This window comes from Reinekea sp. G2M2-21, from assembly GCF_015687175.1.
GTDB lineage: Bacteria > Pseudomonadota > Gammaproteobacteria > Pseudomonadales > Natronospirillaceae > Reinekea.
Genome location: NZ_JADPQG010000001.1, coordinates 1,787,157 through 1,844,827 on the forward strand (window position 1 = coordinate 1,787,157; position 57,671 = coordinate 1,844,827).

Here is a 57,671-nt window from a genome sequence, read left to right on the forward strand (position 1 = left end):
CCTGGAAGTGAAAGAACAGGTTGAGTCGATGGGTGGCCAGTTTCTGACCGTTGAAATTGAGGAAGACGGTGCCGGGACAGGCGGCTATGCCAAAGAAATGTCGAAAGAATTTATTGAAGCGGAAATGGCCCTGTTTATGGAACAGGCCAAAGAGGTGGATATCATCATCACCACCGCGTTGATCCCAGGGCGTCCGGCGCCAAAACTGATTACCGAAGACATGGTGAAAGCTATGAAACCGGGCTCAGTGATCGTCGATTTGGCGGCCCCTAATGGCGGCAACTGCGAGTGTACCGTTAAAGATGAAGTGGTCGTCGCTCACGATGTTAAAGTCGTTGGCTACACCAACATCGCCGCACGCGCTGCGAACCAAGCCAGTACGCTATTGAGTAACAATGTATTCCGTTTACTGGAACACCTGTGCGAAGCCAAAGACGGCAACCTCAACTTCAATATTGAAGATGAAATTACCCGTGGCTGCACCGTGACCCATGAAAAAGAAATTTTGTGGCCACCACCACCGCCTAAATTATCTGCAGCGCCTAAAAAGCCAGCGGCAAAACAGGAAGCTCCGGTCGCCGAACCAAAGATCAAAAAAGCGCAACCCATTGCTCTGTACTGGATTATTACAGGCGCCCTGATGCTTGGTTTAGGTCAGGTCGCACCTGCCGACTTTATGGGTCACTTTACCGTATTTGTGCTGGCTATTTTTGTGGGTTGGCAGGTGATCTGGAATGTCAGTCACTCTCTGCATACTCCGTTGATGAGTGTGACCAATGCGATTTCCGGCATTGTCGTTGTCGGCAGTCTGTTACAAGTCTCTGGCAGTGGTTCCACACTAGTGACCGTGTTAGCCGGTATCGGTATTTTGTTCGCCACGATTAACATCGCCGGCGGTTTCTATGTGACGCGTCGCATGCTCAATATGTTCCGTCGGGAGGGCTGATCATGACAGGTCTGTTAGCAATGGCTTATCTATTAGCCGGTATCTTTTTCATTCTCGCGTTAAGCGGACTGAGCTCTCAGGAAACCGCCCGTCGCGGCAACATGTACGGCATTACCGGTATGGTCATTGCCATACTGGCCACCGTAGCCTCGCCCAGCGTAGAAGCCTACACCATTTTGGTTCCGGCGATGGCTATTGGTGCCGCTATCGGCATTTGGTTAGCGGTTAAAGTTGAAATGACCGGCATGCCGCAATTGGTTGCAATGTTGCACAGCTTTGTCGGTCTGGCAGCGGTATTAATTGGCTGGGGTGGCTATCTGGATCCACGTGCCATGCATACAGGTGCGGAAGCCGCTATCCACAATGTGGAAATTTTTCTGGGTGTCTTCATTGGTGCCGTGACGCTGACCGGTTCCTGGGTTGCCTGGGGTAAACTGCAGGGCAGTATTTCCGGCAAACCACTCATGCTGCCTTTCCGTCATGGCTTGAATGTCATTGCCCTGATTGCAACGGTCATCATGTTGGTGCTCTTTGTCATCAATCCTCATGGCCCCAGTGCGATTCCAATGTTGATCGTGATGACTATTATCGCGGGTCTGTTGGGTATCCACCTGGTTGCCGCGATTGGCGGCGCGGACATGCCAGTGGTTGTTTCCATGCTGAACTCGTATTCAGGCTGGGCAGCGGCTGCGACAGGCTTCATGTTAGGCAACGATCTGCTGATCATTACCGGGGCTTTGGTGGGATCCAGCGGTGCAATTCTGTCCTACATCATGTGTAAAGCCATGAACCGCTCGTTCATCAGCGTTATTCTGGGTGGTTTCGGAACCGATGGTGGTGCCGCAGCGGACGACGAGGAATACGGTGAAGCGGCAACGGTGACGCATGAAGAAGCCGCTGAATGGTTAAAAGATGCAGACAATATCATCATCACACCTGGGTTCGGCATGGCGGTCGCGACTGCACAACAGGCGGTGGCAGACTTAACCGACAAACTGCGCAAACAGGGTAAAAATGTTCGTTTTGCGATTCATCCCGTGGCAGGTCGTCTGCCCGGTCACATGAACGTATTGCTCGCGGAAGCCAATGTCCCGTATGACATCGTTCTGGAAATGGACGAAATCAACGAAGATTTCCCAAGTACTGATGTGGTCATGGTGATTGGTGCCAACGACATCGTAAACCCAGATGCCATTGAAAAGCCAAACTCCCCTATCGCAGGTATGCCGGTATTGGAAGTTTGGAAAGCGAAAAAGTGCATTGTACTAAAGCGCTCCATGGCAACTGGTTACGCGGGTGTACAAAACCCGCTGTTCTTCAAAGAGAACTCAGCAATGTTGTTCGGTGACGCCAAAGAAAGCGTGCAAAAGTTGGTGAGCAACGTTTAAACCGCACCAATGTCCGAAGGATATCCAAAGCCAGCGCACGCTGGCTTTTTTTTGGATCCCGATTAGCACGCCAAAAGTCGATACCCAATATCTTTAGAAGATTCTGTATAATTTCTCGTTCCGACCAAGGGCAATAAACATGGCTAAAAACAAACCTGTTTTTAAAATGATCAGTTATGGAGTCTATACGCAATGGGATGAACGCAGCAAAGAATTGCCGAAACTGATTGAGGCGACCACCGACATTCCCTTGCGTGAACACATCGAATTCGGTTTTATCGTCAATGTTAAAAAGGCCAGAAATGAAAAGCTGACGTACTGCATCTATCACCCCGATATTCCGGATGACTCCGGGCACCCTATGGCACCCTTTGAAGGCGATGTTTATGTTGCGAACAATGACTGGAATTTCTACCTGGGCGACACACTCTGGTTACCTTTGGAAAACAAAGCAGGCCATTGGCGGATGACGCTGTCGTTCGACAAGCAGATCATTGCCGAGAAAACTTTTATAGTCGATTTAGAACTCACCGGCGAACGGACGCTGAGCGAAGGACGTTCTTTTTTCAAACCGCGTAAACGATACTAGGGCAGCTCTGATTAATTCAAATCACCTCAGTCCTATCAGATCGAAGGATGAGCGAGGCGTGTGTTGCAGGGAATGGCGAGTCCTTTTCAAAACACACAACAAAGCTCAGTCTTCGATCTGAAGGACCCGGAGGGCGGGGCTGAAATGGCAAATTTCGTTGTTAAGTACTTTGCCAAGATAATGAATATTGCCTGCAGAACTTGCCTCGAAATTTGATCATTTCTTCACCCGCTGCGGTAGAGAGCAATTATTCAGAGCTGCCCTAGTGTCCTGAGTCGGAAATTCGTATCGTTTCAGAGCTCATGGGAAGCGCTAGTTCAAGGCGCTCTTGGTAGAGAATATCGAGATCTTTTCAAGAAGAGCAACGCCGTAATCGTGTTTTCCATGAGCTCCCTTCGGGCGCGACATTCAAGCTCTCTAGCGTCGTTCTGTCCCTTGTCAATGGAATAACCATTGACTGCGAGACACGCCTAGCTATAAAGCTTGAATGGCACGCTGAATTCATGCGAACTTCTAACTCAGGACACTTGCGAGCCAGCAGCCCTTTAATTCGGCCACAACTGGAATAGCGGCTTGCCGCCGAGATGCGTTAACATCGGGTTTGAACGGCTCATCACCACCAAACTGCCGACAACGTCGGCACCATGTTTGCACAAAGCATCTATCGCCAGCTTAACGGCCCCGCCTGTGGTGATCACATCTTCCACAACCAACACTCGTTTACCGGTCACCGAGACACCCTCCACCTGCCGACAAATTCCGAATGTTTTTGCCTGTTTTCGGACGTAAACCGCGGGCAGATTAAGCTTAAGACTCAACGCCGTCGCAATAGGGATACCCCAAATGGTACTTGCCTAAGCTTACTTAGCTTGTAAATTTTTATTTCGAGAGCACCTGCGGCCTGGTTAAACTGCGAATCACTTTTCATGAAGAACCGGTCAGATCTTACGATCCGTTTGTAGATCTTAACGAAAGAATCTTTCGGAGGTTTTTCTTTCCAAGGGGCGATCCCCTTGAACCCCCTTTTGTCGCCCGCTTTGATTTTCTGAATTAATTGCCACTTTCTTCAAACGGTCGCTTGAGCGTGCGTCCCTGCACGCGCGGCGCTTGCAAGGGCATCCATGCCCTTGAAACCGTTGCGACGTGTCAATTTAGTCAGCCAAAGCAGATGCGACGAAATGGTTATTTACGCCTGTGTCTGCAATGGAATGGAATGGAATGCGATGAGGTTACTCGATAATTGGCTTCACAGAAATGGACTGCGGAAATATCTATCAACAAGGCAACTCATTCGTTTGTCTCACCGCCTTTAAAACGACCTCGTGAAGCAATTCGCGTCTCATAGGTTGTTCAAGATTAAGTGAGTCGGAAATGGCGGTCCGACGTTTTGGTGGCCGTCGCGAAGGTCTTGTGGAAGACGGAACTGAGAAGTGTGATCAGACGCTTGAGGCGGCTGGGATTGTTCAGGACCGAGCTCGAATCATCGGACCGGTTAGGCTCTTAACGGCGAAAATCTCCCAGTGAAACCAGATCACCTAATAATACAAAAGCTTCAGACACAACGAAAATAAGCTTAAGTTCAGTGCCATTGGGAATGCCCTCGATGTCAACGATGGCCAAAACCTCCATCCAACCAACAGGCTAACTCCACATCCGCCTTTAACTTATCCATGAGTGCGATACCTGTTGATAGCAGCGTTCAATGCCTGTGCTGACTCAGCAGGGTCGTTTGCCTCGATAATAGAGCGGGATGCTGAAAGCAATAGTCCAGAACCATTCGCCGTTAAACCTGCACGCAAAACTGCGTCCAAGTCGCCTCCCTGTTTCCCAATGCCGGGAACCAACAACGGAACATCGCCATCAATGCGTCGAACCTTACGGATGGCATCGACGTGCGTCGCGCCAACAACCAGCATAGCGTTTTGATGATTCCATCGCGTAACTACGTTAGTTGCCACCTGTTCGTAAAGCATCTTTGGTGGCTGAGCTTCCAATACCAGCGACTGAAATTCATCACTACCTGGGTTTGAGGTTCGACACAGGTAAATGCAGCCACGATCCGGCTGCTCTGCAAAGGGTTGCACACTGTCGTACCCTAAATAAGGGTTCAACGTAATCGCATCTGCGGCGTAACGCTGAAACGCTTCCCGCTGGTAATAGACCGCGGTTGATCCAATGTCACCGCGCTTGGCATCCAGTATCACCACCAGCTTCGGAAAATGTTGTTTAACGAAGGAGATTGCGTCTAATAGTTCCTGATCGCGGGCTTCCGCCGCAAAGTGCGCAAACTGAAACTTTACGGCGCAAACATTACCGGCCACTTGCTGAACAATGTCCTGAGTAAAGCTTAAAAATGGCTGGGTTTTGGCTCGATGCCTGTCATCCAAAGCCGACCACTGGGGGTCGATGCCCACACACAGTAACGAGCCCGTGTCCTGCCACGCTTGATTCAACCGCTGATAAAAGGTCATTCACTTGCTCCTGTCCCTTAAAAGTCAACAACCAGTGTATTGATGAAACAAAGTTATAATAGTATGGTCCAACTCCTTTTCATTTAGACAAATTGTCACAATGAGTCAAACAGATCCCTTTTCAGGTATGGCTGCTTTTATCACTGCTGCCCGCAGCAACAGTTTTACAGAGGCAGGTCGACAACTCGGGCAAACGCCATCGGCCGTCAGCAAGGCCATCGCCCGTTTGGAGGACAACCTTGGCGTCAAGCTGTTTAACCGTTCACCAAGGTTGATTACCTTGACTCCGGAAGGCGAGGTGTTTTTCAGTCAATGTTGTAAATTACTGTCGACGGCACAAGACGCACGCGCACTCGTCACTGGACAGAATCTGTCTGGAAGTGGTCATTTACGGGTTTGCTTGCCGATATCCTTCGCAAATCAGGTCATCGCGCAAGCCCTGCCGCAATGGTTAAAGGAACACCCGGCCATAACTCTGGATCTGGAAATAACGGACCGCCACGTCGATTTGATACAAGAGCGTTTCGATCTTGCGTTTCGCTTCCATGTGGTGCCCGACTCAAGGCTCGTGGCTAAGAAGCTCCCGCATCCAACCTTTACCACGGCAGCCAGTCCCGACTATTGGGCAAACAGGGGTCGACCAACATCCCCAGAGGAGCTGACACAACACTCGTGCCTGGGTTACAAAGACAACGTCACGCAGTATGTTCGTCCTTGGGAATTTCGAAACGAACACGGCCTGTACCGGCACTTTCCAAGCAATCAGGTCAGTGCGGATCAGGGCGCATTTTTGCTGTCATTGGCCATTAATGGCGCGGGTGTCATTCATGCGCCAGAATACCTGCTGTCGTCGGCACTTCAGAAGGGTCAATTGGAGAGTGTGTTAACCGACTATCAAACCAAAGGGCCGGATTGGTACCTGGTATACCCTTACAGCCGACACCCATCTCTCAAACTTCAGGCCTTTATAAAGTTTTTGATGTCTCTGCTCACTTAAGCAGGCAGCATTTTGACCTGTTTGCGCTGTAACCACCATGCCGCAAGCAATATATTCGGCACCCAGCACAGCCAGGCAATAATCTGATAACCCACGTCAAAACCGAAGAACGCACTAAGAATGGGCAACTCAACGCGCAAGGTCACCGCGGCCCAGGTTAATGCGTAATTGAGCGTGATGAAATATCGATGTCGTTGTTGCTGTCGATGGCGAATGGCGTACCAAGCCAGAATTAGGGTGACGATCCACATCACCGCCAAACTCCCAAACCCTAATGCGTTTATCAAGCCGCCGTCGGCTCGGGTTGCCATGATTAAGCCCATGGTACCGGAGGCCAAAACGGCTACCCCGTATACGCGACCGAGATAGCGGTGCACCGTGCTCGGCACCTTATGACGTAAACCACTGAACTGAAACAACCCAATCAGCAACGCAACAGCACCACCAATGGCATGAATCTGCATCGTCCAGGGTAATGAGAGTAATTTTTGTTTCAACGGACTGTCATTGAAACCAGTCAGCGCAAACACCAAGGCATAAGTGGCGATACCTAACACCAGAAACCACAGCCCGCCCCATTTGAATAGAGTTTTGAGTTTTGTCATAGCCACGTCCTTTCACAAAGAGCGCAGCTTAGCCAAATTCAAGGGCTATGCCCCCTGCTGTTGGTCACCGATAAAAAGATGACTTTATTCAGCGGCGTCGCCTGCGCCCTGTAACGATGTCTCCGTTAACCAGAGCAAGGACGGCACTAGTATCAAACCCAGAAACAGAGCGAACAGGGGTACATACCCGACTTGGTCGATCATCACGCCAGCGACTACCAACCCGACCGGAACCCCCATATAGCGCAGTGATGAAAACGCAGCAAAAACGCTACCGCGACGATCTTCGGGAACTTGTTGCTGCAACACGATGGCATCCACCATACTGCCAACCCCGAGATTCATCCCGAAGATAAGCAACCCGATCCCGACTATGGATAAAGGCCATTGCCAGACAATACTCAGCAGGATAACCAATAAGCCCAGTCCTTGCCCAAGCGGCGTGACCTTCAGTAAGGTGAGCGCAGATAGCCGGTGCCCTAACCAGGTATACAACGCAGTCGTCAAAGTGGTGCCTGTTGCAAAACACGCTAACCATACGCCCAACCAAAACGGTGCTTCGCCGGAATCTTGCGCTAACAAGGGTAATGCCAGTGCTAATAATGGTGTGGCAACGGCATTGATGACGGTATCGTACAGCGCCAGCTTCAAGATTTGCCCCTGCGCAAACATCCATTTCCACACCTGCGACAGCGGCAATATGGCCGACTCTCCCTTTGGCTTATTCTTGGCTTGAACACCAAAAAGGACAATCATGAATGAGAGTGCAAACGTTAAGGCATCCACCACCAACAGCATCAGGGCACCCACTACCGACAGCAACAATCCACCTAAGACCGGTCCGACCAGGTCGGCGAACGTTTCGACCAGCGAATCCAGACCATTTGCGCGTTCGCGCGGCAAACGGCATCGGTCGATTAATTCAGGCACCATGACCCGGCGAGCCGTACTGCCCGGTGTATCGATCACCTGTGACAGAAAAACCAAACCGCTCAGCAAAATCAAGTTCAGGGCATCAACGCTGTACAGCACAGGAATGGACATGACCGCAAAGAAATTTACCGCGTCCGAAAAAAGACTGATCTGTTTTGCGCTGAAACGGTCGATAAAGTGACCACTGAACAGTCCGGTAAGCACATTAGGCAATTGACCCGCCACCACAACAAGTGATGTCGTGGTGGCGCTGCCAGTTAATTGATACACAAACCACGGAATGGCGATAATGGTTAATTGATTACCGATCATCGACAAAGCGTTCGCAGACAGCAACGCTCTGAATTCAGTCCATTGAATGCTCTTGGTCATGTTTCGCTGCGTTCGCTAGTTTTTTACCCGCCATTGCACAGTTTGGCCGGCAAAAAAAGGCACGATGGGCTGACCATTGGGGAGTATGATTTCATCCGGCACTGTCCAGGCCTCCTTAACCAGGGTGAGTGTTTGCGTATTACGCGGTAAACCATAAAAGTCGGCGCCGTAATGACTGGCAAAACCTTCCAGTTTGTCCAACACACCCAGTTCATCAAAGACCTGTGCATAGAGCTCTATTGCGCTCCAGGCACTGTAACAACCGGCGCAACCACAGGCGTTTTCTTTTTTGGCTTTTTCATGTGGGGCGGAATCGGTACCGAGAAAAATCTTGGATGTGCCAGTCGCCACGGCATCACGCAAGGCTTGTTGGTGGGTATTACGTTTGAGTACGGGCAAGCAAAAGTTATGCGGGCGAACACCACCTACCAACAAATCATTGCGATTCAGCAATAAATGCTGAGGCGTAATCGTCGCGGCAACCTTGTCGGACGCATCTAAAACAAATTCGGCAGCGTCAGCAGTGGTAATGTGCTCAAGCACGACTTTTAAATCGGGATTATTGCGAACAATGCGAGTTAAGTGCGTATCGATAAACTCTTTTTCACGGTCAAAGATATCGACATGCGCGTCGGTCACTTCTCCATGCACCAACAACAACATTCCCTGCTCTGCCATGGCTTCAAAAACGGGCTGCAAGGCATCAACAGAGTTCACCGCGGCTGAAGAATTTGTCGTCGCGCCTGCAGGATATAGCTTTGCCGCCACCACTCCCTGCTGTTTTGCTTTGGCAATTTCTTCCGCACTGGTTCGATCGGTCAGGTACAATGTCATCAATGGTTGGAAGTCGCTACCCGCTGGTGCTGCCGCCAAAATTCGCGCTTTATAGTCGGCGGCCATCTCGGCGGTGGTCACAGGTGGCACCAGGTTTGGCATTACAATCGCCCGTTTAAAACAGCGCGCGGTGGCGGGCACAGTTTCGCGTAACATATCGCCATCGCGAAAATGCAGGTGCCAATCGTCTGGGGCCAAAATGGTGATTTCTTGAGACATGTTGTTTCCTGTTTAATAAATAGTTTTATCGGTTCTTCAAGAGTTCTTTCAATTCCAGTAACCGATCGCGCAAACCGGCTGCATCTTCGAATTTCAGATCGCGCGCCAGCTTATGCATCTGATCTTCTACTTTGGTAATTTCCTTCACCAACTCAGCAGCGTTCATGTGCAGGATGGTTTTCGCTTCTTCACCGGTAATGTGTTCAACTTTCTTCTTGTTACGCGCCAGCTTGCCTTTGCGTCCCGGCGCCTGCTGTGCCCCATCGATGATATCCATGACAGCCTTATCAAGCGCTTTCGGCGTAATGCCATGCTTCAGGTTGTGGGCTATCTGCTTCTCCCGTCGCCGTTCAGTTTCACCGATGGCACGTTCCATCGAACCGGTCATTCGGTCGGCGTAGAGTATGGCCTTACCGTTAAGGTTTCGGGCAGCACGACCAATGGTCTGAATCAGAGAACGATCGCTGCGTAAAAAGCCTTCTTTGTCGGCGTCCAGAATCGCTACCAGTGACACTTCGGGCATGTCCAGACCTTCCCGAAGCAAGTTAATACCCACCAGCACGTCAAACTCACCCAATCGAAGATCCCGGATAATCTCGACCCGTTCTACGGTATCGATATCCGAATGCAAATAGCGCACTTTCACACCGTTATCGTGCAGATAATCGGTTAGGTCTTCTGCCATGCGTTTGGTTAAGGTGGTGATCAGGACTCGTTCACCAACAGCAGTACGCAAGCGGATTTCTTCCAGTACATCATCCACCTGCGACGTGGCGGGCCGCACTTCGATGACCGGGTCAATCAGGCCAGTCGGGCGCACAACCTGCTCAACAACCTGTTGCGTATGCGCTTCCTCATATTTGGAAGGCGTCGCAGATACATAAATCGCCTGTGGTGCCGCCCGCTCCCATTCTTCAAACTTCAAGGGACGGTTATCCAATGCCGAAGGTAAACGGAACCCATACTCGACCAATGTTTCTTTGCGCGACCGGTCGCCTTTGTACATAGCGCCGATCTGAGGAATTGAGACATGGGACTCGTCGATAAACATCAACGCATTGTCAGGTAGATAATTGTACAGGGTTGGCGGCGCCTGTCCGGGCTTGGCACCGGATAAAAACCGTGAATAGTTTTCGATGCCGGTACAGAACCCCAGTTCGCGCATCATTTCCAGATCATAGCGCGTCCGTTGTTCCAGCCGTTGAGCTTCGACCAATCGGTTATCCTGCTCCAGGATTTTCAGGCGCAGTTTTAACTCGGCTTCAATCTCTTCACAGGCATTCAAAATGGTTTGGCGAGGCGTCACATAGTGCGTTTTTGGATAAATAGTGTAACGGTTCAGTTTCTGCAAAATTTCGCCAGTCAATGGATCAAAAAGGCTCAGCGCTTCAATTTCCTCATCGAACAACTCAACACGAATCGCTTCCAACTCAGATTCCGCAGGGAATATGTCGATCACATCACCTCGAACCCGATAACTGCCTCGACCAAAATCCACATCGTTGCGTTTGTATTGCAATTCGGCCAGCTGACGAAGTAAACCACGTTGATCGATGGTATCGCCCTTACGCAGATGCAACACCATCTGCAAATAACTTTCCGGAGAACCTAAACCGTATATGGCGGAAACTGTCGCAACAATTAACGTATCCTGCCGTTCGAGCAGCGCTTTGGTTGCTGAAAGCCGCATCTGCTCAATGTGTTCATTTACCGAGGAATCTTTGTCGATGAAGGTGTCAGACGAAGGGACATAGGCCTCCGGCTGATAATAATCGTAGTATGAGACGAAGTACTCGACGGCGTTATTCGGAAAAAACTCACGGAATTCAGAATACAGCTGAGCCGCCAACGTCTTGTTGTGAACCATGACAATGGTGGGGCGCTGCACGGCTTCTATGACTTTGGCCATGGTGTAGGTTTTACCGGAACCGGTCACACCTAACAACGTTTGTGCCGCTAAACCGGCCCCCAACCCTTCGACCAGTTTAGCGATCGCCGCAGGCTGATCGCCAGCGGGTTCATATTTGGAAACAACCTTGAATGGCTTCATCAACACACTCTGAATATAAAAAAGGTCCAGCATTATAGCTGAACCTTGAGTCTGACCTGAATGTTAACCGGCCATTTTCTGTCAAATGGTGTCAGGAGAGCGCATCAGAGTACGGACGCGATCGCCTTACAGACATACTCCATATTCGACGATGACAAACCGGCCACATTAATTCGGCCGCTGCCCACAATGAAGATACCATATTCTTCTTTTAATCGAGCCACCTGATCTGGCGTTAATCCCGAGAAAGAAAACATGCCGTTTTGCGATTCAATGAAACTGAAATCACGCTCAACACCCAGTTCCGCCAGCTTCGCCACAAATTGCTTTCGCAACGTATGAATATGACTGCGCATATCGGCCACTTCCTGAATCCATTTGGCACGTAACTCGGCATCGCTCAGAATCACAGACACGACTTTCGCACCATGTGCGGGCGGGTTCGAATAGTTTGCACGAATTACGGTTTTTACCTGACTGAACGCATCATCGGCTACGGTACGATCGGTGGCCACCAGGGTAAACGCCCCAACCCGTTCGTTATACAGTCCAAAGTTCTTGGAGAAAGAACTGGCAATCAGCAACTCAGGTACCTGCTTGGCGAAAATACGCAGACCTTCGGCATCTTCTTCAACGCCGCGGGCGAACCCCTGATAGGCAAAGTCAAACAATACGACAAAGCCTTTTTCGGTGGCCAGATCAGCCAACTGCTGCCATTGCTCTGGTGTTGGGTCAATGCCGGTCGGATTGTGACAGCAGCCGTGCAGTAGAACAGCTTCGCTGCTGTTCGCTTTCTGCAGATCTTCCAACATACCGTCGAAATCAAGCGACTGAGTTTCGGCGTTGTAATAACGGTACGGTTTAACGCCCATATTTGCACTGTGAAAAACAGCGCCATGGTTAGCCCAGGTCGGATTGCTGACCCAGATATTCTCGACACCCAGCTGTCGCGCCATAAACTCGGACGCGATTCGCAATGCGCCAGTACCACCCGGTGTTTGCGCAGTACGAGCCAGATGATTGGTGATAATGTCATGTTCAGCACCGAACAACAGCGCCTGCACCTGATTGCCGTACTCGACATCGCCGCTGATACTTAAGTAGCTTTTCGTTGATTCATCGTTCAGCAAGCGACGCTCGGCTTCTTTCACGGTGTCCAGAATTGGGGTAACGCCAGCCTCATTCTTGAAAACACCAACGCCTAAATTCACCTTATTCGGGCGATTATCTGCGTTAAATGCCTCGTTCAGCCCCAGAATGGGATCGGCGGGTGCTCTTTCGACTCTTTCAAACATATTGCAACCTTATGCTCGGTTAGGTGGTTATTTGTGCCTGCTTGCGACTCATTGGGTTATTTGAGCAGGGATACGTGTTGGATTTTACCATCGACTGGGCAGACAAACGACACTTCAATGATTTTCATGCGTAAGCCTTCAATATCGTCATTGCTGCGACCAAACAGCTCATCCCCAACAACCGGATTACCGGCCTGTGCGCATTGCTGGCGAACCTGATAGGGTCTTCCCGTTGTCGGCCAGAGGTCCAGCACACTGCGATCAGGGCGGGCATCGAAGCGGACTTTGTTTACTCTACTGTGAGCGGAATCGCCCTCGATATCCGTCGTGAGCTCTTCGCCGCCGTTATAATCCCCCTGCACATCACATCGGTAATGCACCATGGCATTCTGGTAACCGTCCGGATTAAATTGCACGGTTAAATCAGCGGCGGCTTTGCGGGTGTGTGCAACCACCATGATTCCGGTGGCTTCGTAATCGAAAGCCTGCAACCAATAAATGTCCCGGGTTGGCTGAAAATGCAATTCCAGCGCGCGTTGGAAGGAATTGTAGTCGCCAAAGTCACTCCCCGACAAAGACAACCCACTGGGCTTATTCCAGATAGAATACTGACCCAAATCCTCAATTAATTCAGGACCAATGGGTCGCAACGAAAGATAGGCATCGTCGTAAAAAATCTCAATCTGCTCGCCAACCAGAATATCGGTCATCGCGCGGCGAATACGTGCGCGTTCACCGGTTTTTGACACCCGCCATACGCCACCTTTATTCATCAGGTCTTTTAATCTGGACTTGGAAAGATTGACGTTTGCGACCAAAAAATCGATCGCGATTTGCGGATCACCCGCTTCAACTTCCAATACTGCATCTATTTCCATGACAACCCTTAGAACTTAATTTTGTCTTTCAATTTGTCGGCTTCTTCTTTCAGCTTGTCTTCGGCCGCTTTCTTTGCGGCTTCTTCGGCTGCTCGTTTTTCAGCGTCCAATTTCTGTTTCGCTGCATCCAGCTCAGCCTTAGCCTTGTCTTCAAGTCGCTTCCTTTCAGCGGCTACTTTTGCCTCCAACGAGCGGATTTCAGCTTCCACTTCGTCTTCAAACCGTTTAATTCGGGCCTCGACCTCGTCTCGCCGCGCTTCCAGAGTAGCCAGAGCGTCATCTGCCGGCTTACGCAACCGTGCAACCTCGGCGTCAAGTTGCGTTTTAACATCTTTCAACCAAGCCTCATATTCGGCCCGCGCAACGTCACCCAAAGCCGAACTAAGCTGGTTATCCAGATCAGATTCAACGCTAAAGGAAGGTTTGGTAATCGTACCGCTCACCACAATGCTGACATTGAAGCGTTCTATTTTACTGACCGCACTGGCGACTAACTTTGTTCCGTTGCCGGAGCCTGTTGCCTGGAATTCATTTTTCGGAAACATCAGTGTGACACGTCCGGACAGTTCACCGTCCGTCGCCACAATTTTTCCACTAACGTCTGCGCGATCAGGCACCCAGGTCAATTCTGTTCCGGCTAAATCAATGGATTGGCGTTTGAACGCGATGCCTTTGCCTTGCAGATCAAAGGTATCTATCGATTGACCCTTCTGACGGTCCAATACGCCATTGATCAACAAAGCTTCGGACCCAGCATCGCCACGACGTAACTGTAATTGCACCGGTTTGAACCGGTCGCCTTTATGCGAACTGATATCCTGGACCGTCATCTGCCACGGCCAGCCGTCAGCAACAAAGGACAATAACCCGTTATCCAGTTGGAACTTAGCCGTTGGATCAGGATGTGGGAAACGGATGTATTCACCCGCTAGACGTTTCGGCTTAACGTCTTCGACGGTGTCTTCTGACTTCAGTCGGGCCAACCATGGGCGAGCCTTACCGTACCAATATTTAGCCTGATCGATGCGTTCGAAGAAGGTCTCGCCCAACAACAACTGAGCAACCTTTAGCGCCGAGTCCTTGTTCAGCGGATAGTCTTTTTTCAATTGAGTCCAGTCTTCAGAGGGCGCTTTAAGAATGGCATCCACGGCTGCCTTACTGTTTTTAACGGCGTTGTTGATATCACGCTTAACTATCTCAATCGCCAGCTTATCGGTCGCCACGTCTGTACTCACACTTTTAAGCAACCCTTGGGTTTTTTGAATGTTTTCCAGCGAATCCAGTTCAATAGACTTGATTTCCGCAATACGTTTTTTGTAGCTGGCAAGATCCTCGTCACCGGGCAGATCAGCGACTGCGGCAGACACCTTCTGTTTTGACGCTTCAATGGTATTTTCAGCGTTACTAACGGCATCTCGGGTATTCTGAGTTTGCGCATCCAGTATGTCAGCCGGTTCCGGAAACTGCTTTGCAACGGAAGACATTTTGGCCTTTGCATCAGACACCAACGCACTTTCCGCTTTCGGTGTGTCGCTTTCTTTTACAGCGACTTTTGCCGGCGTTTTTCGTTCTGTATTGGTTTCTATATCCGCAATCGTGATGTCATTGATGCGGACGTTACCCAAGAACAATTGCGGCAAATTAATGTCCAGGTTGATATCGCCAAGTTGCAAGACATTGTGAGAAGGCTTCTGCGCATCGGAAACTTCCACATCCGTTAATCGGAAGCCCAATGGGTTCAGTGTCAGGTCAACATCGCCAACATTCACTTCGCTGCCATTAACGGAAAACCCGGCCGCTTCAACGGCTTTTTTCATCCAACCGTCGAGAAAGAAAAACCCAAGTACCAGCAACAGCGTGGTAAACAACACAAAGGCAATTAAACCGCTCCAACGAAACATTTTCATAATTGATTCCCTTACCCGTCAAACCGTTCGTAGAGTTGATAAAACTTTGAGCCCTTAAGCACCTGAACAATTTTCAGCTTATTGATGAAAGGCAACATATGAGCTCGGTACTGAATAATACCCAGACGGAATAAAACAGCGGTGGGGAAAAAGGCCACCACGGTTACCAGGAGACTTCCCAGCGTGATGGTGTGATTAAAATGCGTGACCAACCAGACATCGTTCTGATACAAGCCAGTCCACATTCCCTGTAGAGAATCTTTGTTCAATAACGTCAGACCGATTTCATGAAACCAAGGGTCCAGTAAATAGGCCACACCGGAAAACACACCCCAGAACACAAAAAACGTCGCCAGATGAACGCGAAACACAAACGCGAATAACAGAATGATGACATTATGGGCAGACCACAGAGGTGTTAAGCCAATGACCATCGACAATGCCCCCGCAAATGCAATCTGCCAGGGACCCACTTCAGAATTTAATGCCTTGAGTAATTTAAGTACCGGATCAATCATCGTTTTTCCCTTATTGGCCAGATTCAGTCAATTCTGCCCTGTGTGAAATTTGTTTCAGGACTTTGTTCACAATATGAGCAACCGCTGCCATCCCAAAACTGGCGGTAACCATCATCGAGGCACCAAAGCCACTGGCACAGTCCAAACGGGTGCTGTTTCCCGCGCCGGGTTTTGTCGCACAAACACTACCATCGCTCTGTGGGTAGACTAAAGGCTCTGTTGAATACACGCAATCAACACCAAACTTTCCCTTGTCAGCCGCAGGAAACCGATATTGCCGGCGCAACAGGTTACGCGTTCTGGCAGCTAATGGGTCTTGCGTGGTGCGGGCCAAATCAGCCACCTGAATCCGCGTCGGATCCGTTTGACCACCGGCGCCACCGGTAGTCACAATAGGTATCTTATGGCGGCGGCAATAGGCGATTAACGCAGCCTTGGGTTTGATGCTGTCGATCGCATCAATAACGCCCGTGGTATTGGCGGGTAACAGATCGGCTATGTTGTCTGGTGTGATGAAGTCCATAACACTGTGAACCAGGCAATCAGGATTAATCGACCGGATTCGCGCCGCCATGGCTTCAACTTTCATCTGACCGACGGTGCCTGTCAGCGCGTGAATTTGCCGGTTCGTATTGGACACACAAATATCGTCCAGATCAATCAGCGTGATTTCGCCGACAGCCGTACGAGCAAGAGCTTCCGCGGCCCAACTGCCCACACCACCGATCCCGATAACGACAAAGTGACTCTTTGCCAACACCTGTGTTTGCTGGACACCAAACAAGCGCTCAGTACCACCAAAACGATCTGTTAAATTCATGAAACCTTGACTCATAACTTGCATACAAAAACAGTCGCATAGTATAACAGCACGCCTTTGAATCGGGTGATGAATTTTGGAGTCTTACATGTTTGATACGGTGAACCGCGACAACACGAATGCAGTCAAGTGGGAACGCTTTCGCAAGCAGAATCTGTTGCCCATGTGGGTTGCCGATATGGATCTCGCCTCACCACCCGCTATTGTTGACGCCCTTTCTGAGCGAGTTAAACATCCGCTCTTTGGGTACACTCACCCGTGGCCATCGTTGAATCAAGCGGTTGTCGATTGGTGCCAACGCCGTTACCAATGGTCCATAGACCCAGCTTGGGTGGTCTGGATGCCTGGCGTGGTGCCCAGTTTTAATCTGGCAATTGATTTATTTGGCAAAGGTGGCAAGGTTATCGTTCAAAGCCCAAACTACCCCCCCATGCTCCAAGCCGCAGAGCGCAACGGCTGCACAACCGTAACCATCGGTCTGGAATGGTTGGAAGAACGCTGGCAATTGAACTGGCAAGCTTTGGAAACAGCGATGGTACAAGACGATTGCCATCTATTCGTGCTGTGTAACCCGATGAACCCGCATGGTGCAACGCTGACGAAACAAGACCTGACCCGACTGGCGGACCTGTGCAAACAGCACAATGTCCTTCTGTGCAGCGATGAAATCCACTGCGATTTAATTTTGGATGGCAGCCAGCACGTACCTGCTGGTTCAATTGCAGACCTAACCGAAAACAGCGTTACGCTCATGGCCGCCAGTAAAACGTTCAATGTCGCCGGCTTAGGTTGCTCGTTTGCCATTATACCGAACGCGGATATGCGCCGTCAGTGGAGCAAGCGCATGGAGGATCGCATTCCTTACCCGAATTTTCTCGGTATGATTGCGGCAGAAACGGCCTTTACCGCCTGTGATGAATGGCACCGACAGTTAATTATCCATTTAAAACAGAACCAAGATTTCCTATCGACAAAAATCAATCAGCTGAATGGTGTTCGGTACCGAGCTCAACCGGCAACCTTTCTGGCCTGGGTGGAAAGCACGCAACCTGAATTTCGTCTGGATCAACACGTCATTGCCTCCGGCATCATGCCGAGCGAAGGGAAATATTTCGGCGACGAACAACACGTAAGACTGAACTTTGGTACCGGATTTGACCTGGTAGAACGAGCCGTTGAACTTCTGGAATCCTATTGGCGCCAGAACAACTTATAAGGATCAGTAAGAATAGCATCCACCTTGGCATCCAGTGAACGGCTGGCCTGATCTTCAGGCAGCCGTTGCCAACCACCATTCGCACCACGGAAGAACAGGTGCCAACCATCGCTTTGAAAATCGAGCAAGGCCAGCGGTACCTTGATTTGGCCGGGCTTACCGGGATGCGGTTGAGATAGTTGCAGCACAACTCGGTAGCCGGACACGGTGACTTGAAATGACTTTTCAGGCAGCGCATCGAACAATCTGTTGGTAGCCATCTCAACCTGTTTTCTGACAAAATACGGCAACTGATTCTTTTCCGTTGTCATGACAATGCCTTTAACCCCGCAACATCTCATCGAACTTGCTCACACTACCATGCCTTATGGGCAATATGCAGGACGACGACTTATTCACCTGCCGGAGTCTTACCTGATATGGCTGCAAGACCAAAAAACAGCAGACACGCACTTGGCCCAGCTCCTGTCTTTGGCACTGCTGATTAGATCCGAGGGTTTGGAACATCTGCTCGACCCTATAACCAAACCATTAGCGCCCGGATCGCCACTACTGCAATGACTGAAACACTCCGTTGGCGAGACCATCCGATCAAACTGACCTTCAGCCGACGCAAATCGATTGCCATTCATGTCCACGAGGGCGCGATCGAAATTCGCGCACCGAAACACACCGATGTGGCATACGCCAAAGCCTTCTTACAGTCGAAAGACGCCTGGTTACGTAAAACCCTGCATGCCCAGCAACAACGCCAGAAAGACCGCATTGATTATAGTCGAGCCAACACCATACCCTTTATGGGCATTAACGTCCGACTCATTCGACAGCAAAGTGAGCGCACCAACCAATGGCAATTAACCCAAGATGGCCTGTTACTGACCAGCTCAGACTTTGAGGACGCCAACCTGACGTTCACACTGCTCTCCGACTTCTATCAGAAGCAAGCCCGATTCTGGCTGACCAAAAAAACGCTAGAGATAGCGAAACAAGCCCAACTCGAGCACAAACTGACCGACATTCGTTTACGCAAGACTAAAACCAAATGGGGGCACTGTACCGCCCAGGGCCGCATTCAATACAATTGGCTCATCATGATGGCACCGGAGTCAGTGATCGACTATCTGGTTTGCCATGAGGTTAGCCATCTTGCAGTACTAAATCACTCCGCTGCCTTCTGGCAGCAGGTAGAGGTGTTACACTCAAACTACCGGGCTGACAAACTGTGGCTGGCAGACAATGGCCATCTATTAACTCTGGACTCGCTATGAAAAATCGCCGACATCAGAACGCTGACAAACTGTTGCTGTTGCTCAGAATTGCCGCTTCATTGGGATGGTTCGCCATTATTGGCGTACAAATTATCGTATGGTTGGCAGCTCCGGAATTCGATACAGGTATTGTCAGATATCATGAACTTGAGCTCAGAGATCACTGGCAGGAATATTGGGTGCAATGGCTACCCTTGGCACTCGGTGCTTGCGCGCTGCTCAGTCTACTAGCACTCGGGGTCAGCCCGTTTCGTTCACGTCGTAAAACAGACCCCAAAAGAATCCACCTACTGGTGTTGTTGGCGCTAACCCTCTTAGGCTACGCCGTATACTGGTTTCAGATATTGAACAACGTCGGCTAAAAAAAGCACAGGTCGATGTTTCAGTGAACCGCAGGCAAGGCCAGACTGAACCGGGCACCACCGAGAGGTGATTTGCTGATACTCATGTCGAGCCGATAACTGGACAAAATATCATTCACCATTGCCAAACCAATACCTTGGCCTGGCTGCAGGGAATCGAGCCGTTTACCGCGAGTTAGCACCTGTTGGCTCTCCTGTTCTGACAATCCCGGACCGTCATCATCTACATTGACCAAAACCGTTTTCTCATTTACTTCAAATGACACCATGATGACGGAGCGCCCATATTTAAAGGCGTTTTCAATCAAATTTCCGAGTACTTCCAGTACATCGTTGCTGTCCATAGCGACATAAATCTCGCCATCAGTGTCAGGCAAATCGAGAACTTTGTCGTCATTGGCAAAGGCTTTTTCCAGCGCTTTTCCCAAGCGTTTTACGGCCCCATTGACATCACAGCGCTGGCCTAAGACTGGCCCCTTACGGGCATCGGTTACTGCTCGCTGCAATTGATAGCGAACTATCTGATCCATTCGGTCAACTTGCTCCCGGATCTCCACCTGATTCGGATTTGCGACAGCTCGCATAACTGCCAGCGGTGTTTTCAAGCTGTGCGCCAAGTCTGCCATGGCCTTTCGATACCTTTCGCGCTGGCCTTGCTCGGAGTGCAACAACTGATTTAAGCTCTGTGTTAAGGGCGTTAACTCTTTTGGATAGCTGCCAGCCAGCGCCTCTGATTCACCAGATCGAATCCGATTAAGGTCCGTTGCAATCAACCGTAATGGCCTTAACCCCCAAGCAGTCACCAGACTTAAGAGCACCAGCAATACTACGGTCGCTACGAGTAATCCTATCCAGAGTTGTGACCTGAAGGTCTGGACAGCGGCATTGAATGGCTCGGCATTTTCAAACACCCATATCTCAAAGTATCGGTCGACATCATTCGAGTCCGGCCAAACAATTCTGTTTCGCTGAAATATCCAATCGTTATAGGTACCAAACTCGCTTTCATTGTCTACGAGATTTTCATTACTCTTTACCCATTCGCCTTCAGCAAACCACTCGCTGGAAAGGCTTTCCCATATAATTTGACGCTCCTCATTCAACACAATACCCACGAGTCCAGACTCTGGAGAGTTAAACTGCTTTTCTTTTAGTTGGGTGGGCAGAACCAAAAACGTCCCATCCATTTCAGCTATGGAAATTAAGCCAAATATATACTGGAACAACCTGCCGCTCTCTGCGGCTATATGGCTTTTATAGAAAGCCCGCTCCATGGTCAGTCCGGTTAACCCAAAAAAAATCAGTATCAGCACGGCGGCCGAAAGGATCATTCTTTGGGTAAGAGAGCCGCTTGTGTTCAATGAGACCATAAATTATGAAGAGGACTCGGAACTAAAACGGTAGCCTAAGCCCCGCTGCGTTTGGATGGGATTGCGGACACCCTCTGGATCCAGTTTTTTACGCAGTCGGCGAATGAACACTTCGATCACATTACTGTCGCGATCGTAGTCCTGTTCATACAAATGCTCCGTCAACTCTGTTTTGGACACGACCTTATCTTTGTGCGTCATGAGATATTCGAGTGTATTGTATTCATAGCTAGTGAGCTCGACGGAACGTCCATCGACCGAAACGCATTTCGCTGCTGTGTCTAACTCGTAGATACCCAGCGACAACGTATTCGACGCCATGCCGACGCTGCGTCGTAACAAGGCTTTGACACGAGCCAACAATTCATCAAAGACAAATGGCTTGGCAAGGTAATCGTCAGCCCCACTCTCCAGGCCATCCACCTTATCTTTCCAATGCCCACGCGCGGTTAGCACAATGACTGGGAAATCTCGCCCGGCTTTACGCAACGCCTTGATCACCTCAAGCCCGTCCATTTCTGGCAAACCAATATCAATAATGGCAGCGTCATATTCGGTTTCAAGCCCGAAAAACAAGCCTTCTTTACCATTATTGCTGGTATCGACAGCGAAGCCTTCCTTTTTAAAACCTACTTGTAAATGGTCGAGCAGGCTTTGTTCGTCTTCGATAATTAACAATCTCATTTGGTCACTGCCTCTAGTTCAGCGGGATCCAACGGCAACCCCGTCTCGGGGTTTACGTCGATGTTCTTGATACGCCCGCCGGGAATCAAAACCCGCAATTCGTAATACCACTGCCCATTGGCACTCTGCACCTGTGTTACCTTGGCTACCCGCCCGTCATACAGACATTCAATGGCCAATACGACCGATTTCTCGGAGGTTAATGGAATCTTCTCTCCTGTACACGGATGCACATCCGGTCGGGAGAGATCATCTGCGTGTACAATGGCTGATACAGCCAAGGAGAATAACAGGCCCCCTATCATTTTTATCATTAGCCCTCCGCTAGCGCACGTTGGGCTGTACCTCCACTCGTAATTGAATGTATCGGCCCGGATGCTGCGCTGTTTCTATGTGAAATTCCCGACCATTGTATCGGTAGCGCACGTCATAGCCAATCAACTCACGATGTTCCTGACGATACCGGGTATCGCAGTCACGCTCATACCGGTAATGAATGGTTGTGTTATCCCGATCAATCTCGTTGCCGATCACACTACCAATCACGCCACCGGCAATTGCTCCAATCACGGTAGATTCAGTTGAGCGACCTGCATTGGAGCCGACGTGTGCGCCAATGGCTCCGCCAATGATGGCACCGGCTGGACCTGCTGAAGAACTTGAACGATACACTTCAACATCGCGGATTCGGCAGGTTTCGCGATAATCGTTGCGTCGATCATCACCGCGAGACCGGTAATACCAGTAAGTTTCGTAAATGGGTTCCGCGCTGATGACCCGACCTTCTACATAAAAAACTTCAACCGCTGAGTCATGCCATTTACCCGAGCGACCATATTGATTGTCGTAATAGCCATTGTCTGCCTGGACCATTCCGATACAAGCCGTTACGAACGCTAACCCTGAAAACACTTTTGTTAATGTCATGGCTTTCTCCTCAGAACTCCTTTGAACGTTAAGCTTATCTTAGGATGGATACGATGAACGAAAGCTGAACCGGTTTTTAATTCAGACTGATCGGATCAAACAGTGGTCGCCCGGCCTTTAAAACGCTGAAAAAATCGGTCGCTTTAGACCATAAATCGGGAAGGCATTTTTTTGACATTCGGACGATGATCGGCGCAAGCGGCACGCCATAAGGCTTTGCGGAGAGTGTCCACAGAATCTGTGGATAAGTTTGTGCAAAACCCTACGAATATGTCACCAAAGAGGCTGTCTAGGGCTTAATCCCAAATATGATCATTTTTTGATCAATTGATATATTTTCCTTATAAATCAACACGTTACAGTATTTTTATAAGCATAAAAAACACGAATTTATCGCCATTAGAATCAATTTCCATTTTTTGAATAGCGTTAGAGCGGTTGGGGATAGTTGCCTACAGGGTTTAAAAATAACGGGCAATATCCACTTCGAGTTATTTTGTAACATTTTGTAAGAATTGAGCCTAGCTACCCGATTTTTACGCACAAAAAAAGCGCACAGTGGCGCTTTTGGTGAGTCAAACTGAGACCGGTTTCACAAACCCAATTATTCGCCCTGTTTTGGCTTCATATGAGGGAACAAAATAACGTCCTTGATCGACGGCGAGTCGGTTAGAAACATCACCAATCGATCTATGCCTATACCTTCACCTGCTGTGGGTGGCAAGCCATACTCCAGCGCATTGATGTAGTCTGCATCGTAAAACATCGCTTCGTCATCACCACCATCTTTAGCGGCGACCTGAGCCTGGAACCGCTCAGCTTGGTCAATGGGATCATTTAGCTCTGAGAAGCCATTGGCAATCTCCCGGCCACCAAGGAAGAACTCAAAACGATCGGTAATCTCCGGGTTTTTGTCATTACGGCGAGCCAAGGGTGAAATCTCAGCCGGATATTCGGTAATAAAGACCGGACCATACAGTTTCTCTTCGACCGTTTCTTCAAAGATTTCAGTTTGAACACGACCCAGCCCCCAGGACGCCTGTACCTGAATGCCAATGGATTGTGCTGTTTTGGTGGCAGATTCCAGGGTATTGATATCGTCCGCCGTCCACTGTTCGTTATACTTTAGGATGGAATTAAACATGCTCAATCGTTCAAACGGTTGCGCAAAGTCATAGTCGTGACCCTGATAATGAATTTCAGTGGTACCCAGTACATCCATCGCGAGGGTGCGCAGCATATCTTCGGTTGTATCCATCAGGTCATTGTAGTTGGCATAGGCCTGGTACCATTCCAACATGGTGAACTCCGGATTGTGCCGAGTGGAAACGCCTTCATTGCGGTATGAACGGTTTATTTCGAACACACGCTCAAATCCGCCCACGACCAACCGCTTCAGATAAAGCTCTGGAGCGATTCGCAAATAGAGGTCTCGGTCCATGGCATTGTGATGCGTAATAAAAGGTCGCGCGGTTGCACCACCGGGAATCACCTGCAACATAGGCGTTTCCACTTCCATAAACGAACGGCTCGACAAATACTGACGAATACCACTGATCACCTTTGACCGAACCTCGAAAACCTTTCGAGTTTGCTCAGAAATGATCAGATCAACATAACGCTGGCGATATTTCATTTCCTGATCAGACAGACCGTGGAATTTGTCCGGCAACGGACGCAAAGACTTGGTCAGTATGCGCATGTCTTCCAGCTTCTCGACATTGACGTACAGTTCGCCTTTGCCAGACTTTGCCAACAACCCGGTGACGCCAACGACATCGCCGATATCCAACAATTTCCAATCATCACTTTCTTTTTGCAGGTGCTTCGGCATATAGAACTGAATGCTGCCGGTAACATCACGCACACCCACGAATGGACCTCCGCGACGCATAACACGGCCGGCAACGGCCACCGTGATATTTAATTCGGCAATGGCATCTTTATCCAGCTCACCATAGGCTGCCTGAAGGTCACCTGCTTTATTTTCGACGCGAAAGTCGTTTGGAAAAGCGATACCCCGTTTTTCCTGCAACTCAGCCAACTTCTGTTTTCGTTCCGCAATAATGTGGTTTTCTTCAGGTTGAGTAGGCAAGTTGGTCTCTTTCAGGTTGTCGCTCATAGTTACTTTCCAAACGTTAATGAATTTATCAAACAGATCACAGCAAACGTCGCACGGGGCTTGATCGCCAGGTTAGAGGCCTTTTTTGAGTGAGGCTTCGATGAACGGGTCTAAATTGCCGTCCAGAACACTTTGGGTATTGCGGTTTTCGATACCGGTGCGCAAATCTTTGATTCGCGAATCATCTAGAACGTATGATCGAATCTGACTGCCCCAGCCAATATCGGATTTGTTATCCTCGACCAATTGAGCCGCTTCCTGACGCAACATCATTTCACGCTCGTAAAGTTTGGCTTTCATTTGCTTCATAGCCTGGTCTTTATTCTTGTGCTGTGAACGGTCGTTTTGACATTGGGTCACGATACCGGTTGGCATATGGGTAATCCGCACCGCAGATTCCGTACGGTTAACGTGCTGACCACCGGCTCCGGATGCACGGTAAACGTCAATACGCAAATCCGCCGGATTAATTTCGATCTCAACGTTGTCATCAATTTCTGGTGACACAAATACGGAAGAAAACGAAGTATGACGGCGATTACCTGAGTCAAACGGGGACTTACGCACCAAACGGTGCACACCGGTTTCAGTTCGCAGCCAACCAAAAGCATACTCACCTTCAAAACGGACGGTGGCGGATTTGATTCCTGCAACTTCCCCCGCGGAAGCTTCCATCAGTTCCGTTTTAAAGCCCTTCTCTTCGCCCCAGCGCAGGTACATGCGCAGTAACATTTCGGCCCAATCCTGTGCCTCGGTTCCTCCGGAGCCTGCCTGGATATCAAGGTAGGCATTATTCGGGTCCATTTCCCCGCTGAACATACGGCGAAATTCCAACATTTCGAGCTGTGTACGAAGAGAATCCAGTTCCGCTTCTACATCAGCAACCGACCCTTCATCGTTTTCTTCGACAGCCATATCAAGCAGATCACTGGCATCAGCCAACCCTTGGTCCAGGGTTTCAATGGTTTTTACCACTTTTTCCAGTGCAGAACGCTCTTGCCCCAGTGCCTGTGCCCGTTCAGGTTCGTTCCAAACTTCTGGCTGAGCCAATTCACGTTCAACTTCGTCTAGTCGCTCTTTCTTATTAGCGAAGTCAAAGATACCCCCTAAGCACGTCTGTACGCGCCAACAGGTCTTTGATCAATTCTCGGATCGGATTAATTTCCACAATAGCTCTCGCTCTATACAGTAAGGCGCGCGCCCTACTTAAAAATTCAAAGGGCGGGCATTTTACAAGAAAAGCCGTACGGAAGGTAGATCAGTCTCCTACCGTGCGGGGATATTTCCATTCCGCACAATCGCGTGCCAGAAACCACCGCACAATCGGGCGCCAGCGTTCTTTAGTGAACTCTATGAAGGCGTTGCTCCAGCGATGAACGTCAGCATTGCGGTCACCCAGATCGGAGACCATGGGGGAATTCTGCCCCTCTCATTGTCAAAAAAACAAGCTACGCTCAAAACAAGCTGGATATTTATCGATACCAGTCGATACCTAGTAGTAACGGCGACCGCTCGCCACGGACCTGACCTGTTCAGAACCTGATGAGACCCATAGATTTGCGTGGGAAAACGTTTAGACGTTCGTGTGCGTTGCGCGAGCGGTCCGTGGGAAATAATAAAAGATAGCGATAGGGATTAAACCCAGAACTGGGGAAGCAGCATGGCAAACACGATCTGGAACTTCCTGCCTGGTGGCGGCAAACTAAAAAATATGATGGGGCAATTGGCGGCAATTAATCGGGCACAGGCCATCATCGAATTCAAACTGGATGGCACTATCGTCAGCGCGAATGACAATTTTTTGCGAACGACAGGTTACACCTTGGCGGAAATAAAAGGTAAACATCACCGTTTATTCGTAGATGAAAGGTACGCCAGCAGCCTAGATTACGAGGACTTCTGGCGACAGTTGAAAAAGGGGCAATTTTTTACTGGCGAGTATCAACGATTCGGCAAAGACAAAAAGGAAATTTGGATACAGGCCTCATATAGCCCGATTCTGGATCGAAAGGGGCGGCCCATAAGAGTAATTAAGTACGCGACCGACATTACCGAGCAAAAACTGAAAAATGCAGATTACCAAGGCCAGATTGAAGCCATCAGTAAGTCACAAGCAATAATTGAATTCAACATGGATGGAACAGTACGGTGGGCCAACGATAATTTCCTTCAAACCTTTGGCTACCAATTAGGTGAAATCCAGCATCAACACCATCGTCTTTTTGTCGATTCCGACTACGCCACCAGTCCGGACTATCGGTCGTTCTGGGAATCTTTAGCTCGCGGTGAATATCAATCTGGTGAATTCCAGCGACGAGCGAAAAACGGAGAATTGGTTTGGATAAACGCGTCTTACAATCCCATTATGGATATGAATGGACGGCCTTTCAAAATCGTCAAATACGCGTACGACATCACCGACCAAAAACTTAAAAATGCCGACTACCAGGGCCAGATTGACGCAATTGGAAAATCACAAGCTGTTATCGAATTTAACATGGACGGGACGATCCGACAGGCGAACGAGAATTTTCTCTTGACCACCGGGTATAAACTGACCGAAATAGTCGGTAAGCATCATCGCATGTTTGTGACACCTGAATACGCCAACAGCTCAGAGTATGAGAGGTTCTGGCAGAAACTATCAAAGGGTGAATTTCAAGCAGGTGAATATAGAAGACTCGGTAAGGATGGCCAGGAGGTCTGGATTCAAGCGTCCTACAACCCAATACTCGACAGTCAGGGCAACCCATTTAAGGTTGTTAAATACGCCACCGATATTACCGAAGATAAACTCCGCAATGCCGATTACGAAGGTCAGATAGCCGCCATTGGAAAATCGCAGGCCGTTATCGAGTTTAATCTGGATGGAACCATAAGGACCGCCAATGAAGGCTTTCTGCATACCATGGGGTACGAGTTAAGGGAAATCGCCGGCAAGCATCACCGCATTTTTGTGGAACCTAACGAAGCCGATTCCCCGGAATACCAACAATTTTGGTCGGCATTACGCGCTGGAAATTTCCAGAGTGCTGAATACAAGCGCATCGGGAAAGGCGGTAAAACCGTTTGGATTCAAGCGTCTTACAATCCGATTTTTGATTCCAATGGCAAACCCTTCAAGGTCGTCAAATACGCGACAGATATTACTGGCCGTAAAAATGCGGTCGATATGATCAGCAAAACCTTAATCGATTTGGCGGGCGGTGTGCTATCGACGCGACTGGATAAGGACATCGATGAAAACTTCACTGACGTTCGTGACGCCTTGAATACTACCATCGATCGACTCCGCTCAACGGTGACCACTATATTTGAGAGTTCCAGAAGCATTGAACAGGCCGCCAGTGAAATTGCCAGCGGAGTACACGACTTAAGTGGCCGAACTGAAAATCAGGCAGCTAATATCGAAGAGACGGCATCCACGATGGAACAGATGACCAGCAGCGTGCGTGCCAGCTCTGAAAACGCACAAGTGGTTGACGGCATGGCCAAAGAAGCGGCCTCGGTAGCCGATACCGGTCAACATGTGGTAGATAACATGGTGAATGCCATGAAGGAAATCAGCGAATACAGCAGTAAAATTTCTTCGATCACTTCTACTATTGACGAAATTGCCTTTCAAACCAACCTACTAGCGCTGAACGCTTCCGTAGAAGCCGCCCGAGCGGGTGACCAAGGACGAGGTTTTGCGGTGGTGGCGGGAGAAGTCCGCAATCTTGCGCAACGTTCTGCCAGCTCAGCAAAGGAAATTACAGACCTGATTCGCGATAGCATTGCCAAAGTTAAAAACGGCACGGATATGGCAGAGAAATCAGGAAAGACACTTAAAAACATCGTGCAATCCATCGCTAATGTCAGCGCCAAGGTCGAAGAAATAAATCGCGCACTCGGCGAGCAGAGTGAGAGTATTACACAGGTCAATCAATCGATCAGCGATATGGATACCTTGACCCAAGAAAATGCTGCCTTGGTTGAAGAAGCTTCTGCGGCCAGTCAGGAAATGGCAAACAAAACCCGCGCCATGGTACAGGAGGTAGCATTCTTTAAACTATAACGCGCCTTAATTCGACTTATCATAATCAGCTGTCAGAAGTCACGGTCAGCCGCCTGCTTTGACGCATATCAATTTGTGTCACCTTTACCGGCGTAAGGTATGGTCGTTCAATGTTTAAGGAGAAACACGATGGTCCTGCTGACTCTTGGTGTTGCGCTGTGGTTCATCATGCACGGATTCAAAGCTCTGTTCCCAAAAACCCGTGCCCGAATGAATGCCCGTATGGGAGAAGCAAAAGCCAAAGGGCCTTTTGCGCTGGGTATATTTGCTTCCATCGTGTTGATTATCGTTGGCTGGCGACACGCTGACCCGACGATCGAGCTGTACAGCACGCCCGATTTTTTGATACCAATCTCTGGCCTTCTGATCTTATTTGCTCTGTATCTAATTGTGGGCAGCACCTCGGCAATCCGCATACGAACGTGGATACGTCATCCACAGCTGACAGGCTTCGCAATCTGGTCTGTTGCCCATCTGATGGTTAATGGTGAACTGCGATCCGTCATTTTATTCGCCGGCTTTGCCGCTTGGGCGGTGACACTCATACCTTGCATTAACCGCCGTGACGGCGCTTACACACCACCTACACCAGAAGGCAAAAAAACTGAGTTGAAACCCATCGGCATTGCGATCCTGGTATTTGCGGTATTGAAACTCAGTCACGGTTTTTATACCGCGCAATCACTTATTCCGTGGTAACTTCAACCCTAGACAGAAGTAATTGCAAGGTGGTTTCACCACGAAACCGATTGCAACTGAGTTGGTAACAGGCCTTTATAAATCGAATGCCCGTTTGGAGGGCTTCGCTGGGGACATTAAACGCAATAGCCTGCAACGAATCGGTACCATTCTGCAGTGTCAGTTTGAGATGCCTGTCGGCCAGAATTCGGCTTTCTAACACCCGCCACTGCCCGACGAACACGGGCTCCGGAAACATCTGTCCCCAGGGACCTGCCTGTTCGAGTAACACGGCATTCTCAAGCGTCAATTGACTTGGGGGTAATTCACCGTCGGTCCAGACATGTGGTACCAGTGCATCTGCATCGGCGAAACATCGTATCGACTCGCTGAACCATTCTTTAAATTCAACTAGCGCGTTTTTGGGAATAGTCAGCCCCGCCGCCATGGCATGACCACCAAATTTCGCGATCAGGTCGGGACGTTGTTTCGACACCCAATCCAAACAATCCCGCAAATGGACACCAGGTACCGAACGAGCCGACCCTTTAAGCTCTTCCTCTCCAGCATCGGCAAAAGCAATCACTGGCTTATGCAATTTATCTTTAATGCGAGAGGCAACAATACCCACTACCCCTTCGTGCCAATTATCGCCATACACAACAGCACCGTACACATCCTGAAAATCTTCAACCCTTGGCGTTAAGCGTTCAACATCGTGCAGCATTGATGCTTCAATATTACGACGCTCGGCATTGAGCTCATGCAGTTGGGCAGCCAGAAGACGGGCTTCCACATCCGATTCCGTGAGCAATAATTTCACGCCAATCGTCATGTCATCGAGACGACCCGCTGCGTTCAATCGTGGACCCACAATAAAACCGAAATCAGACGACTTCGCTTCTTGCCAGGATCGACCGGCAACATCAAAAAGAGCTTTAATTCCAGGCCGGCATTGCCCAGCACGAACCCGATTCAAGCCCTGCTGGACCAATCGCCGATTGTTATCGTCCAGCGGCACAACATCCGCAATGGTTGCCAGCGAAACCAGATCCAGCCACTGCCCTAAGTTCGGTAATGGCTCGAAGCCTTCATCCCGTAACGCCGAACGCAAGGCAATCAACACGTAGTACATGACGGTACAACCACAGGCTGATTTACTCGGAAACGCACATTCAGGTTGATTCGGATTTACGATGGCATCGGCCTCAGGCAATACTGCTGCAGCGAGGTGATGATCGGTCACTAATACACGAACGCCATGAGCCCGTGCCAATGCGACCCCCTCTATACTGGCAATGCCATTATCCACCGTCAGAATCATGTCTGGCTTATACGTGAGCGCCAATTCGACGATCTCAGGCGACAAGCCATACCCAAATTCAAAACGGTTTGGCAACAGATAATCGACCTGTAGACCCATAGCTGTTAAGCCAAGCATTGCCAAAGCGGTTGAAGTGGCGCCATCCGTATCGTAATCGCCGACGATCAGCACTCGCCAGTGTTGCTCTCTCGCTTGGCGCAGCAAGTGAACGGCATCATCGATGCCTTTCAGTTGCGTAAAGGAAAGCATCGATTTTAAAGAGGTATCAAGCTGTGTGTTGTCCGTAATTCCACGGGAAAGGTATAGACGATTGAGCAGTTCATGATGATGAACCGAGTTTTGCAGGGAAGGTACGGACCGGGTTCGAATGTCGAACCCGGCAATGGATTGCAACGGATGACTAATCACTAAAAAACTTTTGAAGCCACAAAGTCTTGCAATGCTTTCAACTCATTGGGCATGACCTCGTAACGCTCTTCGCGTTCGAACAGATCTTGCAAATGATGCGGTAATTCCGGCGTACTCAACCCTGCCTTTTCAACCGCATCAGCAAATTTAACGGGATGCGCCGTACCCAGAGTGATCATCGGAATCATGCTGTCACGTCGACATTCACGAGCCGCTTTAACGCCGATAGCAGTATGCGGATCAAGTAAATAACCGGTCTCTTGATAAACATCAGCGATGGTTGCGCAGGTGACATCATCATTAACCGCATGGCTATCGAATAGCTCGCGCACTTTGGCCATGCGTTCCGCTTCCAACTCAACTGTCTCTGAATTCAATTTCGACATCAGGTCCGCCAGTGTGGCACCGTTACGGTCATATACATCAAACAATAAGCGTTCAAAGTTCGAGGAAACCACGATATCCATGGACGGAGACAAGGTGTGCGCCAATGGATGCTTCTCATATTTATTCTGGCTCATCACGCGGTGCAGAATATCGTTCTGGTTTGTCGCCACAATCAGTTGATTAATCGGCAGACCCATTTTCTTTGCCAGGTAACCGGCAAAAATGTCGCCAAAGTTGCCAGTCGGTACGGAAAAAGCCATTGAACGATCCGGACCACCCAAATTCAGCGACGCGTAAAAATAGTAAACGATCTGAGCCATAATACGTGCCCAGTTTATCGAATTTACCGCGACCAATCGTCGTTCACCACGCAGAAAATCCTGATTGGCAAAACAGGCTTTCAACATCCCCTGACAATCGTCGAAGTTACCTTCAACCGCCAGGTTAGAAACGTTGTCTTCCAAAATGGTCGTCATCTGTTTACGTTGCACTTCGGAAACGCGATTATGCGGATGCATGATAAAAATATCGATATGCTTACTGTGCTTACAACCTTCAATGGCCGCGGATCCTGTGTCTCCCGATGTTGCGCCAATAATCACAGCTCGCTCATTGCGTTTAGTGAGGACATGATCCAGTAAACGTCCCAACAGCTGCAGCGCAAAATCCTTAAACGCTAAGGTCGGCCCCTGAAACAGCTCCAGAACATATTCATTGTGATCGAGCTGAGCCAGAGGCGCGACGGCTTTGTGACCAAAACCAGCGTAAGTTTCGTCCAGCATAGCTTGAAGTGTTTCATCATCGATGGCACCACCCACAAATGGCTGAATAATTTTAAACGCCAAGGAAGAATATGGCAGTTCCCGCCAGCTGCGGATTTCTTCCAGAGAGTAATGTGGCAGCTCTTTCGGTACATACAGACCGCCATCACTGGCCAGCCCAGCCAACAAGACGTCTTCAAATTCCAGTTCAGGGGCACTTCCGCGCGTGCTGATATATTTCACAATTCTGACTCTTTTAAATTTAATAAAATTGTTTAGCTGTCGAGACGTTCAACCCGGATACGGATAACCTTCTCAGTTACCGAGGGAAGCGCCTCAATAGCGGCAATGGCGTCATTCATTGCCTTTTCTTTCACTGGTTGTGTTAACAGAATCAACGGCACCAGTACTTCATCTTCGGGGGCTTCTTTCTGAATAATAGCTTCCATGTTGATACCATTATTACCCAATGTTTCGGCGATTTTCGCCATTTGTCCGACTTCATCCTTAACCAAGATTCGCAAGTAATAGGCCGTTGTGATGTCGTCTGAATGCAAAACCGGTAAGTTTTGTGTTTCAACAGAAAAGCCCAAGTGAGGCACCAACCCAGGACTGTCTATATCCCGGGCTATATCAACGATATCTGCAATCACAGCTGAGGCTGTTGCTTCCGCGCCAGCCCCCTGACCGTAATAAAGCGTCGGCCCTACTGCATCACCAAAGACCAACACCGCGTTCATCACGCCATCGACATTTGCGATCAGACGTTTATCAGGAATCAGCGTCGGATGCACCCGCAATTCAACACCTTCGCTGGTACGCCTCGCAATGCCCAAATGTTTAATCCGGTAACCGAGTTCGTCTGCATACTGCACATCTTCACGAGTCATACCGGAAATGCCCTCGGTGTAGACCTTATCGAACTGTAACGGAATGCCGAAAGCATTAGACGCCAAAATAGTCAATTTGTGTGCTGCATCGATGCCTTCCACGTCGAAAGTCGGGTCCGCCTCGGCATAGCCAAGCGCCTGCGTTTCGGCCAACACATCCTCAAAGGCCCGACCCTTATCGCGCATCTCCGTTAAAATGAAGTTACCTGTGCCATTAATGATGCCAGCCACGCCAGAAATGTGATTGGCCACCAGGCCTTCCCGAATTGCTTTGATAATCGGGATGCCTCCAGCTACTGAAGCCTCATAAGCGACAACAACATTGTTTTTCTCAGCCGCTTCAAAGATTTCATTTCCAAATTCCGCAATCAGAGCCTTATTGGCGGTGACGACATCTTTACCCTGTTCAATAGCCGCCAAAACCAGATCTTTAGCTACCGTTAAGCCACCAATAAGCTCAACCACGATATGAACATCCGGATCTTTAACCACATCGAAGATATCACGTGAAACCTTTACCCCGGTTAAATCGCAGGCAGGATTATCTCGACGTGCACCCACATGGGTAATGCGCACAGGCCGCCCGGCTCGACGCGCAATATCGTCAAGGTTGCGCTGCAATACATTGAAAGTTCCGGCCCCTACTGTACCTAGACCACAAATACCGACGTTTACTGGTTTCAAAACTCGCCTCTTTACGAAAAATGATGAGGGAAAATGGACTGCAAACAGTACTCAAGCACGCTGAATACGTCAACGCGCAAAACCGCAGAACAGAGCCGATAACGGGCTTTTTATTGTGCTGTTTACGCAACGCCCTGTTTCAGCGCTTTCGCTATCGCAAATCACCATTAAGGACTGCCAAGAAGTAAGCGCCCAAAATCCACAAACAAAAAAGGCAACCCGTAGGTTGCCTTCTAGAGAAAAGTAATAAATTACTTCTTCTTCGATGGAATCTTCTCTTTAATTCGAGCCGATTTACCAGAACGCTCACGCAAGTAGTACAACTTCGCTTGACGAACGTCACCACGACGTTTCACTTCAATGCTGTCTACCAATGCAGAGTAAGTCTGGAAAGTACGCTCAACGCCAACACCGTTTGAAATCTTACGTACGGTGAAAGCAGAGTTCAGACCACGGTTACGCTTGCCAATTACAACACCTTCATAGGCCTGTAAACGCTCACGATCACCTTCTTTTACTTTAACCTGTACAACCACAGTATCACCTGGGCCAAAAACAGGTACTTCTTTGTTCATCTGTTCAGCTTCTAACTGCTGAATAATCAGATTCTTGTTGCTCATGATTCAGCTCCTGATCAGTCGCGTGAGCTTTGCTCACTTTTAAATTCATCTAAAAGAGTCAGCTGTTCTTGCGAAAGCTGGCGACCTTCAAGTAAATCCGGTCGTCTTTCCCATGTCCGTCCAATGGCCTGCTTTGCTCGCCACCGTCGAATATTTTCGTGGTGACCGCTTAACAACACGTCCGGCACACCTTTTTCATCAAGCATTTCGGGTCGAGTATAGTGTGGACAATCCAACAGTCCGTCAAAAAAAGAATCCTCCACTGAAGACATTTCATGCCCGAGCACCCCGGGAATCAACCGACTGATCGTGTCCATAAAGGTCATCGCCGCCAGCTCACCACCACTGAGAACAAAATCTCCCAGCGACCACTCTTCGTCTATTTCAGCTTCAATCAACCGTTCATCGATGCCTTCATAACGACCGCAGACAAAAATCAAACGCTCGTTCTGTGACAATTCAACTGCACCCTGTTGATCCAGCTTACGACCCTGCGGTGACATATAAATCACTTTGGATGATCGATCACTAGCGGCTTTCGCGGCCTGAATCGCATCCTGCAAAGGCTGAACCTTCATCAACATTCCCGGACCACCGCCAAACGGTCGGTCATCCACGGTTCGGTGACGATCATGGGTAAAATCCCGTGGATTCCAACATGACATTGAAATCAACCCGTTTTTTACCGCTCGCCCGCTGACACCATATTCTGAAAATGCGTCAAACATTTCCGGAAATAACGTAACCAGCCCGAATTCTAATGCCGGTTGAGCGCTTTTTTCGCTCAAAACTCCGGATCCCAATCTACCCGGATGACGCTTGCTTCCAAGCTGACATCCAACACAAACTGGTCGATGTAGGGGATTAAACGCTCACGACGATCAACACTGCTGCTGTCGCCTTTCACCACCAGCACATCATTGCCGGCTCCCGCACTCATCATGTAATCCACTTTACCGAGAACAACATCTGTCGTTGTTACTACGGTCAGGCCTTCCAGTTCATACCAGTAGTATTCCCCTTCAGCCAACTCTGGAAGACGGTCTCTCGGCACACAGATTTCAAACCCGGTGTATTGCTTCGCAATATCCCGATCATCAACCCCTTTAAAATGTGCGACCATCCCTTTGCCATGACTGCGCCCTTTATCCACCTCAACAAGCGTTAAATTCTTGCCGTTTCGAAGCGTCCAATTCCCATATTCGAGAATTCGATCCATCGGTTCAGTAAAAGAATAAACTTTTACCCACCCCTGAATTCCGTACACAGAAGAAATCTTCCCAAGTACTACGTAATCTTCTGGTTTTAAAGGTGTCATAGCGTAACCCGTGCCTCTTGATTAATTAGGCCTGGGCTTTCTTAAACTCTTTAAGCAATTGGGCGACACGATCAGAAGTCTGTGCACCCTTGCTTACCCAATAGTCAACGCGATCCAGGCTAACGCGCAAGCGCTCTTCCTGACCACGGGCAATTGGGTTAAAGAAACCAACACGCTCAATGAAACGTCCGTCACGGGCATTTCGGCTGTCAGCTACGGTTAGATGATAAAACGGGCGTTTCTTAGAACCGCCACGTGAGAGTCGAATGACTACCATCGCGTTCTCCTGTTTGGGCAAGCTTTGAAATCACCTGCCGTTGTGGATTGTTGAAGCGGTTAACTTCAAACAGTGTCCAACATTTAAATTACCTGGGCTTAGCCCAGAAATAAGGCCGCGAAATTATAGTGATCCAGGAGTTAATAGCAAGGAATATTTGGCTGCAAGCTGCAAGGTTGATTCTTTAGATGAATTATCGCAAGTCAACGAAACGCTCTGAATCTAAACATCGATTTTAACTTCAAGCTCCTAATGTACCGTTAGGAACTTGAAGCTATTAGAGTTCGCCTGATGGTTAGTAGCTTAAAATCGTTAGAATGGGAACTTACCGCCACCCAAACCTGGAGGCAATCCCCCACCGGGCGGCATACCACCTTGACCACCCATCATTCCACCCATGCCACGCATCATTTTCTGCATGCCACCTTTTTTACCAACTTTCTTCATCATCTTCGACATCTGCTTGTGTTGCTTCAACAGTCGGTTAACGTCTTGAATCTGCGTACCAGAACCCATGGCAATCCTGCGTTTTCGCGAACCATTTATTTTATCCGGGAAACGTCGCTCCATAATCGTCATGGAGTCAATGATGGCGCCCATTTGTGCAAATTGCTTTTCTGCGCCCTGCATCTGCTGAGCGGCCTGCGAAATCTGTCCCATACCAGGCAGCTTATCCATCATGCCGGTTAAGCCACCCATATTATTCATTTGCTTCAGCTGCTCACGAAAGTCTTCAAGGTCAAAACCCTTACCCTTCTTTAGCTTATTCGCGAGTTTTTCAGCTTTTTCTTTGTCGACTTTACGTTCGACTTCCTCAATTAAAGACAGAACGTCGCCCATGTCGAGAATACGGGACGCAATACGGTCTGGATAAAACGGCTCCAACGCGTCCGTTTTCTCACCCATACCCATAAACTTTATAGGCTTGCCCGTAATATGCCTGACGGACAGCGCTGCACCACCACGTGCATCACCATCGGCTTTGGAAAGCACCACACCGGTTAAAGGAAGTGCGTCACTGAAAGCTTTAGCGGTATTCGCCGCATCTTGCCCGGTCATAGCGTCGACGACAAACAGCGTTTCAATTGGATTAATGGCTTTATGTAACGCTTTGATTTCAGTCATCATGTCAGTGTCGATCGCCAGTCGACCTGCGGTATCAACTAAAAGAACGTCAACGGCTTGTTTACGGGCTGCATCGACGGCTCGCTTAACAATAACTTCTGGTTTTTCCGAAATATCACTTGGGTGAAAAATGGCACCTACTTCAGAGGCTAATGTCTCCAGCTGCTTGATGGCTGCCGGACGATAGACATCAGCAGAAACAACCATGACACGTTTCTTTTCACGTTCTTTCAGAAATCGGGCTAACTTAGCGGTCGTGGTCGTTTTACCAGCCCCTTGCAGACCGGCTAGTAAAACAATGGCTGGCGGCTGAGACTTCAGATCCAGGGCTTCATTGACGTCCCCCATGACGTGCTCAAGCTCACTTTGCACGATCTTCAGGAATTGCTGACCGGGATTTAACGCTTGCGAAACTTCCTGACCAACGGCACGCTCTCGCACACCATCGATAAAGGACTTTACCACCGGCAAGGCAACATCAGCTTCCAGCAGTGCCATACGCACTTCACGGAGCGAGTTCTTAATATTGTCTTCTGTCAGTTTTGCCTGACCGGTAATTTGTTTTAATGTTTGGCTTAAACGTTCTGATAGACTGTTAAACATGTTGTATTCACAATTGGGATCAATTGGCCAAGTATACCAGCGGTTGTTTTAATATGGCTAATTCTCAACCCAAGTGATAACAATTATCATTTGTGGCACACTGCAACCAGACACGGAATTTATAAGGTTAACTGTACATGCTTTTGTGGATTGCAATTCTGACCTATCTGACCAGCGGACTGGTGGCTATCTGGTCTGTTATGAAAGAGAAAAAATACCCCCTTTGGGTGGTTTATTCTCCTGCGGCAATCGGACTTGCGGCACATTCGGCACAGTTGATATCCGAAGTTATGGTTGCCGGCATGTTACAAATGAGTCTGTTAAACTCGATCAGTATCTGCGTTTGGATGACCATTGCCGTTATTCTGATTTCTGCCCTGTCCAAACCAATCCATAACTTATTTATGTTTCTTATGCCGGCTGGCGCTGCCTTCCTAGTATTGGCCTTGTTTGCACCTCAATTGGCAGTACCAAAGGCCTATTCAACCGGCATGTTGGTCCACATATTCATTTCACTGCTGGCTTACAGTGTCATGATCATCGCCACTTTACAGGCTATTCTGGTGAATATTCAAAGTAACCATCTACATAAACACCGGTTCAACAATAAGATATCCAGTATTCTGCCGCCGTTACAGTCCATGGAACGCCTTATGTTTGAATGGCTAATGATAGGTTTCGTGTTGCTGACCGCGGCAATCATTACCGGCGGCATCTATGTCGATAACATGCTCGCGCAACACCTGATACACAAAACGGTATTAACGCTGATTGCGTGGGCGTTTTTTGCCACTCTACTTTTTGGTCATTTCTACTTGGGCTGGCGAGGACAATATGCGAGCCGTCTGATTTACCTAGGTTTCGCCTTTTTGATTGTGGCCTTTATGGGTTCCAAGTTCGTGTTAGAGTACTTGCTACTCATCGCATAATTTTTTAAACGCAGTCGTGCTTTATCGAAAGGATTAACGCCGAAATGACAAGATTTGTCGACCAATGCTTGACAGCAGCCAGACATATCGATAAAAAATCGCCTGATTCCGCTGTTGAGGCTAACCTCTTTTGAACGATCTCCCCATAGGCCTGTTATTTACCATACTTGGCCTGCTGTTGTTATTTTCTGCCTTTTTCTCAAGTTCAGAGACCGGCATGCTGTCACTGAACCGATACCGACTGAAACATTTGGCTAATGAAGGAAATCGTTCGGCAAAACTTGCCAAACGACTGCTAGAGACGCCCGAACGATTGATCAGCGTCATCCTGATTGGCAACAATCTGGTCAATATTGCGGCAGCGACTATCGCCACAATCATCGCCCAGCGATTAATGCCAGCAAATGAAGAGCTGGCGTTGGCCATTTCAACTGTGGTGCTGACCTTAGCCGTTTTGATTTTTTCTGAAGTGACTCCCAAAACCTTGGCACAGAGGCACCCAGAGCGTATTTCGTTTCCTGCGTCTTATGTACTGCAAGGTCTTTCAGTCATTTTGGCTCCGGCCGTCTGGCTAGTGAACCACATTGTTAAGTGGATATTTTGGCTATTCCGGGTCGGACATGGTGCTGATAATGGCGAGGCGCTCTCTTCTGAAGAATTAAAAACTATCGTTAATGAATCCGGTAGCACGCTGCCTGAACAACGGCAATCCATGTTGCTGGGCATTCTCGAACTAGAAAATGTGACCGTTGACGACATCATGGTGCCACGCAATGAAGTTAAAGGCATCGATCTTGAAGACGATATCGAAACCATTGCTGAAAACATTCGTAAAACCGAATATACCCGGTTTCCGTTGTATAAGGGTGATATTGATAAAGTCATCGGTATTCTGCACGTCAGACACGCCGCTGAGTTTTTATACTCGGACAATCCATCTAAGGTTATGCTAACGAAAGCCGCCAACGACCCTTATTTCGTTCCAGAAGGCACGCCTCTGCATACCCAACTGTTTAACTTTCAAAGTCAGCAATTGCGTATGGCTCTTGTCGTTGACGAATATGGTGATATTCAAGGTTTGGTGACACTGGAAGACTTGCTGGAGGAGATTGTCGGCGAATTCACGACCGACCTGACCAACAGCAACAAAGAAATCCATCCACAGCGTGACGGAACCTTTGTTATTGATGGAACCGCCACGATCCGAGATATCAATCGAGCTCTGGATTGGGACTTGCCAACCGATGGACCGAAAACACTCAACGGTCTGATTCTGGAGCATGTCGAGGACATTCCGGATGCGAACCTGAGTCTTAAAATCGGCAATTATCTGATAGAGATACTGCAGATTAAGGACAATGCGGTCACTGCAACCCGTATCCGGGACCTCGGAACGAAGCAACCTACCGAATAAAAGTGTTCGACCATACCCACTAGCCGCGGCAATTAAGCAGCAATCGCCGCGGCAACCTGTCCTCGTCAACACAATAGTTTGACAACCCCTTCCCCTCTATCCTAGCCAGCCTGAGAAAGCAGACAATAACGCGTATCCTCGTTTTCTACACCTCATTAAACTTGTTATTTTTTAACCCGCCTGACTATACTGACTGACAATAATGCGATTGCTGAAGCGCATTACCAAAGGCAACCTCAGTAAAACTGAACGAGCTGAAAACCATTAAAAACAATAATTAAATGGAGAGAAACATATGATTCTCAATCACGTTTGGGGAATATTCACGCATCCCGACGACGAATGGAAAACGATACGGTCAGAGCCAAACACCATTGGTCGCCACTATTTTGCCCATGCACTGATACTGGCCGCCATTCCTGCTGTGTGCGCCTTTATCGGTACGACTCAAGTGGGCTGGACCGTCGGCAGCTCCGACACTATTTACAAGCTGACCGTCGAAAGCGCTTTAATGCTATGCCTGTTGTTCTATGGCGCGATGATTGTCGGCGTCATCATTCTGGGGAAATTTATTGATTTCCTATCCGAGACCTACCAGGAATCTGACCACACACCTCGCGGCATCGCATTAGCAACGTACACGACAGCACCTTTGTTTATTTGTGGATTAATTGCACTCTACCCGGTCCTTTGGCTAGATATGGTGATTGGCTTGGTAGCGATCGCTTACTCTGTGTACCTGCTGTATGAAGGGGTACCCATTTTAATGAGCATACCCAAAGAAAAGGGGTTTGTTTTTGCCAGTGCTATTGTCACCGTGGGTTTGGTGATGTTTGTCGGCCTCTTGGCAATTACGGTTATAGCTTGGGCAATTGGCGTAGGTCCGGTTTACATCACCGGTTAAACTTGCAAATGAGCCTTAAGGATACCTCTAGAAAGTCCATCTGATTCTGGATTTAAGAACGAGCTTATGGCGAAGCGAAAACTTGCAAACCTAGTGTCCTGAGTTAGAAGTTCGCCTCAGCTCTGAAACTATACGAACTTCCGACTCAGGACACTGGCGGGCTAAGTTGAGAATTTTCAACATCAATAATGACCAACGCCCGTGACATGACATTGGTCATTTTCCCCGAAGGGTAATACCATACCGCTAACATTACTGTCGGTCGTATTATGTCTTCAAATATTCGTATTGTTCTTATAAAAACCTGGCACGCAGGCAATATTGGTGCTACAGCACGTGCCATGAAAAACATGGGTTTATCCGAGTTGTACTTGGTCGATCCTGTTGACTTCCCGAGCGAGGAAGCCACCAGCCGCGCTGGACAGGCTACGGACATCTTGCAAAGCGCCGTCGTCGTACCAACCCTGGGAGCCGCGATCAAAGATTGTGCACTGGTCATTGGCACCTCGGCTCGCGATCGAAGTATCGCGCTTCCCGCGCTCACGGCGGAACAATGTGCCGAAAAAGCAGTTTTGGAACAGTCCAAAACCCCGGTAGCCCTCGTGTTCGGTCGCGAACGCATGGGTTTGCACAATGATGAGATCCAGCAATGTCACTTTCAAGTTAACATCGACGCCAACAAAGAATACCCGGTTCTGAATTTAGGACAGGCAGTGCAGATTTTATGCTATGAAATATTTAAAGCATCCCAATCTCAAAATACGCCTAAGTCAATCGAGGAACCTTACCCTTTACACGAAGATCTGGTCCGTTTTCAGGAACACCTTGAACAAACAGCCTACGATATCGAATTTATTAACCGTAAACATCCCGGACAGACGTTGGATCATCTGCAGGCACTTTTCAGACGGGCGCGGCCAACGCGCAAAGAGCTGAGTATTCTGCGCGGGTTTTTAAATGCGGCACAAAAAAACCATGGAAAATCGGATTAGCAATCTACGAACCGCGCCGTTTCTCAGCGAAAAGGCGCTGGCTTGTGCGAATCAAACAGGTAACCCAAGCCTGCGATAAACGAAACTGAGCAGCCAGGCGGGACCTATCATCAGAAACTGAATATCCTGGAAGAAACTGGGTTTCTTACCTTCAATTTTGTGGCCGATAAACTGACCTATCCACGCCAACACAAACAAAACCAGGGCTGTTGACCATAAAGGACTTTTCAGCGCCTGCTGGTGCCATACAATCAGGACAATACAGAACATGGAAAAAAGAGCCATACCGATGGTTAAGGTTACAGACAAGCGCAGGTAAAAAATCAGTGCGCTGATAATAAAAATGATACCCAGATTTAGCCAACCACTGGTGTTTAGCGACACGCTCCAAAGCAACGCAATAACGGTCCAGGTTATAATTGGAACACAAATCCAATGTATGGTTTTATTCACCGGGTTCTGGTGCGATTCGCCATAAGAATCCAGCCATTGTTGAATGGATTTAGCCATAGTATTCACCTCTCTGTTTTTTGTTGTTATTTTTCAAATACGGTTAGCAAGGTAGCCTATTTTTGCAAAATGAGCATTGACTAACGCAGTAAACCTGCATTATTGCCAGCTCAACATCCGCATTATTTCGCTTATATCAACAATAGAGAATAGAAAGCCGTTGGTCCTATACTTTGCTACTGCTTCGTTCGCCGATGACGGGCCCAAACATAGCCACTGAGCCCAATGAGAACCATAAATGAAGCGATATAAAAACGCGTACCGAACGACTCACCCAGTAAAAGCACGCCCATTAAAGCGACCAGGACCGGAACCAGCAATTGAAAGACCGCAGCGCTAACAGAGGTAATTAACGGTAACATCAGATACCAAATACAATACCCCAACCCCGACGCGAAAACGCCACTTAACAAGGCAAGAATAACGCCGAAGGCAGTCACATTAGGCTCTCCTACTCCAACAAAAACTAAAGCAACGATTAAGCTGATCGGCACAGCTGAAATAAAGCTTTGCGCCACATCCAATATGGCGTCAGACGAAGCCAAGCCTGAAATGGAGAACAACGCCCAGCCGACACCTGCGATCACCATTAGCACAAAACCCAGCAAAGATGGTTGATTCACGCCCGGTAAGACCAATACCAAAAATCCGACGATGGCTAATACAACGCCACTCCATTCTGGCATGGATAACCGTTGCCCCTGATATAACCCGTAGCCGATCATAATAAACTGGACTGTCGCGAAGAGAATGAGTGCGCCTGTCGCACTACTGACATACGCATAGGCAATGGAAAAGGCAAACGCATACAACAATAGATACAGGGTCGTTTTCCAGCGGAAATTTTCGATTTTTTCCGGCCGTTTCTGCACCCAAAGCACAACACTTAACACCGCAGCAGCGGAACACAAGCGGATCACCGTGAACAGGTAGGGATCTATCCACTGACCGGCTAACGCAGCACGCCCCAATATACTGTTTAAGGCAAAAGCAATGGCGGTGAGAAAGCCCAAGATTAAAATTTTCAAAGATACACCTAGCCTCACAGGGTATGACAGGTCATGTATTGGACTCTGAAATGACGGTAAAATTCCTTTTTTGAAAGTAAAAACAGAATCCCCAATAGATGCCCGCTGCTATTGAATAAAGAACAGATATGTTTTCTGGCCAAAGCACGGGTACCCAGACACTGATCAGCAAGATATAACTCAATCGAAAGGCCTCTATCCACCAGCCCAGAGGACGTCCTTCCAGTATGAAGTTCATACTCAACAATACCAATCCCAATGGAAAAAAATGCAGCAATGCAACCGTGAAATTTTGCAAATCGACAGATAACAGAAACCAAACCGTATATCCCAAGGCAAACAATAATTGGCTCCAAACCTGCCATCTCCCCGACATTGAACAGTTTGGGTTATACGGATGGAAGTTCTGCATGTTCAAGCGCGGCATTGGAGCGCGCTCGTTAACAATAGACGGGCGGACACCCGTCCGGCTGATCAGTATTTCTATTGTCGTGCGAAGACTACGCCCAACCCACATATCCTTAAGCATCTGCCCATAAATCTGAAAGTTCGCGTAAAAAGGATTAAAGCTATTCAGTGGCTTACGGACACCAAATACGACGGGATCGTCGGGGAGCTCCTCTTGAAACGTACCAAACAGCCGATCCCATAAAATGAACACACCGCCAAAATTCTTATCAATATAGCGATCGTTCATACCATGATGCACGCGATGATTCGAAGGCGTAACCATAATCCACTCAACAAAACCCAGTTTGGGGACAAAACGGGTGTGGACCCAGAATTGATAAATTAAATTAAACGAGCCAACCACAGCCACTAAGGCGGGATTGAATCCTAAAAAAACCATTGGCATATAAACCAGCGAACCTTTTACAAATCCGGAAAACGGTTGCCGTAATGCGGTGGTTAGATTGAACTCTTCACTCTGATGATGGACCGCATGTGCGTTCCAGAAAATGGAGAACACATGATCCAGACGATGGGACCAGTAATAAAAAAAGTCATAAACAATAAAAGCCACAATCCAAATAATGGGCGATTGCTCCAACTGAAAAAATGAGAAATAAGCAAACAAGGCACTGTAGGCGGCCCAATTGACATAGAGTGTAACGAAGTCCATGGTCCGGTTGAGCATTCCGGTACTGAGGCTGCCAACTGCGTCATTGAAACGGTAATATCCAGTTGTTTTACGCCAGTCCACGAGTGCTTCGAGGACGATCAACAACATAAATACGGGGATCGCGTATAAAATAATCATCGGACTTCTCTCTTATTTTTATTTTTTTTCATGTATCTCCCCCCATTTGTGGCTCCGGGTTGACGGAATGCACTGAATGATCGTTAAGCTGACGATTGCGCAGACAAGGAGATGGCGAACACTACTATCGGAAATTAATAACGAATGTAAAGTAAAATGATGCTATTCAACGGAATAGATGTTGACGGCTCAAAAAAATCGTGCGGCTTGGCTGGAAGAATACGATTTATCGAATACCTATGTGACGGAGGTAAAAACGCCGGTCGAAAAAACCAAGCGCCTTTACAACCCAAATCTGACTATTCTTTTTTGGATTCAAGTGTCGTCAACACCCGCGATACCCGGGTACGACCTTCTGCACTGGCCATCAATAACTTGGGAACTGTTCCATTCAACAACTCCTGTGGCCGATTAAGCCAGGCATGCGCCAACTCAGGATCCTCAAAAACCTGACAGGCACGAATCACAAGCTTGGTTATATCGTCGACAGCGCCATTCATTGGGGGCTCTTCAGACATATCCATAGATACAAGCTCAGCATTAGGCACGGCATTTAAAACCTGCTCACGTGCGTAACTTAACAAGTCTGCCGCGTGGTCACCTTCACGTTCAAAGTGCACACTGAATTCGGTCCCGGATAATGGGCCGGGTTCGACATGAAAATCGCTACCGGAGAGTTGACTGGCAACTTCATCAACATCGACTGCTTGACGCTCGGCTACTTTAAAAGTAAGCGAAAAATGATGCTTCATAAGTACTCACAGGCTTGCTATAGACATCTAAAGCATAACGAATAGGTCCGAGAATCGCCAGTTACGATTAAAAATCGATTGGATTTTTTAATGCACCTTTTCCGTGCTTTGTTACACTGCATTAATAAAAACTAAACAGAGATTATTTTGATGTCGCACTTCCCTAACGTAGTTATCAGTGGTTCTGGTGTCTGGAATCCCCCTTATTCCGTCAGTAATGAAGAATTAGTCGACGTATTAAACAGGAATGCCGACCGTTTCAATGAAGAAAATGCGGATGCCATTGCGGATGGACTGCTCGAACCTTTGGCCAAATCCGATGCGGCTTTTATCGAAAAAGCCAGTGGAATCAAACATCGTTTTGTCTTTGAAAAAGAAGGCATTCTCGATCTGAATCGTATGAGACCAAATATCCCGGAACGCAGTGACAACGACATATCACAACAGGCTGAAATGGCCGTAGCCGCCGCAAAGCTGGCTTTGGACGATGCAGGTAAATCCTCCGATCAAATAGACGCGGTCATTGTCAGTTGTGCCTATACGCAAAGAGCCTATCCTGCAATTGCTATTGAAGTGCAGCATGCGTTGGGCATTGTCGGGTTCGGATTTGACATGTTGGTTGCCTGTTCAGCAGCAACCTTTGCCTTGCAGCGGGCTTATGAAATGATTCGCTCTGGAACGGCAAGAGCAGTACTGGTCATTAACCCTGAACTGGTTACACCTCAATTGAATTATGCCGACCGGGACAGCCATTTCATTTTCGGTGATGTCGCCACAGCCATGGTTATTGAAGACGAAGCGAATGTGCAAAGCGACCAGTATTTTAAAATACTAGGGACAAAAGCGGTGACCAGCTACTCCAACAATATTCGTTCAAATTTTGGTCACTTGGCTCGCGCGGCCGATGTTGAAGCGTTTGGCGTGAACAATCTGTTTCATCAGGAAGGTCGAAAAGTTTTCAAAGAAGTTTGCCCAATGGCCGCTGAGCATATGACGAGTCATCTTGCCGAACTCGGTCTCGACAACGGCGTGGTCCGTCGTTGGTGGTTACATCAGGCAAATATCAACATGAACTTATTGATTGCCAAGAAACTGCTGGGACGTAATGCCACAGCAGACGAAGCACCTGTGGTGTTGGATCGTTACGGCAACACTGCTTCCGCGGGTTCTATTATCGCGTTCAGTCTCTACCACAAAGACTTTAAACCGGGTGAAATTGGCTTGATTTGTTCTTTTGGTGCGGGCTATTCAATAGGTTCGCTGATTTTGGAATGTTGTCAGAAATAGTTTCTCATCTGATCTGACGGTCATTTGACCGTTAAATCCAACTGGGCCAGGATTTTATCCAGGCCCTCACCATAGCCATTCTCGACAAATCCGGTTCTTACGAAGCCCTGTTTCTGATAAAAACCAAAAGAGCGTGGCGTGGTGTCTAAAGCTACTTTACGCACCTTGCCCAACATATGAAGAATTCGGTAATTGAGTAAAGCCTGCCCCAAGCCTTGACCATGAGATTCTCGAGTCACCATTCCCCAGATCAAGGTAGCTGTGTATTGTTGATCGACACAATACCCTGCACAACCCAATATTCGAGAACCGGAGGCCAGAACAAAATATGGCCACTGCTTATCTTCAGACAGACGTTCTCGCGATTGCAGATCATCAATGAATTCATCACGTTCGTGTTCTGCAAAATAGTCAGGCAGATTTGACTCCAGAACCTGCACACAACCAAGCAAGTCTTCCTTGCGATAGTCTCTTATTACCCAACTCATTCACGCTCTTTCCTTTTCGCTTGCGACCAGAATTGATCGAGCTCGGCCAACGTAAATTCTTGCCAGGGTTTTCCACTGTGATGGACACATTTTTCGACATAACCAAAGCGCGATTCAAATTTGGAGTTGGTCGAACGAACGGCCTGTTCCGGGTCGACACCAGTATGACGGGCAATATTGGCCAGCACAAAAAGCAGGTCTCCCAGCTCGTCTTCTATGTCACGTTGACGACCATTTTTAATGGCGGCTTTCAACTCATCGAGTTCTTCATGCACTTTCTCAATAACCTGATCAATATCCGGCCAGTCAAAGCCAACTTTCGCGGCTTTACCCTGTAGTTTTTTTGCCCTTAATAATCCTGGCAACGATTTGGGCACATCGTGTAAAACAGACTTGCTAAGCGTACTTTTTTCCTCGGCTTTCAATGCATCCCACTGTTGGTTGATCTGAGCATCACTTGGTCTTTGATGTTGCCATCGATCTTCCAGAACACCCTCAGGAAAGACATGAGGGTGACGGTAAATAAGCTTAGCGACCAGGCCATGAATAACATCGTCGAGAGTAAACTTTTCATCATCCTTTGCGATCTGCGCGTAAAACACAACCTGGAACAACAGGTCGCCCAGTTCTTCCGACAAGTGTGCAAAATCTTCACGCTCTATGGTATCTATAACCTCGTAGACTTCTTCCAGTGTGTGCGGAACAATTGAACGATAGTCTTGCTTAATGTCCCAAGGACAACCATCTACCGGGTCTCGCAATCGGGACATCAGGTATTTTAGATCTTCAAAGGTATAACGACGCGTCATCTCTAGTGAACACTCTTGGTATAGACTCGACGCACATCCGCCACGTTCGGGACCTTGGACAACAGTGCCATGATGCGACTCAACGATTGCAAGTCTTCAACCTCGACGGTGATTGTCATTTCTGCAGAATTATTCGATTTATTGGAGGCTGTATTCATACCGATAATATTGACACCAATATTCGCCAACACGGTCATCAAATCTTTTAACAAACCGGTACGGTCGTAAGCTAATATCAGCAACTCCACCGGATAGGTTGTTCGGACCTGACCACCCCAGGATACATCGATGATTCGTTCCGGTTCTTTTGACTTCAGCTGTAGCAAATTCACACAATCGTCTCGGTGAATTGACACGCCACGTCCCACGGTGATAAACCCGACAACTGGATCGCCCGGCACGGGTTTGCAGCAATTAGCGATGGTCGTGAGCAAATTACCGACGCCTTGAATAACCAGATCACTGGTGTGATTCTGCTGCTTGGCTTCCTTAAACTGAATCTGTTTTTCTTTTGGCGGGTTTGCAATATCTTCGGCGTGGTGTACGACGTGCATCAATCGAATATCACCCGCACCCAGCGCCGCGAACATATTGTCTTCGTCATTGAAATTGACAGATTGTGCCAATTGTTTCATATCGACATTGGCGATATTAAAGCGTCGCAACTCTCGCAACAGCATTTCCCGACCATCACGGACGTTGATATCCCAATCCTGAGATTTGAACCAATGCTTAATTTTTGCCCGAGCACGAGACGATCTCACATACCCGAGATCAGCATTCAACCAATCTCGGCTTGGGCTAGGATCGCTACCGGTCATAATTTCAACCTGGTCACCTATTTTGAGTGCCGTATTTAATGGCACTATGCGACCATTTACTTTAGCACCTCGGCAACGATGGCCTATGTCGGTGTGAACTTTGTAAGCGAAATCAATTGGGGTGGCATCGGAAGCAAGATCTACAACGTGACCATCCGGCGTTAATACGTATATCCGATCTACCGTAACATCGACACCCAGCTCTTCCACCATTTCGTCAATGCCACCAAGCTCGTCGTGCCATTCCAGCACTTGCCGCAACCAGGATACCTTTTCCTCATAGCCGCGAGACTGAGACGCTTTTTTCGCATCGGTTCCCTTATAAAGCCAATGAGCGCAAACACCCAGTTCGGCATCGTCATGCATTTCCTGAGTACGAATCTGAATTTCAACGACCTTGCCTTCCGGTCCGATGACGGCGGTATGCAATGAGCGATATCCGTTCTGTTTGGGCGAGGCAATGTAGTCATCAAACTCGCGGGGAATATGACGCCATAAAGAATGCACGATACCTAACACGGAATAACAATCACGTACTTGTGGAACTAATATCCGAAATGCCCGAATATCGTAAACCTGACTGAAGGTAATATTTTTACGCTTCATCTTCCGCCAAATTGAATAAATGTGTTTTGCCCGGCCCTGAATTTGCGCGGTAATCCCAGCTTCTTCAATTTCATGCGAAATCAAACTCTGAACTTTCTGAATGTACTCTTGGCGATCCAGACGTTTTTCATCCAACAGTTTGGCTATTTTTTTGTAGTCTTGCGGTTCAATATAGCGGAACGCGAGATCTTCTAACTCCCATTTCAGGTGCCCAACGCCGAGCCTGTGTGCCAACGGCGCATAGATATCAAATACTTCACGGGCTACTTTATAACGCCGCGCAGCCGGTGCTTTTTTGACAGCGCGGATAGCGCATGTCCGTTCGGCTAACTTGATTAAAGCAACCCGAACGTCGTCGATCATGGCGACCAACATTTTACGAACCGCCTCGCCCTGGGTCTCATTTTGACCAAAGACACTAACTTTTGTGGATTTCTGCTGATGATGGATGGCGGCCATGCGCATAACGCCACTGATCAGGTTGGCAACCTTCGGTCCGAACTGGTCTTTTACTGTTTCGACGTCCAATTCTTCTTCACGAACCGTTCGGTAGAGCACAGCGGCAACCAGAGCATCCTGATCCAAGCCAAGATCGGCCAGAATCTCGGCCATTTCCAATCCGGTTTTGAAAGCAGACGTGTTTTCACCCCACTCATTCGCTCGGTGATCCGCTTCTTGTTCAGCGGTACGCGCAATGCGACAAGCCCGAAGCAATTCTTCTTCGTCCACAATCGCTGTTTTGCTTTCAACTCTCGCCAACCAGGCTTCCAGGTCGACCGTTCCGTCGCTAAAGACAGGTTGATCTTCACGTACTTTCACGGATTTCTTCTCTTTGGTTACTTTTCCAACAACGCCATCGTTTCAATATGACGCGTTTGGGGAAACATATCGATCAAACCCACTTTTCTCAAGTGCCAATGTTGATTTACCAGATGTTTTAAATCACGCGCCATCGTTGCAGGGTCACAAGACACATACAATAGACGCTCTGCACCCACGATGGCATCCATGTTTCGGCAAACAGTTTCAGCACCAGCCCTGGGAGGGTCCAGTATCACAACGTTTGCGTTGAATTCCGTTAAGCCGGCGACATCTTGTAAAAGCGTTGTAAACAGGTTTTCGGCGACGAAACGCGCTTGAGTTTTGTCCCCCTTTGCGTCGTTTGCCTGCTGTATTGCACTCACACTAGATTCAACGCCAAAAACGCTCTGTACCTTATCCGACAAGGCTAGACTGATATTGCCGTTGCCACAGAATAGATCCACTAAACGATCATTCGGCGTTAGCCTGAGCCAATGGGCTAATTGCACAATCATTCGTTCATTAACGGATCGATTGACCTGAGTAAATTCTCCGGGTGCCGCGGTAACCCGATGAGACCCTGACCGATAAGACAGAGGTTGCTCTACTGCCCACCCCTGTTCACGCGCCCAGGCTTCTACAGCCTGCTTAGCCACCAAAGTCGCCTCGATGACCGCCAAACCGATCTGATCATAATCATCAACAACCAGTTCAACTTGCTTTACGCCCTTAACCGGGGCCTTGGCAGCAAGTGTTTTCAAAGCCAACTGCACTGGTTCGATCAGAACCGGACAATGCTGAACTGGCACGACTTCATGGCCTTTACTGGCGTGAAACCCAACTTGGCCAGACCTGGAGAGATGAAAGCGCGCACGATGACGATAACCATAGGGTTCAGAGCGCAAGGCTGGTTCCAGTTCCGGAACAGTGAATTGCTGTCGACTCAAATGGTCACGAATGGTCTGTTCTTTCAAACTTATTTGAGTCGCATGCGACAGATGTTGTTGCTGACACCCACCACATTGGCCATACAAACGACACAGAGGTTCACTACGGTACTCGCTATTGTGGCTGATTTTAACAGCACGCCCCTGCCACAGCTTTGAATTGCCCTGTTCCAGCGCCACCGTACATTGTTCACCTGGGACTGCGCCGAATACCATGACAACCCGGCCATCGACATGTCCGATACCACGACCATCATGGCTGAATCGGGTAATCTCCAGGTTGACCGTCGACGGAATTTTTGCTGCCTTATTCGACTTTGGTGAGTTACGGCGCATCAGCGGTTATACACCCCAGTCGATAAATAGCGATCACCCCGGTCGCACACAATCGCTACGATAACCGCGTTATTCACCTGTTCAGATAACAACAAAGCACCCGCTACTGAACCGCCTGAACTGACACCGGCGAATATACCTTCTTCGGTGGCTAAGCGTTTCATGGTCGCCTCAGCGGTACTCTGGTCCATATCGATAACTGAATCGACCCGAGCCTCGTCAAAAATGCTCGGCATATAGGCTTTAGGCCAGCGTCGAATACCGGGTATTTGAGAGCCTTCAGTTGGCTGTAACCCAACAATCTGTATATCTGGGTTTTGCTCTTTCAGATAGCGCGAACACCCCATAATGGTACCGGTTGTACCCATTGCTGAAACAAAATGTGTCACTTTCCCGTGCGAGTCCTGCCAAATTTCCGGGCCAGTGGTCAGGTAGTGAGCTTCTGGATTATCTGGATTGCTGAATTGGTCTAACACCTTGCCCTGCCCGGACGCCTGCATCGATAGAGCCAGATCCCGAGCGTATTCCATACCTTGATCCTGCGATACCGAGATGATATCAGCGCCGTAGGCGCGCATACTGGCCCGGCGCTCTTCAGACAGATTCGAAGGCATGATCAACGTCATTTTATAACCCTTAATCGCCGCGGCCATGGCCAACGCAATTCCGGTATTGCCGCTTGTCGCTTCAATCAGGTTGTCTCCAGGTTTGATATCGCCCCGCCGCTCGGCCTGCAATATCATGTTCAAAGCGGGCCTGTCCTTAACCGACCCCGCGGGATTGTTACCTTCCAGTTTCAATAGCACCGTGTTGCTGGGATTTGGATTGATTCGTTGCAAGCGAACCAATGGCGTGTGGCCGATAAAATCCTCAACGGTAGGAAATTCACTCATAATGTCTCCAGAATTCTCAATGGCCGCTATTGTACCTTCTTATAACTGCCAGAAATAATAACGTTCGTTTATAAAAAATTTTATTTAGAGTATGACGATATATATGACTGAATAGACTCCTATTCAGCGAATCTGTTCATCGGAACCCTCAGTTTTTCGACAAAAATCCGCTCTTTTGCGTCATAATGCAGATCAGGCAAACCCAAAAAACTCTTTACTACTCGCCGCTATAACGCTGATCCTTAATCGACGGCTTTCAAGGCGGCAAACAGGCTCCGTATGAATTCAATTGGCTTACAAAATCGACTGCTTTATATCTCTCTTATCCCAGCACTGATTCTCGGACTATTGGCCGTTAGCTGGTTTACCAAAATTGATATAGACAACCAAACAGCTGCCTTTGAGCAACGTACAGAAGCCGTTGCCAATCGACTTGCAGACACACTGTCCAGCCCAGTCGCCGCCGTGCAGGAACCGTTATTAGATGCGTTAATTCGCCGCACACTGAACGAGCCTGATGCCCGCTCAATACGATTATTTACGGCTTCTGCCAGCGAATGGTCTTTACACGGTCCAAATCCACTGGGGCCATCTTACCCAATCTCGATAAGTGACACCCGTGAGACAAGGGTTTACCGAAGTGATTTAAGCTATCGCTATCTAGTGCCGATCTTTTCTCCAGATGATTTGCAATCCAGGTTGCCATCTCCCCGCCCGATAGCCTGGGTGGAAGTCGAATTTGACTATGCCAACACCAAGTTGTGCCACTATCAGTCAATCTTACGCAACATCGCCCTGTTGATGGTCTCACTGCTCATCATCAGCGGTGTCGCCTTGTATTTGAATCGGGAAATCATTAATCCCGTACAAAACATGATACGGACGGTCGTGGAAATACGAGAAGGAAATCTTGAATCCCGCGTGCCTGTTAAATCAAAAGGTGAATTACGGGCTCTTGAGGTCGGCATTAACGCGATGGCCGAAACCATCAAAGATGCCTACAACGATATGCAGAACAGCGTCGAACAGGCCACTCTGGACCTGCGTGAAACGCTGGAGACAATCGAAATCCAGAACATTGAATTGGATATGGCTCGTCGCGAAGCGCAAACGGCAAATCAGGTTAAAACAGAGTTTCTCGCCAACATGAGCCATGAAATCCGTACACCCTTGAATGGCATTATTGGTTTTGCCCGATTATTGGGACGATCAAATTTGACGCGTAAACAAGAAGACTATGTAGGCACCATCATGTCTTCGTCTCAGGTATTGCTGACGATCATCAACGATGTATTGGATTTTTGCAAAATCGAAGCTGGAAAATTGATGCTCGATAACCGCAGCACTAACTTACGTGAAGTCATTGAAGAAGTTCTGACGATGCTGGACCCAGCATCGTCAGCCAAAAACCTGGAAGTCGTTTCTTTATTTTTTGCCGATGTCCCTGAACAGTTGATTTTTGATCCACTTCGACTGAAGCAGGTACTGACCAACCTGATCAGCAATGCGATTAAGTTTACCAGCGAAGGCAGTGTGGTCATCCGAACCATGATAGAGCAACAACAGGGAAACAAAGTTACCGTCAGGGTCAGTGTGACTGACACCGGGATTGGACTGAGCAAAACCCAACAAAAAGCTCTCTTTCAGGCCTTTTCTCAAGCGGATTCCTCGACAGCTCGCGAATTTGGCGGCACTGGGCTCGGACTGGTTATTTCCAAGCGTCTGGTTGAACAGATGGGCGGCGATATCGGCCTGGAAAGCAAAAAAGGCGAAGGATCTACATTCTGGTTTAACATTCGTGCTGAGGTCGCGCCTGCTGTTCAACAACCGCCTAAGTTAAAGGGCCTAGAAAATCATACTGTCGCGATTATTGAATACCGTGAAATGACGCGCTTGTCGGTCCGACATCAAATTGAAAGCTGGGGAGCCCGAGTCATCGAGTTTGACTCGGCCGCGCAATTGGCAGAGCATTTGAAAACCAACCCAGAACCACGCCCGCAACTGGCTATTATGGATGTTGATGGTCAACAGCGAAGTGATGAACTGTACCGTACACTGCTGACAATCGATCGTGATTTGGAATGCCCGACACTGGTCATATCCAACTCCAGTGACGAGGACATCAATGCTCGCATGCTCGAACAGGGTGCCCATTTCTACCTGACTAAGCCGATCCGCTCAGCAGAACTCTACCAAGCCCTGATCCGTATCATTGAACCGGAAGGTGACTATTCGACTCAACGCGGAGAGTTACGCCTGGGGCATATGAAATCCACCATTAATGTACTTGCGGTCGATGATAATCCAGCCAATCTCAAGCTCATCGTTACTTTACTTGATTCACTGGGCGTGGTCGTAAAAGGTGCTTCTGGCGGCGAGGAAGCCGTCAACATGGCCCAACGAGAACAGTTTGACCTTATCTTTATGGATATTCAGATGCCGAACATGGACGGTCTAACGGCCACCCGACATATCCGACGGACTGAAGCCAGCAATCGCCACGTACCGATTATCGCCCTTACCGCGCACGCTTTGGCTGATGAACGTGAAGCGATGTTGGATGCTGGCATGGATGACTATCTTGCTAAGCCCATTGATGAAGACCAGCTACAGCGAACGCTGTTTAAATGGACCGGCGCGACGCTGCAGTCCTCCGAGCACAAGTTCGAATCCTCGGCTGAAGCAAATGAACCGGCTCCGGAACTGGATGCCCAACAATTATCTGAGTTACCGACAGTCGATCTGGTGAGTGGCCTGGAAAAAGCCAATGGCAAACTGAGCCTCGCAAAAGATATGTTCAGCATGCTCATTGACACGCTGGCCAAAGATCAGCAACAGATCAACCAACTGTACCAACAAGGGGACTATAAAGCTCTGCTGGAACTGGTGCATAGACTCCATGGAGCGACGCACTACTGCGGCGTTCCGCGCCTTAGGGTTACCGCCATGCACACCGAGTCATTGTTAAAACAAGGCTTTTATTCGATGCTGGAGGATGCGTTGTTTATCTTAAATGACGAGATTGAAAACGTGCAGCACTGGTCAGCTGAAAACAACATCGATCGCAATTTTGAACAGGCCGTTAAGGTTTACGCCTATCAAATTAAAAATAAAAATAAGTCCGTTAAAGTTTAAGCCTAGTGTCCTGAGTTAGAAGTTCGCATGTATTCAGCATGCCATTCAAGCTCTATTGCGAGCCGCGTCCCGCAGTCGATGGTTGTTCCATTGGCAAGAGACAGAACGACACCAGAGAGCTTGAATGTCGCGCCCGAAGAGAGCTCATGGAAAACACTATTACGGCGTTGCTCTTCTTGAAAAGATCTCGATATTCTCTACTAAGAGCGCCTTGTAATATCGCTTCCTATTAGCTCTGAAACTAAACGAACTTCCGACTCAGGATATTAACGTGCAGGCTGCTACCCGGTTTACAGCAGAACAGCGAATGCGACGGCATAATCCTGTTCATCGCTGAGTGTCACTTTGACTTCCTTGGCTCCAAGCTCGTGCAATCGTGTCAGCGCAACATTGCTTAATGTGACCTGTGGCTCACCCATTGGTCCAGGGATGATCTGAATATCTGCAAAGGTCACACCTTTAGCGATGCCTGTACCCAAGGCTTTGGCAATGGCTTCCTTGGCCGCAAAACGATTGGCCAGAAACGCCATTGAATAGCCTCGTTTCGCAAAAACAGCCTGTTCAGACACCGACAGTACTCGGGTTACAAAGCGCTCTCCTTGCTTTTCAAAAGATGCCTGAATTCTAGAAATTTGTACAATGTCTGTTCCAATACCTTTCATCGGTTATCCCTTCAATTTTCGGTGACAATTAACGGAGGCTCCTGGCGATGTTGCGGCAAAGGCCAATAGCGTGTTCGAATCGTCTGACCTTCCGTTGCAAACAGCAGCTGATTTAACAATGTCTCCCGCGCAACAGAAAGTGCACCTTTAACCTCATGGTTTAGCTGCCCTGCAGCAATGATCTGATGGCCAAGATAGCGGCCACGGTTGTCGGCGACAAAGCCCCCACCCGGTTGAAAGGAATAAGCCTCAATATCTATGAGCGCTTGCCCTTGGGCATCGTGCTGGTAATCGATTCCCAGACCTAAGCAATCCAATAGTCTCATTTCAAAGAAGCGCATAACAGCCTGCGTCTTATGTGGTAAGCAAAGCTGCATCAGGGTACTGATATAGCAACCGAACAAACTCAAGTCTGCAATATCGATAGGCAATAACTGATAGATTAACTCATTGATGTAGAGAGTGAAGTAGGATTCTCTAGGTTGCGAAATCAACAGAGGCTGTTGGTATCGGAACCCACTGGCGACATACCCGGTTTTACAGGGTTTAATCTTCAGCTCGAACTGACGCGCGAACTCGGGTGGCTGTGTTTTCAATAAACAATGAATCTTACCCTTTTCCGCCGTGAAAAAAACACACGAAAAGTGATACTCGCCGATGGGAGTTGCGTAAATGAGAAACCCACTGACAGTTTCTGCCCGAGCCGCCAACCTCATAATCAGTCGTCGAAATAGCCCAGGCTTTTTAACGCTCGATCATCGTCGGCCCAACCACCTTTCACTTTCACCCAGAGGTTCAACATAACCTTGGCTTCAAAGAGGTTTTCCATATCGATTCTTGCTTCTTGGCCAACTTTTTTAATGCGAGCACCTTTGTCACCAATGACGATTCGCTTTTGACCAGAACGTTCGACAAGGATCAGACCATGGATATGTAATATTCTGTCTTCAAACTTGAACTGCTCGATTTCCACAGCCGTCGAATAAGGCAGCTCCGCACCCAACTGGCGCATGATTTTTTCACGGATAATTTCGGCAGCCATGAAACGCTGACTTTTATCGGTGATTTGATCTTCTGGAAAATGAAACAGACCTTTCGGCATGGAAGCCGTCAACACAGCCAATAATGTGTCCAGATTATGACCCTGTAGAGCAGATACTGGAATGACATCCTTGAAGGTAAATTTCTCGCTG

General features: G+C 48.5%; 54 protein-coding genes (2 of these 54 cut by a window edge). 16 read left to right on the forward strand and 38 right to left on the reverse strand.

Features of this window, described 5'->3' with window-relative positions; all coding sequences use genetic code 11:
* The 3 genes from IYN85_RS08145 to IYN85_RS08155 form a co-directional block, all read left to right on the forward strand.
* Nucleotides 1–946: the 3' portion of a Re/Si-specific NAD(P)(+) transhydrogenase subunit alpha gene (locus IYN85_RS08145; protein ID WP_370592180.1), read on the forward strand. It extends 617 nt beyond the left edge of the window; only the last 946 of its 1,563 coding nucleotides appear in the window; its start codon lies off the left edge, out of view; it ends in the stop codon at nucleotides 944–946.
* A 2-nt stretch (nucleotides 947–948) separates the two neighbouring features.
* The gene (pntB, locus tag IYN85_RS08150) at nucleotides 949–2,334 is read left to right on the forward strand and encodes a Re/Si-specific NAD(P)(+) transhydrogenase subunit beta (RefSeq protein ID WP_230390525.1); all 1,386 of its coding nucleotides are present in this window, start codon (nucleotides 949–951) and stop codon (nucleotides 2,332–2,334) included.
* A 139-nt stretch (nucleotides 2,335–2,473) separates the two neighbouring features.
* Entirely contained in the window at nucleotides 2,474–2,923 is a 450-nt protein-coding gene (locus tag IYN85_RS08155; RefSeq protein WP_196158306.1) for a DUF3859 domain-containing protein, read from the forward strand.
* A gap of 545 nt (nucleotides 2,924–3,468) precedes the next feature.
* On the opposite strand, the gene IYN85_RS08160 is transcribed toward IYN85_RS08155, so the two are convergent.
* Nucleotides 3,469–3,768: a phosphoribosyltransferase family protein gene (locus IYN85_RS08160; RefSeq protein ID WP_196158523.1), complete on the reverse strand. Its 300-nt coding sequence runs from the start codon at nucleotides 3,766–3,768 to the stop codon at nucleotides 3,469–3,471.
* Between the two features lie 819 nt (nucleotides 3,769–4,587).
* Nucleotides 4,588–5,394, reverse strand: a complete 807-nt coding sequence (pyrF, locus tag IYN85_RS08165; protein WP_196158307.1) for an orotidine-5'-phosphate decarboxylase — start codon at nucleotides 5,392–5,394, stop codon at nucleotides 4,588–4,590.
* A 100-nt stretch (nucleotides 5,395–5,494) separates the two neighbouring features.
* On the opposite strand from pyrF, the gene IYN85_RS08170 reads away from it, so the two are divergent.
* A complete protein-coding gene (locus IYN85_RS08170) occupies nucleotides 5,495–6,391 on the forward strand; it encodes a LysR family transcriptional regulator (RefSeq protein WP_196158308.1) in 897 nt (298 codons plus the stop codon).
* Here the strand turns inward: IYN85_RS08170 and IYN85_RS08175 are convergent.
* The 9 genes from IYN85_RS08175 to tcdA form a co-directional block, all read right to left on the reverse strand.
* Nucleotides 6,388–6,996, reverse strand: a complete 609-nt coding sequence (locus IYN85_RS08175) for a DUF2306 domain-containing protein (protein WP_196158309.1) — start codon at nucleotides 6,994–6,996, stop codon at nucleotides 6,388–6,390. The genes IYN85_RS08170 and IYN85_RS08175 overlap by 4 nt on opposite strands.
* 84 nt (nucleotides 6,997–7,080) lie before the next feature.
* On the reverse strand, nucleotides 7,081–8,301 hold the full coding sequence (locus tag IYN85_RS08180; RefSeq protein ID WP_196158310.1) for an MFS transporter: 1,221 nt from the start codon (nucleotides 8,299–8,301) through the stop codon (nucleotides 7,081–7,083).
* 15 nt (nucleotides 8,302–8,316) lie between these two features.
* On the reverse strand, nucleotides 8,317–9,354 hold the full coding sequence (gene pyrC, locus IYN85_RS08185) for a dihydroorotase (RefSeq protein ID WP_196158311.1): 1,038 nt from the start codon (nucleotides 9,352–9,354) through the stop codon (nucleotides 8,317–8,319).
* Between the two features lie 25 nt (nucleotides 9,355–9,379).
* Nucleotides 9,380–11,437, reverse strand: coding sequence for an excinuclease ABC subunit UvrB (uvrB, locus tag IYN85_RS08190; protein ID WP_304627148.1), 2,058 nt, complete (start codon nucleotides 11,435–11,437; stop codon nucleotides 9,380–9,382).
* Between the two features lie 71 nt (nucleotides 11,438–11,508).
* Complete coding sequence (locus IYN85_RS08195; RefSeq protein WP_196158312.1) at nucleotides 11,509–12,699, reverse strand: amino acid aminotransferase; 1,191 nt, start codon at nucleotides 12,697–12,699, stop codon at nucleotides 11,509–11,511.
* A gap of 56 nt (nucleotides 12,700–12,755) precedes the next feature.
* Nucleotides 12,756–13,577: a pseudouridine synthase gene (locus tag IYN85_RS08200; RefSeq protein WP_196158313.1), complete on the reverse strand. Its 822-nt coding sequence runs from the start codon at nucleotides 13,575–13,577 to the stop codon at nucleotides 12,756–12,758.
* Between the two features lie 8 nt (nucleotides 13,578–13,585).
* Complete coding sequence (locus tag IYN85_RS08205) at nucleotides 13,586–15,484, reverse strand: TIGR03545 family protein (protein WP_196158314.1); 1,899 nt, start codon at nucleotides 15,482–15,484, stop codon at nucleotides 13,586–13,588.
* Nucleotides 15,485–15,495: 11 nt separating this feature from the next.
* Entirely contained in the window at nucleotides 15,496–16,002 is a 507-nt protein-coding gene (locus tag IYN85_RS08210) for a TIGR03546 family protein (RefSeq protein WP_196158315.1), read from the reverse strand.
* Nucleotides 16,003–16,012: 10 nt separating this feature from the next.
* Nucleotides 16,013–16,822: a tRNA cyclic N6-threonylcarbamoyladenosine(37) synthase TcdA gene (gene tcdA / locus IYN85_RS08215; RefSeq protein ID WP_230390527.1), complete on the reverse strand. Its 810-nt coding sequence runs from the start codon at nucleotides 16,820–16,822 to the stop codon at nucleotides 16,013–16,015.
* Nucleotides 16,823–16,910: 88 nt separating this feature from the next.
* Between tcdA and IYN85_RS08220 the strand changes: the two genes are divergently transcribed.
* Nucleotides 16,911–18,038 (forward strand): MalY/PatB family protein, encoded by a 1,128-nt coding sequence (locus IYN85_RS08220; protein ID WP_196158317.1) that lies wholly within the window; start codon nucleotides 16,911–16,913, stop codon nucleotides 18,036–18,038.
* Here the strand turns inward: IYN85_RS08220 and IYN85_RS08225 are convergent.
* Nucleotides 18,014–18,349, reverse strand: coding sequence for a DUF3024 domain-containing protein (locus IYN85_RS08225; RefSeq protein WP_196158318.1), 336 nt, complete (start codon nucleotides 18,347–18,349; stop codon nucleotides 18,014–18,016). The two genes, IYN85_RS08220 and IYN85_RS08225, sit on opposite strands and share 25 nt — an antisense overlap.
* A gap of 4 nt (nucleotides 18,350–18,353) precedes the next feature.
* Here IYN85_RS08225 and IYN85_RS08230 point away from each other — a divergent pair, with 4 nt between their 5' ends.
* From IYN85_RS08230 to IYN85_RS08240, 3 genes are read left to right on the forward strand one after another with little or no spacing between them, the layout of a single operon-like run.
* Nucleotides 18,354–18,599: a putative quorum-sensing-regulated virulence factor gene (locus tag IYN85_RS08230; protein WP_255533673.1), complete on the forward strand. Its 246-nt coding sequence runs from the start codon at nucleotides 18,354–18,356 to the stop codon at nucleotides 18,597–18,599.
* Nucleotides 18,596–19,306, forward strand: coding sequence for a M48 family metallopeptidase (locus tag IYN85_RS08235; RefSeq protein ID WP_196158320.1), 711 nt, complete (start codon nucleotides 18,596–18,598; stop codon nucleotides 19,304–19,306). Before IYN85_RS08230 ends, IYN85_RS08235 begins: the two co-directional genes overlap by 4 nt.
* Nucleotides 19,303–19,668 (forward strand): hypothetical protein, encoded by a 366-nt coding sequence (locus tag IYN85_RS08240; protein WP_196158321.1) that lies wholly within the window; start codon nucleotides 19,303–19,305, stop codon nucleotides 19,666–19,668. Before IYN85_RS08235 ends, IYN85_RS08240 begins: the two co-directional genes overlap by 4 nt.
* Before the next feature lie 20 nt (nucleotides 19,669–19,688).
* Here the strand turns inward: IYN85_RS08240 and IYN85_RS08245 are convergent, their stop codons facing one another.
* The 6 genes from IYN85_RS08245 to prfB all read right to left on the reverse strand — a co-directional run bounded on the left by IYN85_RS08245 (nucleotide 19,689) and on the right by prfB (nucleotide 25,942).
* Nucleotides 19,689–20,981, reverse strand: a complete 1,293-nt coding sequence (locus IYN85_RS08245; protein ID WP_196158322.1) for an ATP-binding protein — start codon at nucleotides 20,979–20,981, stop codon at nucleotides 19,689–19,691.
* A gap of 60 nt (nucleotides 20,982–21,041) precedes the next feature.
* Nucleotides 21,042–21,722, reverse strand: a complete 681-nt coding sequence (locus IYN85_RS08250) for a response regulator transcription factor (RefSeq protein WP_196158323.1) — start codon at nucleotides 21,720–21,722, stop codon at nucleotides 21,042–21,044.
* Nucleotides 21,719–22,036: a PepSY domain-containing protein gene (locus IYN85_RS08255; RefSeq protein ID WP_196158324.1), complete on the reverse strand. Its 318-nt coding sequence runs from the start codon at nucleotides 22,034–22,036 to the stop codon at nucleotides 21,719–21,721. Before IYN85_RS08255 ends, IYN85_RS08250 begins: the two co-directional genes overlap by 4 nt.
* A gap of 10 nt (nucleotides 22,037–22,046) precedes the next feature.
* Nucleotides 22,047–22,649, reverse strand: coding sequence for a glycine zipper 2TM domain-containing protein (locus IYN85_RS08260; protein WP_196158325.1), 603 nt, complete (start codon nucleotides 22,647–22,649; stop codon nucleotides 22,047–22,049).
* Nucleotides 22,650–23,253: 604 nt separating this feature from the next.
* Nucleotides 23,254–24,771: a lysine--tRNA ligase gene (gene lysS, locus IYN85_RS08265; protein WP_196158326.1), complete on the reverse strand. Its 1,518-nt coding sequence runs from the start codon at nucleotides 24,769–24,771 to the stop codon at nucleotides 23,254–23,256.
* A 72-nt stretch (nucleotides 24,772–24,843) separates the two neighbouring features.
* A protein-coding gene (gene prfB / locus IYN85_RS08270) for a peptide chain release factor 2 (RefSeq protein WP_196158525.1) occupies nucleotides 24,844–25,942 on the reverse strand; the annotation gives its coding sequence in 2 pieces (ribosomal slippage) (nucleotides 24,844–25,866 and nucleotides 25,868–25,942; 1,098 coding nt in all).
* 489 nt (nucleotides 25,943–26,431) lie between these two features.
* Here prfB and IYN85_RS08275 point away from each other — a divergent pair.
* The gene (locus IYN85_RS08275; RefSeq protein WP_196158327.1) at nucleotides 26,432–28,828 is read left to right on the forward strand and encodes a methyl-accepting chemotaxis protein; all 2,397 of its coding nucleotides are present in this window, start codon (nucleotides 26,432–26,434) and stop codon (nucleotides 28,826–28,828) included.
* 129 nt (nucleotides 28,829–28,957) lie between these two features.
* Nucleotides 28,958–29,527, forward strand: a complete 570-nt coding sequence (locus IYN85_RS08280) for an NnrU family protein (protein WP_196158328.1) — start codon at nucleotides 28,958–28,960, stop codon at nucleotides 29,525–29,527.
* Here IYN85_RS08280 and recJ read toward each other — a convergent pair.
* The 8 genes from recJ to ffh form a co-directional block, all read right to left on the reverse strand.
* Nucleotides 29,514–31,238, reverse strand: coding sequence for a single-stranded-DNA-specific exonuclease RecJ (recJ, locus tag IYN85_RS08285; protein WP_370592170.1), 1,725 nt, complete (start codon nucleotides 31,236–31,238; stop codon nucleotides 29,514–29,516). The genes IYN85_RS08280 and recJ overlap by 14 nt on opposite strands.
* The gene (gene thrC / locus IYN85_RS08290; protein ID WP_196158329.1) at nucleotides 31,238–32,629 is read right to left on the reverse strand and encodes a threonine synthase; all 1,392 of its coding nucleotides are present in this window, start codon (nucleotides 32,627–32,629) and stop codon (nucleotides 31,238–31,240) included. Before thrC ends, recJ begins: the two co-directional genes overlap by 1 nt.
* Before the next feature lie 32 nt (nucleotides 32,630–32,661).
* On the reverse strand, nucleotides 32,662–33,960 hold the full coding sequence (locus IYN85_RS08295) for a homoserine dehydrogenase (RefSeq protein WP_196158330.1): 1,299 nt from the start codon (nucleotides 33,958–33,960) through the stop codon (nucleotides 32,662–32,664).
* A gap of 251 nt (nucleotides 33,961–34,211) precedes the next feature.
* A complete protein-coding gene (gene rplS / locus IYN85_RS08300) occupies nucleotides 34,212–34,580 on the reverse strand; it encodes a 50S ribosomal protein L19 (RefSeq protein WP_196158331.1) in 369 nt (122 codons plus the stop codon).
* Nucleotides 34,581–34,594: 14 nt separating this feature from the next.
* Nucleotides 34,595–35,368, reverse strand: a complete 774-nt coding sequence (gene trmD / locus IYN85_RS08305) for a tRNA (guanosine(37)-N1)-methyltransferase TrmD (protein WP_196158332.1) — start codon at nucleotides 35,366–35,368, stop codon at nucleotides 34,595–34,597.
* Nucleotides 35,365–35,898, reverse strand: a complete 534-nt coding sequence (gene rimM, locus IYN85_RS08310; RefSeq protein ID WP_196158333.1) for a ribosome maturation factor RimM — start codon at nucleotides 35,896–35,898, stop codon at nucleotides 35,365–35,367. Before rimM ends, trmD begins: the two co-directional genes overlap by 4 nt.
* Nucleotides 35,899–35,923: 25 nt before the next feature.
* On the reverse strand, nucleotides 35,924–36,175 hold the full coding sequence (rpsP, locus tag IYN85_RS08315) for a 30S ribosomal protein S16 (protein WP_196158334.1): 252 nt from the start codon (nucleotides 36,173–36,175) through the stop codon (nucleotides 35,924–35,926).
* A gap of 312 nt (nucleotides 36,176–36,487) precedes the next feature.
* Nucleotides 36,488–37,903 (reverse strand): signal recognition particle protein, encoded by a 1,416-nt coding sequence (gene ffh / locus IYN85_RS08320; RefSeq protein WP_196158335.1) that lies wholly within the window; start codon nucleotides 37,901–37,903, stop codon nucleotides 36,488–36,490.
* Between the two features lie 137 nt (nucleotides 37,904–38,040).
* Here ffh and IYN85_RS08325 point away from each other — a divergent pair, with 137 nt between their 5' ends.
* The 4 genes from IYN85_RS08325 to IYN85_RS08340 all read left to right on the forward strand — a co-directional run bounded on the left by IYN85_RS08325 (nucleotide 38,041) and on the right by IYN85_RS08340 (nucleotide 42,142).
* Nucleotides 38,041–38,832 (forward strand): inner membrane protein YpjD, encoded by a 792-nt coding sequence (locus IYN85_RS08325; RefSeq protein ID WP_196158336.1) that lies wholly within the window; start codon nucleotides 38,041–38,043, stop codon nucleotides 38,830–38,832.
* 130 nt (nucleotides 38,833–38,962) lie between these two features.
* Nucleotides 38,963–40,246 (forward strand): HlyC/CorC family transporter, encoded by a 1,284-nt coding sequence (locus tag IYN85_RS08330; protein WP_196158337.1) that lies wholly within the window; start codon nucleotides 38,963–38,965, stop codon nucleotides 40,244–40,246.
* Between the two features lie 295 nt (nucleotides 40,247–40,541).
* Nucleotides 40,542–41,150 carry a Yip1 family protein gene (locus IYN85_RS08335; protein ID WP_230390528.1) on the forward strand — a complete coding sequence of 203 codons (609 nt, stop codon included), beginning with the start codon at nucleotides 40,542–40,544 and terminating at the stop codon, nucleotides 41,148–41,150.
* 269 nt (nucleotides 41,151–41,419) lie between these two features.
* On the forward strand, nucleotides 41,420–42,142 hold the full coding sequence (locus tag IYN85_RS08340) for an RNA methyltransferase (protein ID WP_196158338.1): 723 nt from the start codon (nucleotides 41,420–41,422) through the stop codon (nucleotides 42,140–42,142).
* Between the two features lie 51 nt (nucleotides 42,143–42,193).
* Here IYN85_RS08340 and IYN85_RS08345 read toward each other — a convergent pair whose 3' ends face one another.
* The 4 genes from IYN85_RS08345 to IYN85_RS08360 form a co-directional block, all read right to left on the reverse strand.
* Nucleotides 42,194–42,652 (reverse strand): DUF962 domain-containing protein, encoded by a 459-nt coding sequence (locus IYN85_RS08345; protein WP_196158339.1) that lies wholly within the window; start codon nucleotides 42,650–42,652, stop codon nucleotides 42,194–42,196.
* A 176-nt stretch (nucleotides 42,653–42,828) separates the two neighbouring features.
* Nucleotides 42,829–43,680: a DMT family transporter gene (locus IYN85_RS08350; protein WP_196158340.1), complete on the reverse strand. Its 852-nt coding sequence runs from the start codon at nucleotides 43,678–43,680 to the stop codon at nucleotides 42,829–42,831.
* Between the two features lie 31 nt (nucleotides 43,681–43,711).
* Nucleotides 43,712–44,941, reverse strand: a complete 1,230-nt coding sequence (locus IYN85_RS08355; protein WP_196158341.1) for a sterol desaturase family protein — start codon at nucleotides 44,939–44,941, stop codon at nucleotides 43,712–43,714.
* Between the two features lie 299 nt (nucleotides 44,942–45,240).
* Nucleotides 45,241–45,693 (reverse strand): MbcA/ParS/Xre antitoxin family protein, encoded by a 453-nt coding sequence (locus IYN85_RS08360; RefSeq protein ID WP_196158342.1) that lies wholly within the window; start codon nucleotides 45,691–45,693, stop codon nucleotides 45,241–45,243.
* 150 nt (nucleotides 45,694–45,843) lie between these two features.
* On the opposite strand from IYN85_RS08360, the gene IYN85_RS08365 reads away from it, so the two are divergent.
* Entirely contained in the window at nucleotides 45,844–46,980 is a 1,137-nt protein-coding gene (locus IYN85_RS08365; RefSeq protein ID WP_196158343.1) for a beta-ketoacyl-ACP synthase III, read from the forward strand.
* Nucleotides 46,981–47,000: 20 nt separating this feature from the next.
* Here the strand turns inward: IYN85_RS08365 and IYN85_RS08370 are convergent, their stop codons facing one another.
* From IYN85_RS08370 to cysM, 5 genes are read right to left on the reverse strand one after another with little or no spacing between them, the layout of a single operon-like run.
* On the reverse strand, nucleotides 47,001–47,468 hold the full coding sequence (locus IYN85_RS08370) for a GNAT family N-acetyltransferase (RefSeq protein ID WP_196158344.1): 468 nt from the start codon (nucleotides 47,466–47,468) through the stop codon (nucleotides 47,001–47,003).
* Nucleotides 47,465–48,277: a nucleoside triphosphate pyrophosphohydrolase gene (gene mazG / locus IYN85_RS08375; protein WP_196158345.1), complete on the reverse strand. Its 813-nt coding sequence runs from the start codon at nucleotides 48,275–48,277 to the stop codon at nucleotides 47,465–47,467. The genes IYN85_RS08370 and mazG overlap by 4 nt, the downstream gene beginning before the upstream one ends.
* A gap of 2 nt (nucleotides 48,278–48,279) precedes the next feature.
* The gene (relA, locus tag IYN85_RS08380; RefSeq protein WP_196158346.1) at nucleotides 48,280–50,523 is read right to left on the reverse strand and encodes a GTP diphosphokinase; all 2,244 of its coding nucleotides are present in this window, start codon (nucleotides 50,521–50,523) and stop codon (nucleotides 48,280–48,282) included.
* A 17-nt stretch (nucleotides 50,524–50,540) separates the two neighbouring features.
* The gene (locus tag IYN85_RS08385; RefSeq protein ID WP_196158347.1) at nucleotides 50,541–51,788 is read right to left on the reverse strand and encodes a class I SAM-dependent RNA methyltransferase; all 1,248 of its coding nucleotides are present in this window, start codon (nucleotides 51,786–51,788) and stop codon (nucleotides 50,541–50,543) included.
* Complete coding sequence (gene cysM, locus IYN85_RS08390) at nucleotides 51,788–52,681, reverse strand: cysteine synthase CysM (RefSeq protein WP_196158348.1); 894 nt, start codon at nucleotides 52,679–52,681, stop codon at nucleotides 51,788–51,790. The genes IYN85_RS08385 and cysM overlap by 1 nt, the downstream gene beginning before the upstream one ends.
* Nucleotides 52,682–52,960: 279 nt before the next feature.
* Between cysM and IYN85_RS08395 the strand changes: the two genes are divergently transcribed.
* Nucleotides 52,961–55,816 (forward strand): response regulator, encoded by a 2,856-nt coding sequence (locus IYN85_RS08395; RefSeq protein WP_196158349.1) that lies wholly within the window; start codon nucleotides 52,961–52,963, stop codon nucleotides 55,814–55,816.
* A 290-nt stretch (nucleotides 55,817–56,106) separates the two neighbouring features.
* On the opposite strand, the gene acpS is transcribed toward IYN85_RS08395, so the two are convergent.
* The 3 genes in view from acpS to era are tightly spaced (at most 11 nt apart) and all read right to left on the reverse strand, a layout consistent with a single transcriptional unit that may run on beyond the window.
* The gene (acpS, locus tag IYN85_RS08400; RefSeq protein WP_196158350.1) at nucleotides 56,107–56,478 is read right to left on the reverse strand and encodes a holo-ACP synthase; all 372 of its coding nucleotides are present in this window, start codon (nucleotides 56,476–56,478) and stop codon (nucleotides 56,107–56,109) included.
* An 11-nt stretch (nucleotides 56,479–56,489) separates the two neighbouring features.
* On the reverse strand, nucleotides 56,490–57,194 hold the full coding sequence (locus tag IYN85_RS08405; protein ID WP_196158351.1) for a DNA repair protein RecO: 705 nt from the start codon (nucleotides 57,192–57,194) through the stop codon (nucleotides 56,490–56,492).
* 2 nt (nucleotides 57,195–57,196) lie between these two features.
* A protein-coding gene (gene era / locus IYN85_RS08410; protein WP_196158352.1) for a GTPase Era crosses the window boundary here: on the reverse strand, nucleotides 57,197–57,671 show its 3' portion. 434 nt of this gene lie beyond the right edge of the window; the window shows 475 of its 909 coding nt (coding positions 435–909); its start codon lies beyond the right edge, outside the window; it ends in the stop codon at nucleotides 57,197–57,199.

Bases quoted from the DNA above. Each gene is read 5' to 3' on its own strand.
- tcdA (WP_230390527.1), bottom strand. From the start codon at position 16,822: ATGAATTTAACAGATCGTTTTGGTGGTACTGAGCGCTTGTTTGGTGTC.
- IYN85_RS08175 (WP_196158309.1), bottom strand. From the start codon at position 6,996: ATGACAAAACTCAAAACTCTATTCAAATGGGGCGGGCTGTGGTTTCTG.
- ffh (WP_196158335.1), bottom strand. From the start codon at position 37,903: ATGTTTAACAGTCTATCAGAACGTTTAAGCCAAACATTAAAACAAATT.
- IYN85_RS08360 (WP_196158342.1), bottom strand. From the start codon at position 45,693: ATGAAGCATCATTTTTCGCTTACTTTTAAAGTAGCCGAGCGTCAAGCA.
- IYN85_RS08405 (WP_196158351.1), bottom strand. From the start codon at position 57,194: ATGAGGTTGGCGGCTCGGGCAGAAACTGTCAGTGGGTTTCTCATTTAC.
- rplS (WP_196158331.1), bottom strand. From the start codon at position 34,580: ATGAGCAACAAGAATCTGATTATTCAGCAGTTAGAAGCTGAACAGATG.
- uvrB (WP_304627148.1), bottom strand. From the start codon at position 11,437: ATGCTGGACCTTTTTTATATTCAGAGTGTGTTGATGAAGCCATTCAAG.
- IYN85_RS08220 (WP_196158317.1), top strand. From the start codon at position 16,911: ATGTTTGATACGGTGAACCGCGACAACACGAATGCAGTCAAGTGGGAA.
- pyrF (WP_196158307.1), bottom strand. From the start codon at position 5,394: ATGACCTTTTATCAGCGGTTGAATCAAGCGTGGCAGGACACGGGCTCG.
- IYN85_RS08180 (WP_196158310.1), bottom strand. From the start codon at position 8,301: ATGACCAAGAGCATTCAATGGACTGAATTCAGAGCGTTGCTGTCTGCG.
- IYN85_RS08395 (WP_196158349.1), top strand. From the start codon at position 52,961: ATGAATTCAATTGGCTTACAAAATCGACTGCTTTATATCTCTCTTATC.
- IYN85_RS08370 (WP_196158344.1), bottom strand. From the start codon at position 47,468: ATGAGTTGGGTAATAAGAGACTATCGCAAGGAAGACTTGCTTGGTTGT.
- mazG (WP_196158345.1), bottom strand. From the start codon at position 48,277: ATGACGCGTCGTTATACCTTTGAAGATCTAAAATACCTGATGTCCCGA.
- rpsP (WP_196158334.1), bottom strand. From the start codon at position 36,175: ATGGTAGTCATTCGACTCTCACGTGGCGGTTCTAAGAAACGCCCGTTT.
- IYN85_RS08260 (WP_196158325.1), bottom strand. From the start codon at position 22,649: ATGACATTAACAAAAGTGTTTTCAGGGTTAGCGTTCGTAACGGCTTGT.
- IYN85_RS08280 (WP_196158328.1), top strand. From the start codon at position 28,958: ATGGTCCTGCTGACTCTTGGTGTTGCGCTGTGGTTCATCATGCACGGA.
- IYN85_RS08340 (WP_196158338.1), top strand. From the start codon at position 41,420: ATGTCTTCAAATATTCGTATTGTTCTTATAAAAACCTGGCACGCAGGC.
- IYN85_RS08155 (WP_196158306.1), top strand. From the start codon at position 2,474: ATGGCTAAAAACAAACCTGTTTTTAAAATGATCAGTTATGGAGTCTAT.
- IYN85_RS08170 (WP_196158308.1), top strand. From the start codon at position 5,495: ATGAGTCAAACAGATCCCTTTTCAGGTATGGCTGCTTTTATCACTGCT.
- IYN85_RS08365 (WP_196158343.1), top strand. From the start codon at position 45,844: ATGTCGCACTTCCCTAACGTAGTTATCAGTGGTTCTGGTGTCTGGAAT.
- IYN85_RS08335 (WP_230390528.1), top strand. From the start codon at position 40,542: ATGATTCTCAATCACGTTTGGGGAATATTCACGCATCCCGACGACGAA.
- IYN85_RS08275 (WP_196158327.1), top strand. From the start codon at position 26,432: ATGGCAAACACGATCTGGAACTTCCTGCCTGGTGGCGGCAAACTAAAA.
- IYN85_RS08385 (WP_196158347.1), bottom strand. From the start codon at position 51,788: ATGCGCCGTAACTCACCAAAGTCGAATAAGGCAGCAAAAATTCCGTCG.
- IYN85_RS08345 (WP_196158339.1), bottom strand. From the start codon at position 42,652: ATGGCTAAATCCATTCAACAATGGCTGGATTCTTATGGCGAATCGCAC.
- IYN85_RS08225 (WP_196158318.1), bottom strand. From the start codon at position 18,349: ATGACAACGGAAAAGAATCAGTTGCCGTATTTTGTCAGAAAACAGGTT.
- IYN85_RS08355 (WP_196158341.1), bottom strand. From the start codon at position 44,941: ATGATTATTTTATACGCGATCCCCGTATTTATGTTGTTGATCGTCCTC.
- pyrC (WP_196158311.1), bottom strand. From the start codon at position 9,354: ATGTCTCAAGAAATCACCATTTTGGCCCCAGACGATTGGCACCTGCAT.
- IYN85_RS08250 (WP_196158323.1), bottom strand. From the start codon at position 21,722: ATGAGATTGTTAATTATCGAAGACGAACAAAGCCTGCTCGACCATTTA.
- IYN85_RS08195 (WP_196158312.1), bottom strand. From the start codon at position 12,699: ATGTTTGAAAGAGTCGAAAGAGCACCCGCCGATCCCATTCTGGGGCTG.
- IYN85_RS08255 (WP_196158324.1), bottom strand. From the start codon at position 22,036: ATGATAAAAATGATAGGGGGCCTGTTATTCTCCTTGGCTGTATCAGCC.
- lysS (WP_196158326.1), bottom strand. From the start codon at position 24,771: ATGAGCGACAACCTGAAAGAGACCAACTTGCCTACTCAACCTGAAGAA.
- IYN85_RS08240 (WP_196158321.1), top strand. From the start codon at position 19,303: ATGAAAAATCGCCGACATCAGAACGCTGACAAACTGTTGCTGTTGCTC.
- pntB (WP_230390525.1), top strand. From the start codon at position 949: ATGACAGGTCTGTTAGCAATGGCTTATCTATTAGCCGGTATCTTTTTC.
- rimM (WP_196158333.1), bottom strand. From the start codon at position 35,898: ATGACACCTTTAAAACCAGAAGATTACGTAGTACTTGGGAAGATTTCT.
- cysM (WP_196158348.1), bottom strand. From the start codon at position 52,681: ATGAGTGAATTTCCTACCGTTGAGGATTTTATCGGCCACACGCCATTG.
- IYN85_RS08205 (WP_196158314.1), bottom strand. From the start codon at position 15,484: ATGAAAATGTTTCGTTGGAGCGGTTTAATTGCCTTTGTGTTGTTTACC.
- IYN85_RS08210 (WP_196158315.1), bottom strand. From the start codon at position 16,002: ATGATTGATCCGGTACTTAAATTACTCAAGGCATTAAATTCTGAAGTG.
- IYN85_RS08200 (WP_196158313.1), bottom strand. From the start codon at position 13,577: ATGGAAATAGATGCAGTATTGGAAGTTGAAGCGGGTGATCCGCAAATC.
- IYN85_RS08235 (WP_196158320.1), top strand. From the start codon at position 18,596: ATGACTGAAACACTCCGTTGGCGAGACCATCCGATCAAACTGACCTTC.
- IYN85_RS08325 (WP_196158336.1), top strand. From the start codon at position 38,041: ATGCTTTTGTGGATTGCAATTCTGACCTATCTGACCAGCGGACTGGTG.
- IYN85_RS08230 (WP_255533673.1), top strand. From the start codon at position 18,354: ATGCCTTTAACCCCGCAACATCTCATCGAACTTGCTCACACTACCATG.
- acpS (WP_196158350.1), bottom strand. From the start codon at position 56,478: ATGAAAGGTATTGGAACAGACATTGTACAAATTTCTAGAATTCAGGCA.